57 protein-coding genes and 1 tRNA gene (1 of these 58 running past the window's edge) are annotated in these 57,671 nt (G+C 32.8%); 32 read left to right on the top strand and 26 right to left on the bottom strand.

What is annotated here, in order from left to right:
- The 3 genes from AC2D8I_RS13185 to AC2D8I_RS13175 form a co-directional block, all read left to right on the top strand.
- Positions 1 to 295: the final stretch of an alpha/beta fold hydrolase gene (locus AC2D8I_RS13185; protein WP_484706488.1), read on the top strand. Its footprint begins 590 nt before the window's first position; 295 of the gene's 885 nt are visible here — the last part of the coding sequence; its start codon lies off the left edge, out of view; the stop codon is at positions 293 to 295.
- A gap of 8 nt (positions 296 to 303) precedes the next feature.
- Positions 304 to 843, top strand: coding sequence for a GNAT family N-acetyltransferase (locus tag AC2D8I_RS13180; RefSeq protein ID WP_484706487.1), 540 nt, complete (start codon positions 304 to 306; stop codon positions 841 to 843).
- Between the two features lie 97 nt (positions 844 to 940).
- Positions 941 to 1,456, top strand: a complete 516-nt coding sequence (locus AC2D8I_RS13175) for a ClbS/DfsB family four-helix bundle protein (RefSeq protein ID WP_484706486.1) — start codon at positions 941 to 943, stop codon at positions 1,454 to 1,456.
- Positions 1,457 to 1,610: 154 nt separating this feature from the next.
- Here the strand turns inward: AC2D8I_RS13175 and AC2D8I_RS13170 are convergent, their stop codons facing one another.
- The 6 genes from AC2D8I_RS13170 to AC2D8I_RS13145 all read right to left on the bottom strand — a co-directional run bounded on the left by AC2D8I_RS13170 (position 1,611) and on the right by AC2D8I_RS13145 (position 6,175).
- Positions 1,611 to 1,823, bottom strand: a complete 213-nt coding sequence (locus AC2D8I_RS13170; protein WP_484706485.1) for a serine hydrolase — start codon at positions 1,821 to 1,823, stop codon at positions 1,611 to 1,613.
- Complete coding sequence (locus AC2D8I_RS13165; protein ID WP_484706484.1) at positions 1,807 to 2,124, bottom strand: serine hydrolase domain-containing protein; 318 nt, start codon at positions 2,122 to 2,124, stop codon at positions 1,807 to 1,809. Before AC2D8I_RS13165 ends, AC2D8I_RS13170 begins: the two co-directional genes overlap by 17 nt.
- Before the next feature lie 116 nt (positions 2,125 to 2,240).
- Positions 2,241 to 3,131: a hypothetical protein gene (locus AC2D8I_RS13160; protein ID WP_484706483.1), complete on the bottom strand. Its 891-nt coding sequence runs from the start codon at positions 3,129 to 3,131 to the stop codon at positions 2,241 to 2,243.
- 3 nt (positions 3,132 to 3,134) lie between these two features.
- Positions 3,135 to 3,845 carry a hypothetical protein gene (locus AC2D8I_RS13155; RefSeq protein WP_484706482.1) on the bottom strand — a complete coding sequence of 237 codons (711 nt, stop codon included), beginning with the start codon at positions 3,843 to 3,845 and terminating at the stop codon, positions 3,135 to 3,137.
- A 494-nt stretch (positions 3,846 to 4,339) separates the two neighbouring features.
- Positions 4,340 to 5,362, bottom strand: a complete 1,023-nt coding sequence (locus AC2D8I_RS13150; RefSeq protein ID WP_484706481.1) for a hypothetical protein — start codon at positions 5,360 to 5,362, stop codon at positions 4,340 to 4,342.
- Between the two features lie 240 nt (positions 5,363 to 5,602).
- On the bottom strand, positions 5,603 to 6,175 hold the full coding sequence (locus tag AC2D8I_RS13145) for a PKD domain-containing protein (RefSeq protein WP_484706480.1): 573 nt from the start codon (positions 6,173 to 6,175) through the stop codon (positions 5,603 to 5,605).
- A 312-nt stretch (positions 6,176 to 6,487) separates the two neighbouring features.
- Here AC2D8I_RS13145 and AC2D8I_RS13140 point away from each other — a divergent pair, with 312 nt between their 5' ends.
- From AC2D8I_RS13140 to AC2D8I_RS13100, 9 genes are all read left to right on the top strand, one after another.
- The gene (locus tag AC2D8I_RS13140) at positions 6,488 to 7,480 is read left to right on the top strand and encodes an SAM-dependent methyltransferase (protein WP_484706479.1); all 993 of its coding nucleotides are present in this window, start codon (positions 6,488 to 6,490) and stop codon (positions 7,478 to 7,480) included.
- A gap of 62 nt (positions 7,481 to 7,542) precedes the next feature.
- A complete protein-coding gene (locus tag AC2D8I_RS13135) occupies positions 7,543 to 8,499 on the top strand; it encodes a hypothetical protein (RefSeq protein ID WP_484706478.1) in 957 nt (318 codons plus the stop codon).
- A 174-nt stretch (positions 8,500 to 8,673) separates the two neighbouring features.
- The gene (locus AC2D8I_RS13130) at positions 8,674 to 9,471 is read left to right on the top strand and encodes a DUF3050 domain-containing protein (RefSeq protein ID WP_484706477.1); all 798 of its coding nucleotides are present in this window, start codon (positions 8,674 to 8,676) and stop codon (positions 9,469 to 9,471) included.
- A gap of 344 nt (positions 9,472 to 9,815) precedes the next feature.
- Positions 9,816 to 10,235 carry a hypothetical protein gene (locus AC2D8I_RS13125; protein ID WP_484706476.1) on the top strand — a complete coding sequence of 140 codons (420 nt, stop codon included), beginning with the start codon at positions 9,816 to 9,818 and terminating at the stop codon, positions 10,233 to 10,235.
- Positions 10,236 to 10,335: 100 nt separating this feature from the next.
- Entirely contained in the window at positions 10,336 to 12,072 is a 1,737-nt protein-coding gene (locus tag AC2D8I_RS13120) for a tetratricopeptide repeat-containing sensor histidine kinase (RefSeq protein WP_484706475.1), read from the top strand.
- A 1-nt stretch (position 12,073) separates the two neighbouring features.
- On the top strand, positions 12,074 to 12,823 hold the full coding sequence (locus tag AC2D8I_RS13115; RefSeq protein ID WP_484706474.1) for a LytR/AlgR family response regulator transcription factor: 750 nt from the start codon (positions 12,074 to 12,076) through the stop codon (positions 12,821 to 12,823).
- Between the two features lie 269 nt (positions 12,824 to 13,092).
- Complete coding sequence (locus AC2D8I_RS13110; RefSeq protein WP_484706473.1) at positions 13,093 to 13,611, top strand: AidA/PixA family protein; 519 nt, start codon at positions 13,093 to 13,095, stop codon at positions 13,609 to 13,611.
- A gap of 133 nt (positions 13,612 to 13,744) precedes the next feature.
- On the top strand, positions 13,745 to 14,212 hold the full coding sequence (locus AC2D8I_RS13105; RefSeq protein WP_484706472.1) for a hypothetical protein: 468 nt from the start codon (positions 13,745 to 13,747) through the stop codon (positions 14,210 to 14,212).
- Positions 14,213 to 14,420: 208 nt separating this feature from the next.
- Positions 14,421 to 15,284, top strand: a complete 864-nt coding sequence (locus AC2D8I_RS13100; RefSeq protein ID WP_484706471.1) for a zinc-dependent peptidase — start codon at positions 14,421 to 14,423, stop codon at positions 15,282 to 15,284.
- Here AC2D8I_RS13100 and rpe read toward each other — a convergent pair.
- The 7 genes from rpe to tamL all read right to left on the bottom strand — a co-directional run bounded on the left by rpe (position 15,281) and on the right by tamL (position 25,294).
- A complete protein-coding gene (rpe, locus tag AC2D8I_RS13095) occupies positions 15,281 to 15,943 on the bottom strand; it encodes a ribulose-phosphate 3-epimerase (protein ID WP_484706470.1) in 663 nt (220 codons plus the stop codon). The two genes, AC2D8I_RS13100 and rpe, sit on opposite strands and share 4 nt — an antisense overlap.
- Before the next feature lie 296 nt (positions 15,944 to 16,239).
- Positions 16,240 to 17,103, bottom strand: a complete 864-nt coding sequence (locus tag AC2D8I_RS13090; RefSeq protein ID WP_013869172.1) for a sigma-70 family RNA polymerase sigma factor — start codon at positions 17,101 to 17,103, stop codon at positions 16,240 to 16,242.
- Positions 17,104 to 17,592: 489 nt separating this feature from the next.
- Positions 17,593 to 19,845: a polyribonucleotide nucleotidyltransferase gene (locus tag AC2D8I_RS13085; RefSeq protein WP_484706469.1), complete on the bottom strand. Its 2,253-nt coding sequence runs from the start codon at positions 19,843 to 19,845 to the stop codon at positions 17,593 to 17,595.
- A 169-nt stretch (positions 19,846 to 20,014) separates the two neighbouring features.
- A complete protein-coding gene (rpsO, locus tag AC2D8I_RS13080; protein WP_484706468.1) occupies positions 20,015 to 20,284 on the bottom strand; it encodes a 30S ribosomal protein S15 in 270 nt (89 codons plus the stop codon).
- Positions 20,285 to 20,561: 277 nt separating this feature from the next.
- Positions 20,562 to 21,419 carry an acetyl-CoA carboxylase, carboxyltransferase subunit beta gene (gene accD, locus AC2D8I_RS13075; protein WP_484706467.1) on the bottom strand — a complete coding sequence of 286 codons (858 nt, stop codon included), beginning with the start codon at positions 21,417 to 21,419 and terminating at the stop codon, positions 20,562 to 20,564.
- A gap of 166 nt (positions 21,420 to 21,585) precedes the next feature.
- Complete coding sequence (fbaA, locus tag AC2D8I_RS13070) at positions 21,586 to 22,653, bottom strand: class II fructose-bisphosphate aldolase (RefSeq protein WP_484706466.1); 1,068 nt, start codon at positions 22,651 to 22,653, stop codon at positions 21,586 to 21,588.
- A gap of 118 nt (positions 22,654 to 22,771) precedes the next feature.
- A complete protein-coding gene (gene tamL, locus AC2D8I_RS13065) occupies positions 22,772 to 25,294 on the bottom strand; it encodes a translocation and assembly module lipoprotein TamL (RefSeq protein WP_484706465.1) in 2,523 nt (840 codons plus the stop codon).
- Between the two features lie 93 nt (positions 25,295 to 25,387).
- Here tamL and AC2D8I_RS13060 point away from each other — a divergent pair, with 93 nt between their 5' ends.
- Positions 25,388 to 26,107 carry a TrmH family RNA methyltransferase gene (locus AC2D8I_RS13060; RefSeq protein WP_484706464.1) on the top strand — a complete coding sequence of 240 codons (720 nt, stop codon included), beginning with the start codon at positions 25,388 to 25,390 and terminating at the stop codon, positions 26,105 to 26,107.
- A gap of 64 nt (positions 26,108 to 26,171) precedes the next feature.
- Here the strand turns inward: AC2D8I_RS13060 and porT are convergent, their stop codons facing one another.
- Both porT and ubiE read right to left on the bottom strand, forming a co-directional pair.
- Positions 26,172 to 26,888: a type IX secretion/gliding motility protein PorT/SprT gene (gene porT / locus AC2D8I_RS13055; protein ID WP_484706463.1), complete on the bottom strand. Its 717-nt coding sequence runs from the start codon at positions 26,886 to 26,888 to the stop codon at positions 26,172 to 26,174.
- 4 nt (positions 26,889 to 26,892) lie between these two features.
- Positions 26,893 to 27,618 (bottom strand): bifunctional demethylmenaquinone methyltransferase/2-methoxy-6-polyprenyl-1,4-benzoquinol methylase UbiE, encoded by a 726-nt coding sequence (gene ubiE / locus AC2D8I_RS13050; protein ID WP_484706462.1) that lies wholly within the window; start codon positions 27,616 to 27,618, stop codon positions 26,893 to 26,895.
- Between the two features lie 283 nt (positions 27,619 to 27,901).
- On the opposite strand from ubiE, the gene trkA reads away from it, so the two are divergent.
- The 3 genes from trkA to AC2D8I_RS13035 all read left to right on the top strand — a co-directional run bounded on the left by trkA (position 27,902) and on the right by AC2D8I_RS13035 (position 31,115).
- A complete protein-coding gene (trkA, locus tag AC2D8I_RS13045; RefSeq protein WP_484706461.1) occupies positions 27,902 to 29,251 on the top strand; it encodes a Trk system potassium transporter TrkA in 1,350 nt (449 codons plus the stop codon).
- A gap of 7 nt (positions 29,252 to 29,258) precedes the next feature.
- Positions 29,259 to 30,764, top strand: coding sequence for a TrkH family potassium uptake protein (locus AC2D8I_RS13040; protein WP_484706460.1), 1,506 nt, complete (start codon positions 29,259 to 29,261; stop codon positions 30,762 to 30,764).
- 99 nt (positions 30,765 to 30,863) lie between these two features.
- The gene (locus AC2D8I_RS13035) at positions 30,864 to 31,115 is read left to right on the top strand and encodes a hypothetical protein (protein ID WP_484706459.1); all 252 of its coding nucleotides are present in this window, start codon (positions 30,864 to 30,866) and stop codon (positions 31,113 to 31,115) included.
- A gap of 97 nt (positions 31,116 to 31,212) precedes the next feature.
- Here AC2D8I_RS13035 and AC2D8I_RS13030 read toward each other — a convergent pair whose 3' ends face one another.
- Both AC2D8I_RS13030 and AC2D8I_RS13025 read right to left on the bottom strand, forming a co-directional pair.
- Positions 31,213 to 32,400 (bottom strand): pyridoxal phosphate-dependent aminotransferase, encoded by a 1,188-nt coding sequence (locus tag AC2D8I_RS13030; protein WP_484706458.1) that lies wholly within the window; start codon positions 32,398 to 32,400, stop codon positions 31,213 to 31,215.
- A gap of 12 nt (positions 32,401 to 32,412) precedes the next feature.
- Positions 32,413 to 33,513, bottom strand: coding sequence for a fatty acid desaturase family protein (locus tag AC2D8I_RS13025; RefSeq protein WP_484706457.1), 1,101 nt, complete (start codon positions 33,511 to 33,513; stop codon positions 32,413 to 32,415).
- A 142-nt stretch (positions 33,514 to 33,655) separates the two neighbouring features.
- Between AC2D8I_RS13025 and rsmG the strand changes: the two genes are divergently transcribed.
- Positions 33,656 to 34,285 carry a 16S rRNA (guanine(527)-N(7))-methyltransferase RsmG gene (rsmG, locus tag AC2D8I_RS13020; protein WP_484706456.1) on the top strand — a complete coding sequence of 210 codons (630 nt, stop codon included), beginning with the start codon at positions 33,656 to 33,658 and terminating at the stop codon, positions 34,283 to 34,285.
- A gap of 99 nt (positions 34,286 to 34,384) precedes the next feature.
- On the opposite strand, the gene pruA is transcribed toward rsmG, so the two are convergent.
- Positions 34,385 to 36,013, bottom strand: coding sequence for an L-glutamate gamma-semialdehyde dehydrogenase (gene pruA / locus AC2D8I_RS13015; protein WP_484706455.1), 1,629 nt, complete (start codon positions 36,011 to 36,013; stop codon positions 34,385 to 34,387).
- A gap of 149 nt (positions 36,014 to 36,162) precedes the next feature.
- On the opposite strand from pruA, the gene AC2D8I_RS13010 reads away from it, so the two are divergent.
- Positions 36,163 to 36,876 carry an NRDE family protein gene (locus tag AC2D8I_RS13010; RefSeq protein ID WP_484706454.1) on the top strand — a complete coding sequence of 238 codons (714 nt, stop codon included), beginning with the start codon at positions 36,163 to 36,165 and terminating at the stop codon, positions 36,874 to 36,876.
- A 3-nt stretch (positions 36,877 to 36,879) separates the two neighbouring features.
- Entirely contained in the window at positions 36,880 to 37,878 is a 999-nt protein-coding gene (locus tag AC2D8I_RS13005) for a DUF6695 family protein (RefSeq protein ID WP_484706453.1), read from the top strand.
- Here AC2D8I_RS13005 and apaG read toward each other — a convergent pair.
- Together apaG and AC2D8I_RS12995 are read right to left on the bottom strand one after the other, a co-directional pair.
- A complete protein-coding gene (gene apaG, locus AC2D8I_RS13000; RefSeq protein ID WP_484706452.1) occupies positions 37,871 to 38,257 on the bottom strand; it encodes a Co2+/Mg2+ efflux protein ApaG in 387 nt (128 codons plus the stop codon). The two genes, AC2D8I_RS13005 and apaG, sit on opposite strands and share 8 nt — an antisense overlap.
- 100 nt (positions 38,258 to 38,357) lie before the next feature.
- Entirely contained in the window at positions 38,358 to 39,608 is a 1,251-nt protein-coding gene (locus AC2D8I_RS12995; protein WP_484706451.1) for a type IX secretion system plug protein, read from the bottom strand.
- Between the two features lie 191 nt (positions 39,609 to 39,799).
- Between AC2D8I_RS12995 and AC2D8I_RS12990 the strand changes: the two genes are divergently transcribed.
- The 10 genes from AC2D8I_RS12990 to AC2D8I_RS12945 all read left to right on the top strand — a co-directional run bounded on the left by AC2D8I_RS12990 (position 39,800) and on the right by AC2D8I_RS12945 (position 50,011).
- Complete coding sequence (locus tag AC2D8I_RS12990; RefSeq protein WP_484706450.1) at positions 39,800 to 41,155, top strand: Na(+)-translocating NADH-quinone reductase subunit A; 1,356 nt, start codon at positions 39,800 to 39,802, stop codon at positions 41,153 to 41,155.
- Entirely contained in the window at positions 41,155 to 42,366 is a 1,212-nt protein-coding gene (locus tag AC2D8I_RS12985) for an NADH:ubiquinone reductase (Na(+)-transporting) subunit B (protein WP_484706449.1), read from the top strand. Before AC2D8I_RS12990 ends, AC2D8I_RS12985 begins: the two co-directional genes overlap by 1 nt.
- A 2-nt stretch (positions 42,367 to 42,368) precedes the next feature.
- Positions 42,369 to 43,112, top strand: coding sequence for a Na(+)-translocating NADH-quinone reductase subunit C (locus tag AC2D8I_RS12980; protein ID WP_484706448.1), 744 nt, complete (start codon positions 42,369 to 42,371; stop codon positions 43,110 to 43,112).
- Between the two features lie 3 nt (positions 43,113 to 43,115).
- The gene (locus tag AC2D8I_RS12975; protein WP_484706447.1) at positions 43,116 to 43,766 is read left to right on the top strand and encodes an NADH:ubiquinone reductase (Na(+)-transporting) subunit D; all 651 of its coding nucleotides are present in this window, start codon (positions 43,116 to 43,118) and stop codon (positions 43,764 to 43,766) included.
- Positions 43,767 to 43,836: 70 nt separating this feature from the next.
- A complete protein-coding gene (gene nqrE / locus AC2D8I_RS12970; RefSeq protein ID WP_484706446.1) occupies positions 43,837 to 44,547 on the top strand; it encodes an NADH:ubiquinone reductase (Na(+)-transporting) subunit E in 711 nt (236 codons plus the stop codon).
- A 4-nt stretch (positions 44,548 to 44,551) separates the two neighbouring features.
- A complete protein-coding gene (nqrF, locus tag AC2D8I_RS12965) occupies positions 44,552 to 45,865 on the top strand; it encodes an NADH:ubiquinone reductase (Na(+)-transporting) subunit F (protein ID WP_484706492.1) in 1,314 nt (437 codons plus the stop codon).
- Between the two features lie 113 nt (positions 45,866 to 45,978).
- The gene (locus AC2D8I_RS12960; protein ID WP_484706445.1) at positions 45,979 to 46,839 is read left to right on the top strand and encodes a DUF4846 domain-containing protein; all 861 of its coding nucleotides are present in this window, start codon (positions 45,979 to 45,981) and stop codon (positions 46,837 to 46,839) included.
- Positions 46,840 to 46,896: 57 nt separating this feature from the next.
- Complete coding sequence (locus AC2D8I_RS12955) at positions 46,897 to 47,274, top strand: Na(+)-translocating NADH-quinone reductase subunit F (protein WP_484706444.1); 378 nt, start codon at positions 46,897 to 46,899, stop codon at positions 47,272 to 47,274.
- Positions 47,275 to 48,258, top strand: a complete 984-nt coding sequence (locus tag AC2D8I_RS12950; protein ID WP_484706443.1) for an FAD:protein FMN transferase — start codon at positions 47,275 to 47,277, stop codon at positions 48,256 to 48,258.
- 151 nt (positions 48,259 to 48,409) lie between these two features.
- Positions 48,410 to 50,011: a S8 family serine peptidase gene (locus AC2D8I_RS12945; RefSeq protein WP_484706442.1), complete on the top strand. Its 1,602-nt coding sequence runs from the start codon at positions 48,410 to 48,412 to the stop codon at positions 50,009 to 50,011.
- A gap of 33 nt (positions 50,012 to 50,044) precedes the next feature.
- Here AC2D8I_RS12945 and AC2D8I_RS12940 read toward each other — a convergent pair whose 3' ends face one another.
- The 4 genes from AC2D8I_RS12940 to gpmI form a co-directional block, all read right to left on the bottom strand.
- On the bottom strand, positions 50,045 to 50,809 hold the full coding sequence (locus AC2D8I_RS12940; protein WP_484706441.1) for a class I SAM-dependent methyltransferase: 765 nt from the start codon (positions 50,807 to 50,809) through the stop codon (positions 50,045 to 50,047).
- A 160-nt stretch (positions 50,810 to 50,969) separates the two neighbouring features.
- Entirely contained in the window at positions 50,970 to 51,788 is an 819-nt protein-coding gene (gene map / locus AC2D8I_RS12935) for a type I methionyl aminopeptidase (RefSeq protein ID WP_484706440.1), read from the bottom strand.
- A gap of 9 nt (positions 51,789 to 51,797) precedes the next feature.
- The gene (locus AC2D8I_RS12930; RefSeq protein WP_484706439.1) at positions 51,798 to 52,202 is read right to left on the bottom strand and encodes a BT0820 family HAD-type phosphatase; all 405 of its coding nucleotides are present in this window, start codon (positions 52,200 to 52,202) and stop codon (positions 51,798 to 51,800) included.
- Between the two features lie 98 nt (positions 52,203 to 52,300).
- The gene (gene gpmI, locus AC2D8I_RS12925; RefSeq protein WP_484706438.1) at positions 52,301 to 53,818 is read right to left on the bottom strand and encodes a 2,3-bisphosphoglycerate-independent phosphoglycerate mutase; all 1,518 of its coding nucleotides are present in this window, start codon (positions 53,816 to 53,818) and stop codon (positions 52,301 to 52,303) included.
- A 274-nt stretch (positions 53,819 to 54,092) separates the two neighbouring features.
- On the opposite strand from gpmI, the gene AC2D8I_RS12920 reads away from it, so the two are divergent.
- Positions 54,093 to 54,497 (top strand): ankyrin repeat domain-containing protein, encoded by a 405-nt coding sequence (locus AC2D8I_RS12920; protein WP_484706437.1) that lies wholly within the window; start codon positions 54,093 to 54,095, stop codon positions 54,495 to 54,497.
- Between the two features lie 129 nt (positions 54,498 to 54,626).
- On the opposite strand, the gene AC2D8I_RS12915 is transcribed toward AC2D8I_RS12920, so the two are convergent.
- Positions 54,627 to 55,355: a M15 family metallopeptidase gene (locus tag AC2D8I_RS12915; RefSeq protein WP_484706436.1), complete on the bottom strand. Its 729-nt coding sequence runs from the start codon at positions 55,353 to 55,355 to the stop codon at positions 54,627 to 54,629.
- 11 nt (positions 55,356 to 55,366) lie between these two features.
- Positions 55,367 to 56,317, bottom strand: coding sequence for a GNAT family N-acetyltransferase (locus AC2D8I_RS12910; protein ID WP_484706435.1), 951 nt, complete (start codon positions 56,315 to 56,317; stop codon positions 55,367 to 55,369).
- Positions 56,318 to 56,371: 54 nt separating this feature from the next.
- Between AC2D8I_RS12910 and AC2D8I_RS12905 the strand changes: the two genes are divergently transcribed.
- Positions 56,372 to 56,797: a GNAT family N-acetyltransferase gene (locus AC2D8I_RS12905; RefSeq protein ID WP_484706434.1), complete on the top strand. Its 426-nt coding sequence runs from the start codon at positions 56,372 to 56,374 to the stop codon at positions 56,795 to 56,797.
- 130 nt (positions 56,798 to 56,927) lie between these two features.
- A tRNA-Gly gene (locus AC2D8I_RS12900) sits at positions 56,928 to 57,000 on the top strand.
- The last annotated feature ends 671 nt before the right edge of the window (positions 57,001 to 57,671 follow it).

The following is a 57,671-nucleotide window of genomic DNA, read 5'->3' as shown; positions in this document are numbered from 1 at the left end:
AGAAGATACAAAAAAATATATTCTGTCTACAATGACAAGTAATCCTGAGTTTGTAGGTTATAGTTCAATGAATGATATGATTCATGAAAAATACTGGACGGAAGATGTACTATATAATCAAACGCTTACCATTTACGCTAAAACCGCTGAATTGCCTACTGATAACCAGATGTATTTGGAATCATTATTCCCTAATCAGGCCTATTATGAAATAAAAGATGTAAATCACTTTATTATGATGGAAAAACCAAGTGAATTTAATATTCTTCTTGAAAAATTTATAGAACAAAAATAAATGATAGAATGGATTCAAAAGAATTGGAAATAAGACAGGAAGAAACTAAAGATTATTCGTCTGTTTTTTCACTAATAAAAGAGGCCTTTAAATCTGAAGAGTATAGTGACCATAAAGAACAATTTTTGGTAGAACGATTAAGAAAATCAGATGTATTTGTTCCCGAACTTTCAATAGTCGCAATAATCGACAATAAAATAGTTGGGCATATTCTTTTAACAAAGTTGGAGATTGTAAATGATAATACGATATTTCATTCTTTAGCGTTAGCACCAGTATCTGTTTCTCCAGAATATCAAGGACAAGGAATTGGAGGGAAACTAATAAACCAAGCTCATATAAAAGCAAAAGAATTAGGGCATAAATCAATCGTTCTTCTTGGGCATGAAAAATATTATCCGAGATTTGGTTATGAGCAAGCAGGTAAATATGGGATTGAATTACCATTTGACGTACCAAAAGAAAACGCTATGGTTATAGAACTTGTTGAGCATAGCTTGAGTGAAGTTAGCGGTATGGTGAAGTATCCAAAAGCGTTTTATGAATAAAATACTTCAAATAAAAAACGTTGATAAATAATTGTTTAGAAACTGATAAGTACGAAGTAATATTTAACGAATATTTCTTAATTAACAAATAAACTCAATGGCAGTTCCCATAAACAAAGAAGAACTAATTATTGCTATAGAAAGCAGCTATTCAAAACTTAAAAAAGAGTTGGAATCGATACCGCAAGAATTAACAAAGACAAAAGCGCTCGAAGGTCATGCTAAGGGGACGCATATGAGTATTTCAGATTTGGTTGCTTATCTTATTGGGTGGGGAGAACTCGTATTGAAATGGAATAGGAAAAGCGATAAAAAAGAAAATGTAGATTTTCCAGAAACGGGTTATAAATGGAATGAATTAGGGAAATTAGCTCAAAAGTTTTATACCGATTATGAGCAGCTTAATTACAATGCTTTGTTAGAGACTTTGGATAAGGTCGTTAACAAAATTTTAGACCTGATTAAAAACACAGAAAGTACTGATTTGTACGAAACAGCATGGTATGGTAAGTGGACTAAAGGGAAAATGATACAATTGAATACTTATTCACCCTATAAAAATGCAAGGTTAAGAGTACGGCAATGGAAGAAATTGACTCAAGAAAAAATGTAGACAATAGATTAGTAAATATTCGACACAATCCTAAAAAGTGTGTAAGTTTTTCATACCAATAGCATCAAAGATCTGTTCTTTGATAAAAGCCTCGTAAGACTGATTTGATAAGAGTTCAATAATTTTTCGACACTATGACACTATCCTAAAGACACTATCCTGAATTATTGTATTTATAATCTTCTCCAGGTTTAAAATCTTCGGTTTCATTTTTAAAGAAATTGATTAATGCTTTAAGGCTAATTTTATCATTTGCAATGTTATTAATTGATTTAAGACTGGTATAGTTTTTAATCCCTGATGTATGTGTTAGTAGATTATGAATTGTAATACCTTTTCCAGAAGGATAATCATCTAATATCATCATTTAAATTTAACAGCCCTTTTTCCATAAGAATCAGGATTGCAACAGAAGTAAACTGTTTACTCATCGAACCAATTTCATAAACGGTATTGCTATTGTGTTTAGTTTTTAATTCAAGGTTAGACAATCCAAAAGCCTTGTTATAGATAATATCACCTTGTTTGGCAATAAGAACAGAACCACCAGGTTCATTCTGTTTGTATTTAGTATTTAAAAGACGATCTATTTTTTCAAGATTTTGGCCACAACAATTAGCGATAAAGACAAAGAATAGAATTTTTGTAAAAAGGAGACTGTTTTTCATTTGATACGTTTGTCTTTTTAGACGTCAATTTTTTTCCTAAGGTTACATTTAATATTTCATTAAGTAAAGTTTATAAAAATAAAGTTTGTATTGTGTTTGTAATTGGTTGATTAGTTTTATTTTAGGTTTGAGAAGTGATTGCCTAGTGTTTTGTCTCGTTTTATATCATACTTAAATTGTAATACTCTTAGATTCCATAATGTTAAAGTCTGAATAGCTGTTATTTTTTCATTTTTTGAACTGACAATTAGTTTGTCTTTAAACGACACAATGAATTTAGTCCATATATTCTCTTTGGAATCTTTAAGTAGAAAGTAAAAACCACTATCCCCAATTTTTTTTCCAGATGAATTCAAAATAAGTTCTCCATTTTCACCTACAACAGGAGTTAATATAATTGTTGCGTTTCCGTTAGGTAAAGGAAAAATAGCTTTTATACAATTCTGTCCACTTGGAATTGTACACACATCATAAACACCAGAATAAACTACTTGTTTAGATTTTTTAAAAGTTCTTAACCATATTGTTCGTTTAATTTTTTTAGTTTTTTTATTTACTAAATGGATTATTTCACTCTTTAAAGCTTTAGATTTTTTGCTATTATTCATAGGAATATTTAACTGCTCAATGCGATTGCTAAATATTATTTTTAATAAAACTCCAAATATCTTAAATAAAGGGTTCCATTTAACCTTTATGTCAAAAGTGTAATTGCTTGTGTTTTCGTAAAAATCAATTACATTATTAGATAGTTTGCTAAGTTCTTTTTGGGGTAAGTTTAGTTGGTTGATAGATTTTAATAAGCCTTTATCAACTTGTTCTTTGTCTATTATTAATTGTTCATTTCTGGCTAATTGCTCTATGAATTTTATACCAATTCCGTTAGTTTTTCCAAAAGGACCTAATAACCATTGATTTTCGTTGGGAGTGATTTTTTTTCCGAATAGTATAACCCATTGTTGAGTTATCCAATCTTGAAAATTTTGATTTAAAGATGCAATCTTCATTTTTTAATTCGACTCAATGTTAGTAGTATAGTTGTTTTTTTCTTTCCAAGTACCAAATTCAGATAGGGGTTTAAATCTTAATGTTGTGAATTCAAAATGAAAGTTCTTTCTTTCTCTTTCTTTCATTGCATCTGAATGCCTTTTTGGTTTAGGCATTTCGCTATGACCGTGTACCATTTTGATCATTTCTTTTTCTGTTTTCCAAATGGAAAAAGTAGAAATTGTATTAGGGAATTTAAAAGAAGCTAATGAAAGTAAAGTTCCAGTGTGGTCACGAACTAATTTTTCTACAGGTCTTCCCCAACGTAGAAATCTAGGGATAGCTATAGGTTTCATCCTTGCAATTGTAATGGCTACAACAGGAGATAATGGATGTTCTAATTTAATTTTTTGCTCTAGTATTTTGAAGTTACTTATTTCTCCCCATTTTCTTATAAAAGCTAATCGAATGTGCCAACCTTCAGCCAATAATTTCCCGAATTTATTTTTTTGCAAATAATTTTTAAGCGCTTCTTCATTTTCCCATTGTGCAAAAATGGCAACTTGCTTTAAAAGAAATCTAGATGGGGACATGATGGGGGAACCTAAAGTCATTACTGTCATATATTCAGAGTGAATTAAACCTTCTGTTTTCTTATTAATTGGAGTTGAGAATAATCCTTTTATTACTAGTGTAAATGGTATTTTGACAAGATGATAGGAGAATATATTCATTTTTTGTGTTTCATTAAGAAACGTTTGTTTATGTAAATGGTTGTATTAGTCTAGTTTGTAGTAGTTTGTTTTTTTGTTTGTTGTTGTGGTTTTTGCGCGACGACTAATGATTGCAGATATTACTCCGAGTCTTTTTTATAATTAGATTAAAATATTTCATACTGCTAATTTACTATACGTTTAGGAGGTTTGCATTTTTATCTTTAATAAATTCTTAGCTTTGCTAGGTCTTTTTGATTGTAACCTTAATTTCTACTCAATGCTCTTGTGGTTAGCTTATGAAAATACTAAAGTGAAACGATAAAAATATTTTGACCACTCGTTATTAAATTCAATATGATTGTTTTGAATACTCTATTAAATATGAATATAATTCCTAATTTAAAGAAATATTCTTAAATCTTATTAAGGTCTTTAATATTAACGACTTATGTCGCTAAGGAGCTTGTGGTAAATAGAGTTTTAGTTAAAGCCCAATGCTGTAATTTGTAGTTTCATTTTTTTATTTCCTCCTCTAATTTAGCCACTCTCTCTAATAATGATTTTAGAACTTTGTTTTCTTTCTCTAGTTTTTCAATTCTTGAATTATTATCTTCTAGAGATTGGATTTTCTTTTCTTGCGCAATTGTATATAGCGTTAATTCCTCTATTTTTTGAAGTAATTTAGAATTCATTTCACCTAAGTAAATCCCTTTTTCGGCTACTTCTTTAGCGTTTGGAATATCTTTTAAGTGTCCTTTTTTGTTAATATGATCTTCCACCTCCTTTAATGATGGCAAGCTGTAATCTTTGTTAAAAACGAAATCGGGCCAACTATCATATAAGGCGACTTTAACTTCTTGAGCTGCTATGTCTCCTAAAACGCCTAATTTAAAACCTTTTGTGTTTGATGTGCCAATACCTAAATTACCATTATGATCTAATCTCATATATTCGGTTAATAGGTGTTGACCAGCAGAATCATTGTTATTGATTCTATTTCTGTAAAGCCATCTAAAGCCAACATTAGATCCTTCAAAAACCCCCTTATTTGTATATGGGTTCCTTCCATAATAGGTGTCTTTAATATCATCGTTATTTCTATAAGCATTAAAACCTATATAACCAGCCCATTTATTAGAATTCTCTCCCCAGTCAGCTTCATTAGTCCAGTCCATATTTAGAACCCCCCATTTTCCAGAAGAAATTCTACCTTCTATTTGTAATTTACTATAAGGGGTTTCTATTCCTATTCCAACATTACCATCGCGAAGCATAACAAATTGAGAACTATTCAAATCACCTCCTGAATTTAGATTAAATGCACCAGAATTAGATCTATCTATACCCATTGAAAACCAAGAAAGACCTTGGTCATGGATTGTTAACCAAGTATCATCATTATTATTACCTTTTTCTATAAGCAAAGCTCTCCCTTCTGGATTTACAAGTCTAGTTTGTCCTGTTATATGCTCAATTTGTGCATCTATTTTTGAAATAAACGTAATTAATGCGATTATTAAAATTTTTATTTTCATAATGATCTTTATTGTTGTTTAAGTAATTGTGAATTTACTCTGTTTAGTTGGTATAACAAAGATAGTTTTTTTGTCATGATATTCTATTTCATCCTTTGGCATTCATTCTAATAAGATATTTTTAATTTTAGTATCCTAATTTAAATCTTGACCTGTTGCTATTAAGAAATAAGCTAGAAACAACATTAAATTCAAAACTTAATAGTTGGAGTTTTTTAAGGATTTAGCAATCTCTCAAATTTATTTTTTTATAATCTTAAATGTGGTGTAATTGTTTTTTTCATTTACAATATGTAGAAAGTATATCCCTGAAGGTACATTTGCTCTAAAAGATAACCGATTTGTGTTTGTATAAGATTGAGTTAATACCGTTTGCCCACTCACGCTCATTAAGCTGATGCTTAAATGTTGGTGTTTATTTTTAAACAGAGCAGTTGTTTTTCCGCTTGCAGAATTTTCGACTATAGTTATGTTGTCCCTAAAGGTATTATCTTTAATACCTAAGGTGGAGTCTACAGTAATATAGTTTGTTCTTGTATGCGTGTCTGTTGTACCTGCATCATCAGACGCTGTTAGGGAAACCGTATAAATTCCTGGATTAATATAAACTGCTGTAGGGTTTTCTAGTGTTGATGTATTCCCATTTCCGAAATCCCAAGACCAAGAAGAGACTGGCCCAATTGTTAAATCAATAAACGAAACGACTAAAGGGGCATCTCCAGAGACTGGTATACCAGTGAAATTTGCGGTAACTTGTGAAAAACCAATGTTGTAGCTTATTAAAAATAAAATGAGGAATGTAATTTTTTTCATAAAAAGGGATTTAAATAAATAGTGATGGTTTATTTTATTTACAAGTTAAATAATCAATTTTAATTAACAAGTTCTGTGTGCAGACTAATTTTTTATATTATGAAGATAATACAGCATAGAGTATTTAATGTTTTAATAATTAAAGCAGAATAATAAAATGAGTCCATTTAGTTTTCCTTTTGTATAAAGTGAATTTTAGATAGAAACCAATAGTTATTTTGAATTAAAGAGATGCTCTTTAAAACTAGACAAAAATCGCATTTATCAGTATATTAACACCAGAATAAGTCGCCATACAATTTAAACAGAATAATGATTGAAAATCCATTAACCAAAGAAATAAAAGCGCTCTCATCTGCATTATTAGAAAATATTGAAAATGCTAATAGTGTAGAAGGTATTATAAATAAAATCCATGCCCTTTTTAAAACCGCAACAACGATTAGTGGATTTGATTCAAAAATAGAGCATTTAGCAGCAGTGCCTACCGCAAAAGGGAAGGCTTTAGGTCTAAATTATGCTGCACAATGTTTACTAGATTATAAGCGAACGGCAGCATTTTTATATGCAGTCGTTACAGCAATTAAGAAACAACAACAGACATATCCAGGCGTATGTATTAATATTTTTTATGCTGGTTGTGGTCCTTATGCTCCTTTTGTAACTCTTGTGGCACCTCTTTTTTCTCCTCATGAAATTAGATTTACATTATTAGAAGTTAATGAAAATTCATTGAAATTCTCCAAGAAACTAATTAAGAGATTAGAATTGGAAGATTATATTAATACCTATTATTTGGCAGATGCAGTGACCTTTAAAATTCCAGATCCTAAAGCCTTTCATATTTTAATTAGTGAAACCTTGGATGCTTTGTTATATAGGGAATGTTATGTTCCTATTTTATTTAATATGTTACCACAATTTAATAAAGACATTGTTTTAATTCCAGAGAATGTTCGTTTAATTTTTAAACTATTGAGGCATTCTACTCTCGAAACTAATGACGTACAAGAATATGAAGCAGGTACTATTTTGAATGTTAGAGAGGCTATAAAAAATTATAATAGTGAGGGTATTCCAATGCAGTTATCAGATAAAAAAATTGATTTTAAATCAGAGATGCATTATAACACTGCTTTGATAGATACTGTGGTTGATGTTTATAAGAATATTAAATTGTCTCGAGGAGAATCGTCGCTAACATTACCTCTAAAAATGGAATTAGAGCAGCCTTTTAATTATAAAACAATCATTTTTACATATTATATCTCTCCAGAGGTTGAATTAAAATATAAGCTTATATAGTTTTTAATAATTTATAGAGTAACATTATGTCGTTCTGGTCGTCATGCTGGTAAAGTTAATTCATGAGACCATTAATCGTATTACTTATAATGCTTCCGTTTTTAATTCAAGCACAAAATTTAACAACAGAATTCACTGTAAAAGAGAGTTTAATTATTGTTAAAGCAAATGCATCTAAAGGAATACACAATTCATATATACTTTTTATACCTAAAGGTGTTCCTAAAAATAAACGAACCTACCTGTTAGTCGAACCAAATAATACAGGAAAAACTTCAGATTCAATGGCTATACATAAAAATTATGCCATCGATTTAGCAACTGCAAGTTCTGTAGGAAATAATGTTTCAACAATGTTAAAAATACCCTTTTTGGTGCCTGTTTTTCCTAGGCCAAAGTCGCGACCTTTACTTTATACACATGCCTTAGATAGAGAGGTTATTCTTGAGGAATCGATTACACTTAAAAGGTTAGATTTACAACTTTTAGCAATGGTTGAAGACGCAAAAAAGATACTGAGTACGCATAATATTATGATTAACGATAAGTTTTTTATGAATGGTTTTTCTGCATCAGCAACATTTACAAATCGCTTTTTGTTTATTCATCCAGATAAAGTAGCAGCAGCTGCAACGGGAGGTTTAAATGGAGAATTAATGCTACCACTTAAAACATATAAAAAACAACGCTTTAATTACCCTTTGGGACTGTATGATTTTGAACGTATTTTTAAAAAAGAGTTCAATAATGTTCTTTATTCAAAAGTTCCACAATACATCTATATGGGAGCTTTAGATACTAATGACGCAGTACAGTTTGATGATGCATATACTACTCAAGAACGAGCGATTATTAATTCAGTTCTTGGTGATAATGTCCAAGGACGGTGGAAGCAATGCCAGAAAATATATCTAGAAAATAACATGACGGTTACTTTTAGAACTTATGATGATGTAGGGCATTGGACAACATCAGCGATGAATTTAGAAGTAATAAAATTCTTTTTTAAATACATGTAAAAGTATAATATTTGGAACTAATTATTTTAAAGTTTAATGTACTAGCAATAAAAGGATTTTAAAAGTGACATAAATTACTTTTAACTTTAGTCGATTTAATGTTTTAAGGTATTACCTCATTAATTTTCCTGTAGAAATGGAGTTGTTTATTTTTGTAAATAACAAGAACTAACTATGAAGCGAATAGAATATATCGAAAACGAAATTTCCAAATTAAGAGTCCAACTACAAGAACATAGACTTTATAAACACTTAAAAAATATTGATGATATTAAAACCTTTATGGAACACCATGTATTTGCTGTTTGGGATTTTATGTCTCTTCTTAAAGCTTTGCAAATTGAGTTAACCTATACAAAAATACCATGGGTGCCCGTAGAAGCACCTGCTTTATCTAGATTTATAAACGAAATTGTATTAGGAGAAGAAAGTGATGTGAATGAATTAGGGCTTCCAAAAAGCCATTTTGAAATGTATTTAGATGCGATGCATCAAATAAAAGCAGATACAAGTGAAATAGATAAATTGATTGCATTAATTAAGTCAGGGCAATCTGTTTCATCTGCATTACAAGTAATAAATATAGATAAGCGTGTATTAGATTTTGTAAGGTTTTCTTTTGATATTATAGAATCGCGTAAAGCACATTTGGTAGCTTCTGCATTTACATTTGGAAGAGAAGATGTTATTCCAGATATGTTTTTGGGGATTTTAAAACATGCCGATTCGGAAAACAAACAATATAATAAACTAACGTATTATTTGGAAAGACATATAGAGCTTGATGGTGATGAACATGGGCCATTATCTCTTCAAATGATTTCAGAATTGTGTGGGAACGATGATTTAAAATGGGATGAAGTATTGTCTGTAGCTAAAAAATCTTTGAAACAAAGAATTCATTTATGGAATGCCATAAGTGATTTAATAGAAATACCAGAAGCAATCGTGAGTAATACGGATAGGGATTAGTTTATTACAGAATGTATGCTTCGTATTGAAGAATGAAAGGCAATAATTAATTTGTAATAGGCCGAGAAGTTACAGTAATATAAAGGGAGTATTATAATTTTATAGATAAAATACTTTGTGATACTTTTTTAATGCTTTATGTCTACATCTCTTGATCTTATGCCTTTTTTATCTCAATGTTTTAAAAAAAACCTTCTATTTGTGGCATGTTTTTCAATGAAAATAAATTAGTAGTATTTGTAAGGTACTAATCATGATTATAAAAGTTACTGAAAGCAAAAACTAATAATGGTTAGGGGATAAATAATACTAATTTAAAATATTAACTTCAAAATCTATTTATTATGAAAGCAACGATCATAACGCCTATAAAAGGGTCTACGTTAAGACCTGTTAAAGAGCCGCCATATAAAAATAAAAAGCGTAACGGAACAAAAGCAATGTTACCTGCTGTATCTATAACAAAGGCTAATAATGGCTATTTGTATTTTAAAGTAGAAGCTTGTTCAGATTCAACACTTCCTGTACCAACATTTTCACCTATTTATACTATAGACGAAAATGGATCTTATGTGTTTTATGTCCATGGCACATATAATGGTAAAATTCCTCAAAGTATTACCCCATGGGTTTTTTATTTTGTTTGTGAAATTAAAGGGGTTGATGTAGATGATAAAGCTTGGGTTTTGGTAGATACTGCCGGAGAAGATGATGATGTTAAAGGGAAACGAGGGACAGAAACAACAGTGCAACCGTCCACTTAAAAAAAATAAAAATCAAATCTTTTTTTTACGAAAAGCAGAGGTTAGCTCCTTTGCTTTTTTTATGGTTTAAATTTAACTAAATTGCTTATAAAAATAGTGTATGACCGTTAAAATTGAAACCTTAGTTCTTTACTTTTTTTTAATCTTGCCTGTATTTATTTTCTCTCAAGAGCAAACAAAAAAGAGTTCTTTTGATATAATATTAAAACAAAAAAGTGATCCCTTTACTGCCATACCAAACTTTTCTAGAGCACAATTTTTTTTCTTGAATAAAGCGTGGGATTCTACTTTGGTCTATACTATGAGACAGTTGAATACTAGTTATGGCGATAGTACATTGGAAAACTATTGTCACTTTTTTAGAGGCTATAGTTTTAAAGAAAAGAAACTATTTAAAGAGGCTGAAAAGGAGTTTGCAATGGTTACTGAAAGTTTTGAGTTTAATAACCATATAAAAATGTATTTGGGAGAAATGGCATTAGAGCAAGGCGCGTTTAAGTCTGCAATTCAATATTTTAAACCAATTGAAGCGGTTGCAGATACAATGTTACTTGGCATAAAACGAAATAATATTGAACATAATTTAGGACTCTGCTATTTATATCTTGAAGCCTATGATAAAGCCGAAAACTATTTAATTAAAAGCGCAGAAACCCAAGAACAAGAAAAGGATACGTTGTTGTTAATTGGGGCATATGGAAATATAGCTAACCTATATTATGATCAATACAAGGACCGTTTAGCAATACCCTATTTTGAGAAAGCTTACCTATTGTCTAAAAAAACAAATAACTTTCAATTAAAGAAAACAACGGCTCTTAATATGGCTGTAGTTGAAGAAAATCGAAAGAATTTTAAACAAGCATTAGTTTATCGAAAAGAATCTGAAAAATGGAAAGATTCTTTAACTGATCAAAATAAAATATGGGAAGTCGCTCAGTTAGAAAAGGAGTTCGCAATTAAAGAAAAACAAAAGGAAGTCAGTTTATTACAAGCAGAAAATAAAATAAAAAGAGCAGAAAGAAATGGATTACTATACTCTGCAATTACTTTGTTAGTGCTTTTAGGCACAAGTATTTATTTTTATAAAGAAAAAACAAAAAGAAATAAAACGATAACTGCTCAAAAAGAAGTCTTAAATGAATTAAATGTTACCAAAGATAAACTGTTTTCTATAGTTGGTCATGATTTACGATCGTCTGTAAATGCTTTAAAGACAAGTAATAAAAGATTATTAGCTCATTTAGAAACAAAAAACTTAGACGGTTTAAATGAATTATTGCATAAAAATAGTGCTATTGTTAATGGCGCTTATAGTTTATTGGATAATTTGCTGCATTGGGCCTTATTACAAACGAAGCAATCTTATTTTGAGAGGATATCTATACGCTTGTTTTTTATAGTGGATCAAATGGCATATAACTATAAACCTATCATGGAGGATAAACAGATTACATTCGAAAATACGGTTTCTAAAAAGGATATCGTTTATGCAGACCAAGAGTCTTTAAAAATTATCTTAAGAAATTTACTAGACAATGCTATAAAATTTTCTAAGCCTAATGGTTTTATTAAAGTATACACTCAAAATAGCACCGCAGAATATTGTGAAATGGTCGTAGAAGATTCTGGTTTAGGAATAGATAAGAAGACCTGTTTGGAATTAATGGAAGAGACTGTATTACTTTCTAGAAAAAAAAATGAAGGTATTATTGGTACTGGATTAGGGTTACAATTATGTAAATCCATGCTTAAAAAGAATAAAGGAAAGCTCACGATAAAAAGTGAATTAGGAAAAGGAACAAAAATGATCGTATCTTTATTTAAAACAGCTTAAAATGGATAATGTAAACATACTAATTATAGAAGATTCAATAGAGCAAAGCACAGCCTTAACAAACGTTTTAGAGTGTCATAATTATAACGTAATAGGTGTCGCTACAAATTTTAAAGATGCGGTATCGGTATTTTATAGTACTGCAAAAATCGACATTGTTATAATCGATATTTTTTTAAATAATGTTCCTGAAGGAATAGCCTTTGCCGAAACCATTAATGCTGTGCCTAATGCCTCAAAACCATTTGTGTTTTTAACCAGTTCTACAGATCGAAAAATATTTGAAAGAGCAAAACTAACACAACCTTTCAGTTATCTTATGAAACCATTCAATGAATTAGAAATACTGTATGCTATAGAAATGGCTATAGAAAAATTTTATGAGCAAAATGATGTGTTTTTAGGGGACGAAGAAGATACGGTTATTAGCAAAGAGTATTTATTTATTAAAAAAGGGAAATCCCTGAAAAAGGTATTCGTTTCAGAAATTATCTATATCGAGGTAGAGGAGAAGTACTGTAATATTATAACAGAAAAAGAACGGTTTGTTATTCTAATATCATTAACAAAGATTTTAGAATTGTTAGACCATACTATGTTTTGTAGAACACACAGGAACTTTATCGCAAATACCGAAAAAATAATAGAAATAATACCAAGGGATAACCTTATTATCTTATCTGGAAATCACAGAGTAACATTAAGTGAGAAATATAAAGGTTTGATAAAAAAGGTAAGAACCTTAAAATAATAATTATCATTGCCTTTTAAGTTCCTTAAAGGTTATATTAAAGCCTTCACTCTTCGAAAATAAACAGCTACCTTGTTTTTTAGTCTTTATGGACAAGAATCCCGGTCTTGTGCCTATTTTTTATTTAGAACACTGCTTCAACCCTAATTTTACAGAAGAAATAAAAATGCTAGCAAGTTTTATTTTTATAAAAGTGAAGCAGCACTCACTATAAAAAACGAGGCGGATTCTGAAAAGCCTTATGAGTAAGAAAATAAAAGAATAAAAAAATGTCTAATACAATCGATATTTTAACAGTTGTAGATGCCGTTTCTATAATAGAAGCCGTAAAAAACAAAAAAATAGTAGCAGGAACTAAATCTAAACCAACATCATTGGGATCGTTTGCACAATCTGATGCATACATTTATATGATTACAGCGAGTAGCTTTGTTGTAAACAACCAAGCTAAATCAGAATTAACAGTTAAAGCTAATGTTGGAGATACCATACGTTGGATGGCAACCTGCCCAGGTGGAGGAACAGCCAATAACATTATTTTAACAGACTGGACTTTTGGTTCTGGAACTAACCTTGTTACTCCATTATCTTTAGAATTAAGTATAAATTTATATGTAGGAAGTTCTACAGTCACTCCAAAAGCTCAAGCTTTTTCAGATTATTGCTATGCAGGAATGGTAACAGCACCTGGTTCAGATCAATATACTATAACATTTCAAGTCTTGGATGAGAATGGAGATAATTTAGGCTATTTTGTTTGGGATCCATTTATTAACGTCTCTAATTAGTTTTTATAAAAGACACGAATTTGAAAAGGGCTTTCAATTCACCTCTATTTTAATATTTAACAAAATAGATAAACAGAAACGGTGCCTTAGCAAGTACTATTTTATAGCCTATTAATAATAATTAACAGTTAAAATGATGTCAACAAATACAGTTTTTCAATTATCAGTTCTTAGTCAGAATGATCCAGGTGCAGCAGATGGTACATGTTTGGATTGTATCGTAACAGAAGTTAATGGTGGTGCTTTAAGAGCAGATTCGTTCGATTTAAACAAAAAGATTAATTTGCCAATACCTCCTCAACTTGGTAAGCCAACACCTGTAACTCCAACTTGGTTTTTAAAACCTACTAAGGCTATTTCAAATACATCTTATAAATTGGAAGTGTTATGTCCTACAGATAAGGATTATCCAAAACTTGATATAACTATTAATGCTGCTGAGGTAGAGAAGATGTTATTGAAACCTTTTGAAAAAAGAGAAAATATAATCTATCAAAAAGGTGTATATGGTGTGATTGGTTTTGCTACAAAAGGCCCGAATGGCCCAATTTACACTGTTACAGCAGGGATATTAAATCCTAGATTACATGGGAATGAATAAGCGTAGAGTAGCCTTAAGATGTTATTTAGGTTAACAGGCTTGTAAAATAAATAGGTAAGTAAGAGGTTTTTACATTTTGTAGAAACCTCTTTGTTTTATAGCGTTCTTTTTAAAAGAAATTTAAAAGTGATTAATATTTCTTTTATAACTTTAACATCAATAGCGTTTTTTTGTAACCAAAATCGGATATATTAGACTAATACTGTGTATGAAGAATTTTTTATTTTTTGCTCAAAAAGAATTAGAAAACCCTCTAGTTATTAAATATGTCCTGTCTATTGCTACCGTATCATTAATAATTTTAGTGTTATATCGCATATATGTAAGCTTGGAGTATAAGTATGCATCAACTTACAAAAAGCCTTTTTTTAATCATATCTATTTAAGGCTACTAAAATTACCCGAAGTCCAATTAAATATTTTAAAAAGAGAGTTTAGATTCTATCAAGAATTACCGCCAAAGTATCAACGATTCTTTGAGCACCGTGTCGCTAAATTTATAAGGGCTAAGGTGTTTATGGGGAAAGAGGGTTTAATAATAACAGATAAAATGAAAGTACTTGTAGCTGCAACCTCTACAATGATAACTTTTGGCTATAGAGATTATAAAATAAGATTAATAGAACGCGTTTTACTATACCCTAAAGCGTTCTACTCAAATAGCAATGAAGCTTATCATAAAGGAGAGTTTAACCCAGCTTATAAAGCCATTGTGTTTTCTTGGAAAGATTTTTTATACGGTTACGATATAGATAACGATAATTTAAACTTAGGGATACATGAGTTTATTCATGCTTTGCACTTAAGCTGTATAAAGAAACAAGGAATAACAGCTGTGATTTTTTTAAATACTTTTTTAGAAATAGCAGACTTTCTTGAAAATGATGAGGCATATCGAAAACGATTGGTCGATTCTGAATATTTACGTGACTATGCTTATACCAATAATTTTGAATTTATATCTGTAGTTATCGAAACATTCATAGAAACGCCTCATAAATTTAAGAGCCAATTTCCTGAAATATATAATAAAGTAAAAGAAATGCTTAATTTTAATTTCAATGGCTATTAAGCATTAACGAGTGCTTTAAGATCTTTTATTGTTTTGGTTTGATCTTCACTTTTAAATACATAACTTCCTGCTACAAGCACATCTGCACCTGCTGCAACTAAAGCTTTGGCGTTTTTGTTAGTAACACCTCCATCAATTTCAATTTTAGTAGACGCGCCCTTTTTCGTAATTAACGCTTTTAGTTGTTGTACTTTATTATAAGTATTCTCGATAAAACTTTGACCCCCAAAACCGGGATTCACACTCATGATACAAACTAAATCAATGTCGTTTATAGTATCTTCTAATACAGTAACGTTGGTGTGCGGATTTAATGCAACACCAGCTTGCATTCCTTCTGCTTTTATAGCTTGCAATGTACGATGTAAGTGGGTACAAGCTTCGTAATGCACTGTAAGAATATCGCTACCAAGTTGCGCAAATGTTTGGATATAACGATCGGGATCTACAATCATTAAATGGACATCTATCGTTTTTTTAGCGTGTTTTGAAATGGCTTCTAGAACAGGCATGCCAAAAGAAATGTTAGGCACAAAAACACCATCCATAATATCAATATGAAACCAATCGGCATCACTGCTATTAATCATTTCTATATCACGTTGAAGGTTTGCGAAATCTGCTGCAAGTACTGAAGGTGCAATTAATTTTGAAGACATTGTTGTAGTAGTTGTGTGTTGTTTGTTTTGACAAAAATAAATGAATTATAGTTTTAGTTAATACTTTTACTCATAAAGTTTTATACTAAATTTAAGTCTATACAAACGTTAGCTTAGATGATTTTACAATGTGGCATTAAATTATACTTTAATAAAATCGTTTTTTAACCTAAACGAAAGAAAGCATTCAGAGGTTCTAAAAAAATGAACCCACGGTAATCAGCCGTGGGTTCTTTCATCAATCAAAAAACGAACAGTTATGATTAACTGTTTGTTGCCATTTTAGGTTGTAAAAACTAACCTAAGTATGTTTTTAATATTTTGCTTCTAGACGTATGTTTTAGTCTACGAATGGCTTTTTCCTTAATTTGTCTTACACGTTCACGTGTCAGGTCAAAGGTTTCACCTATTTCTTCCAAAGTCATTGGATGTTGGTTTCCTAAACCAAAGTATAATCTAATAACATCCGCTTCACGAGGAGTTAATGTTTCTAAAGCTCTTTCAATTTCTGTACGTAATGACTCATGAAGTAATTCTCTATCTGGATTTGGAGATTCTCCACTGTTCAATACATCGTAAAGATTAGAATCTTCTCCTTCGACTAAAGGGGCATCCATACTTACATGACGTCCAGAATTTTTCATAGATTCTTTAACATCATTAATCGTCATATCTAATTCCTTAGCTATTTCTTCAGCACTTGGTGGACGTTCATGTGCTTGTTCTAAAAAGGCAAAGGTTTTGTTTATTTTATTAATAGAACCAATCTTATTAAGTGGTAAACGTACAATACGTGATTGCTCAGCTAATGCTTGTAAGATAGATTGACGAATCCACCATACAGCATACGATATAAATTTAAAACCACGGGTTTCATCAAAACGTTGAGCAGCTTTAATTAACCCCAAGTTACCTTCATTAATTAAATCGGGAAGTGTTAATCCTTGGTTTTGATATTGCTTGGCTACAGAGACAACGAAACGTAAGTTTGCTTTAGTCAATTTCTCTAAAGCTACTTGATCCCCTGCTTTAATACGCTGTGCCAACTCTACTTCTTCATCAGCAGTAATTAAATCCACCTTCCCTATTTCTTGAAGGTATTTATCTAATGAAGCGGTCTCTCTATTGGTTACCTGTTTGGTAATTTTAAGCTGTCTCATTTAAAGTATTTGTGATTTTAATATAAGTGAATAATTTGCTATCAGTAGTTATACGTATATAAGATACGATTTGTTACAAAAAGATTACGTTTTTTTTACAAAATATTTAATATTATGTATTTGTTAAGCTTATTATTGGTCGTTTAGTTTATATAGCGATTACAATAAAGTGTAAATAAAAAATAGTGTAGATGCCACTCTTTTAGATCTTTTGCAAAATTAGGTGCCTTAATTAATTGATATTAGCGATTTTATTTTTCAAGGAGGTGCTTGTGGTCTAGCGCAGACGTTATTATGAAATGGTAAAAGTACAATAGAATAATAACTCTTAAAATTTATTATTTAATAATGTAAAATTATTGTGAATGATTTTTTTATTAAAAAGCAATAAAATTGAAAGCGTATTAGAATAGGGAATGCATCAGTATTAAAGAAAAAGCCCATCAAAATATTTTGATGGGCTTTTATCTAAAATAGGGTTAAAAGAATCTAGTTTTCTTTTTTATCACCTCTTGGTTTTCTATCATCACGACGATTGTCTCGTCCACGATTATCTCGCCCTCTGTTGTCACGGCCACCACGGTCGCTATTCTCTCTTGGAGGTCTTGCAACATAACCTTCTGGTTTAGGTAAGATCGCTTTTCGAGAGACTTTCTCTTTGCGTGTTCTTGAATCTATACCAAAGTATTTTACATCAAAAACGTCTCCCATATTCACAACATCAGAAACGTTTTCTGTACGTTCCCAAGCTAATTCACTAACGTGTAGTAATACTTCATTTCCTGGAGCTTCTGTATATTCAACAACAGCACCAAAATCAAGCATTTTAATAACTTTTACTTCGTAAACGCTACCAACTTGAGGTTTAAATAAAAGCGCATCTATTTTTGCTTGTACAGCATCAATACCTTCACTACCAACGCCTAATATTTCAACAACACCTTCTTCTGTTACTGGGTCTTCATTAATAACAATAGTGGTATTGGTTTCTTTTTGTAATTCTTGAATCACTTTCCCTCCAGGGCCAATTAAAGCTCCAATAAATTCATTTGGAATTCGTCTTGTAATCATTTTAGGGGCATGACCTTTAACATCTGTATTTGGAGTAGAGATGGTATCTGTTAATTTTCCTAAAATATGAATACGTCCATCACGTGCTTGTTTTAAAGCGTTAACAAGAATCTCATACGAGAGTCCTTTTACTTTAATATCCATTTGGCAAGCAGTGATACCGTCTCCAGTTCCCGTTACTTTAAAATCCATATCTCCTAAGTGATCTTCATCTCCTAAAATATCAGATAGTACAGCATATTTACCAGAATCGGCATCAGAAATTAATCCCATAGCGATACCAGAAACAGGTTTTTTTAATTGTACACCAGCATCCATTAATGCCATAGTACCAGAACATACCGTTGCCATAGAAGAAGAACCGTTAGATTCTAATACTTCAGATACAACACGTACTGTGTAAGGACAATCATCAGGGACCATACCTTTTAATGCGCGTTGTGCTAGGTTTCCATGGCCTACCTCACGACGAGAAGTTCCTCTAATAGGTCTTGCTTCTCCTGTAGAGAAAGGCGGGAAGTTATAGTGTAAGTAGAAACGCTCTTCACCTTCATAAGATGGCATATCGACTTGGTTTGCTTCTCTGGAAGTTCCTAGAGTTACAGTTGCCAAAGCCTGTGTTTCCCCACGTGTAAATATTGAAGAACCGTGTGTAGATGGTAAATAATCTACTTCACACCAAATAGGTCTAATTTCATCTGTTTTACGTCCGTCTAAACGAAGGCCTTCATTTAATGTTAAATCTCTAACAGCAGCTTTTTCTGCTTTATAGTAATATTTGGATACAAGTCCTCCGAAATCTTCCAGTTCTTCTTCAGAAAAAGTTGCTTTAATCTCGTCCTTGATTTCAGCAAAGGCTGTACTTCTTTCTTTTTTTGAAGAGCCTGCTTTTGCTACAGTATAGACTTTATTATAAGCCATATCATGTATTTTTTGAGCCAATTCAGCATCTTCTCTTTCTCCTTCATACTCCCGAGTCTCTTTCTTTCCGAAAGCTTCAGCCAATTTTACTTGGGCAGCACATTGTACTTTAATAGCTTCGTGAGCAAATTTAATGGCTTCTATCATTTCTTCTTCAGAAATTTCGTCCATTTCACCTTCAACCATCATTACAGAATCCGCAGAAGCCCCAATCATCATATCAATATCAGAGATTTCTAATTGCGCTCTTGTTGGATTGATTATAAATTCACCATCAATACGACCAACTCTAGCTTCAGAGATTGGGCATTCAAATGGGAAATCCGATAATTGTATCGCTGCAGAAGCTGCTAAACCAGCCATTGCGTCTGGCATAACATTTTCATCATGAGACATTAACTGGATCATGACCTGTGTTTCAGAGTGGTAATCTTTTGGAAACAATGGGCGCAGTACACGGTCCACTAAACGCATTGTTAATACTTCACCATCACTAGGTCTTGCTTCTCTTTTAAAGAAACCGCCTGGGTAACGTCCTGCTGCTGCAAATTTTTCTCTGTAATCTACTGTTAGTGGTAAGAAATCCACATCGGCTTGTTTGTAGTTGGAAACGACTGTACATAATAACATACATTTTCCCGACTGAACAACAACAGATCCATGGGCCTGTTTTGCTAATTTACCGGTTTCGATGGAAATTTCTCTTCCATCACCAAGGTCTATGACCTCTTTAAAAACTTTTGGAATCATAAATGTTTTTTAATTCTAATTAAACAATGGTCGTTGTGTTGTTGTAGTAGTAGTTGTGTGACCAATGAAAAACCATAATTAGCTTCTTCAATTTTGGTGTTTAGACTCTTCCAAAGCGAGTTGTTATATAAGAAAAAACCACGCTCGTAGGCGTGGTCTTTTTTTGAGATTATTTTCTTAATCCTAATTCTTTTACTATCGCACGATATCTTAAGACATCTTTTTTAGTTAAGTAATCCAGTAAAGCTCTTCTTTTACCTACTAGTTTTACTAGAGAACGCTCTGTATTAAAATCTTTACGATTGTTTTTTAAGTGCGCTGTTAAATGGTTTATTCTGTAAGTGAATAATGCAATTTGTCCTTCAGCTGTTCCAGTATCGTTTGTTCCTTTACCGTGTTTTGCGAAGATTTCTTCTTTTGTTTCTTTTGTAAGATACATTCTAATATTATTATAAATGATTGTTATGTATATGGAAGCTTTTCTTCCAAGCGGCAAATATAGTGATTTTAATTGATATAAAACTTAAAATTGTAATTGTTTATTGTTTTGTTAGTGTGTTTGATAACGAGGCGTTTAAGTGAGGTTTATTTGTTTAACTTCGTTTTTTGCCTTAGTATTTATGCTGCACTTATAACTTGAATTTTGACCTTTAAAAAGAAAACCTGTTAAATTCTATATCTAACAGGCTTTATTTATATAATATGTTAAAGTGAATTTATGCTCTCAATGGACGATTCATTATTAAATCGATGTATTGATTCACTTTGTTTTTTAATGCTTTACGTTGCGTTATAAAGTCTAGAAATCCGTGTTCTAACAAAAATTCAGACGTTTGAAACCCTTCAGGAAGTTCTTTTCCTGTAGTATCCCTTACAATTCTGGGGCCTGCAAACCCAATTAAAGCACCAGGCTCAGCAATATTAATATCGCCTAGCATAGCAAAAGAGGCTGTTGTTCCTCCTGTAGTGGGATCTGTACATAAAGAGATGTAAGGTAATCCTGCTTCTGCTAATTGTGCTAATTTTGATGAGGTTTTGGCTAATTGCATTAATGATAAAGCTGCTTCCATCATACGTGCGCCACCAGATTTAGAAATAATCATAAAAGGAAGCTTGTTCTTTAGTGCGTAATCAGCTGCTCTTGCAATTTTTTCGCCAACAACACTACCCATAGAGCCTCCAATAAAACTAAAATCCATTGCCGCTATAACTAAATCTTCGCCTTTAGATTTTCCTACTGCAGTACGTACAGCATCTGTAAGCTTTGTTTTTTCTTGAGCAGCTTTTAAACGCTCTGGATACTTTTTAGTGTCTTCGAATTTAAGCGGGTCTTTAGAGCTTAAATCTTTATCTAATTCCTTAAATGTGTTGTCGTCAAACAATATTTCGAAGTATTCTTTACTTCCTATTCTTACGTGGTAACCATCTTCTGGGCTTACATAAAAGTTTTTTTCTAATTCTTTAGAGTCTATAACTTTTCCTGTAGGCGATTTATACCACAAGCCTTTAGGAATATCTTTTTTTTCTTCGGTTGCGGTTTGTATACCTTTTTCTTTTCTTTTGAACCAAGCCATAATAGTAGGTTTGCGATTTAATTATTTACAGTTTTAAATCCGTTGATCTATACCGTTTATGTTACATATTTAGTTTGTTTTTTGTAGGAAAACAAAAAGTGTAAACTAAAGACTAACTGCAAAATTAAAGTTTTGTTTTTAATTTTGCAGTAACGACATCATAATTTTATAAAGTATTTACATTGTTAAGGTCTTCAAAAGCTTTCTTAAGTCTTTCTACAAAGGAGATTTCGCCTTTTCGTAACCAAACCCTTGGGTCGTAATATTTTTTATTTGGAGATTCAGCGCCCTCTGGATTACCTATTTGAGTTTGTAAATAAGCAGCTTTGTCTTTCATATAGTCGCGTGCCCCAGAAGTAAATGCATATTGCATATCTGTATCGATATTCATTTTAATAACCCCATAACCAATGGCTTCTCTAATTTCTTCAACTGTAGAGCCTGAACCGCCATGGAAAACAAAATCAATATGATTGTGAGGAAGGTTATATTTTTGAGAAACATACTCTTGAGAATGCTTTAAAATTTTTGGGGTTAATTTTACATTTCCAGGCTTGTAAACACCATGTACATTTCCAAAAGCTGCAGCAATAGTAAATTGGTCACTTATTTTGCTTAATTCTTCGTAAGCATAAGCCACTTCTTCGGGTTGTGTGTATAATTTAGACTCGTCTACATCACTGTTGTCTACACCATCTTCTTCTCCGCCAGTAATACCTAGTTCTATTTCCAATGTCATGCCTATTTTACTCATTCGTTTTAAATAGGCTTTACATAATGCTATATTTTCTTCAAGTGGTTCTTCACTTAAATCAATCATATGCGAACTATATAATGGTTTACCTGTTGTTTTAAAGTGCGCTTCACTAGCCTCTAACAAACCATCAATCCAAGGGAGTAATTTTTTTGCACAATGATCGGTATGTAATATCACAGGAACACCATAAGCCTCAGCCATTAAGTGCACGTGCTTGGCACCTGCTATAGAACCTGCAATTGCTGCTTTTTGATTTTCATTACTTAAGCTTTTTCCGGCATTAAAAACACCTCCACCATTAGAAAATTGGATGATTACTGGAGCGTTTAATGCGGCAGCTGTTTCTAAAACACCATTTATAGAGTTTGATCCTACAACATTTACTGCTGGTAAAGCAAACCCCTTTTCTTTAGCCAATTTAAAGATCGCTTGTACTTCTTTCCCTGTAGCTACTCCAGGTTTTATTTGGTGTGACATTTTTTAGTTTTTTTAGTTGAAAAAATTGAGTATCAAAAGTAAACATTTTTTGAATATTAGTGACGAAAAAGACAGGAAAATGGTCTGAAACGTTAACCGAAAATCTTTGTTTTTTAACTTAAAAAGGATAGTTTATTCCAATATTGTAGACTGCGTTAGCAAAATTATAATCGTTAAACCATCGCTTTTTAATTTCGTTGGCAGGATCGTAAGTTTTAAAGCCAATATCGCCTCTAAGTACAAAAAAGTTAAAATCCCAACGTAAGCCAAAGCCTGTTCCTACAGCAATGTCTTTTAAGGACGAAAAAGAGTTAAAGGTTGCAGATTCATCTATGGTATCATCTAAAACATTCCATATATTCCCTGCATCTACGAACAAAGCCCCGTTTAAGTCTCCAAATAAATTAAATCGGCTTTCAGCACTTAAGGCAATTTTTAAATTAGCTTCATTAAATTCATTAGTGGTTTGCGAGCTTCCTGGTCCTAGGTCGTATGGAGACCAAGCACGATTATCGTTTGCACCTCCAGCAAAAAAACTTTTTGAAAATGGAATATTAGTAGAATTTCCATAAGGGATAGCAATTCCAAAAAAGGAACGAATTGCAAATATGTTTTGAGACCCTAGATCCCAGTGTTTAATATAGTCGAGTTCCGTTTTTACGTATTGAGAAAACGCAACATTGAAGAGTTCGTATTTATTGTCACTATTCTTTTCCAGGTTTAATGCTTTAGACGCGGCTGTAAGCATATTACCTGCTAATTCTAACTTTAATCTAAAAATAGAAAAATCGTTATCGAACAGGTTGTCTCGTTTGTCTAATATATAATTAAAATTAGAAGAAAAAATAAGGTTATCTTCTGTAAGTCTTATTTTTCTTTCATCGATGGAGTTAACTGTTTGTAAGTCGTCAGGTGTTATGGATGACCCCAAACTACCACTAGTAGCATCTGTTAAAAATTGATTGGCCTGATCGGGAATGGATAAAGATTCTCCTGGGTTGATGTATCCAGAGTTAATAGCAATATCATTTAAAGTATTGTATGTGTCTGAATAGACTTCAAAATAATTTGAAGTATTTAAATTCTTAACAAATTGAACATTAAGAAGGTCTAGTCTGTTTGTTACACGGGTGTTAGGATACCATCTGTAGTTAAAAGCACCTGTAAAAGTTTGCTTGTCTAAACCAATATTGGTTTGACTTGTTACTTCCATACTAATCCTTGTACTGGGATACATGTAGTCTGGAATTATTTTTTCGGTATTAAAGGGCGAAAATAGTCTAGGAATGGTAAGATTTAAATTGGCTCCAATTTCATTAATATCAAAAAACTGATCACGTTCATTGGCGCCGTCTTTTGAAGCTCCTATCGAGCCTATTCCTGATAATTCAAGTGTTTCAGCACCTCTAAAAATATTTCTAAAGATAATGCTTGGGTTTAAAGCAAGTCCAAAAGTTTGAATGTTACTTTGAGAGGCTTCTGCACTAAAACCTAAAGAAAACTTTTTTAAAGGTGTTAAATAGATGTTGGCCGTTAGGGTCGTGTCAGGATTTTCTACATAATCTATTCTAGGATATTTAAATGTTTTTAAATCACTAATTCTTCTTGAGGTTCGGGGTCTATTAATGTCTTTAAAAACACTGTCTGGTGTAATAAAGATAGCATCTGTTAGTGTTTTAGGATTATACCGTAGTTTCTCGGTGCTATAAATATTAAAACCGTTGTATTTTGTTGAATCTATGATTTGTTTGTCTTTGTCTTCAAATGCGCTATTGGTATAGATATTAACTTCTTTTACTTTATATATTTTAAATGGTGTTCTTACAGAATCTTCTAATTTCCTGTCTTTTATTTGAATGTCTAGCTTTACTTTTTTTGTTTTTCCAAAGGTGTCTACTTCAAAATAAAAATAATCTTGAGAGAAATGGTATACTCCAGAATTTCTCATCACACTTGTAACTCTACGTTTTTCAGATAATATAGATTGTGTCCTGTATTGTTCACCTACTTTTATTAGAGCGTTTTTTTCAATGGTTTTATATATTGAGTCTACTATAGGAGAGGTTATTTTTGTAGATACGGAGTCTATGATATAAGGCTGACCTGTAGTTACTGAATATTGAACTGTTGCTCTTTTGTTGTCTCCTTTATTTGTTTTAGAAGCCGATTGAACATCGAACCAGCCATTATTCCAGTAATGACTTTCTAAGCGTTTTAGCGATTTTTTTGTAAGCGTATCATTAATTATAACAGGAGCTTCCCCCGTTTTTTTTATCCAGCTATTAAAGTTTTTTCTGGATTCCATATGTCTGTATAGCTGCTTTTTAGATAGAAAACGCTCTAAACGTTCTGTTTTTTTAGGATTTTTTGTAAGCTTAGCGTTTAAAATGGAATCTATATTAGGTCTGGCAGTATTGTAAATAAAAAGTTTTAAGGGCGTGTTTATGAATGGTAATTTTTTATTGGGTCTTTGGTATAATAGGTTGTTAATGTTCTCTGCCTTTATTTTCTTATCATTAACCAAAAGGGTTGTGTTTGTCAATAAATGCTCATCAGATGGGACTCGTTTAGCGGAATTACAAGCCATAAAAAAGCTTATAGTTACAATAAATAATAGTATTTTTGAATGCTGATGTTTCAAATAGTCAGATCTTTAAAATGATTAATCTATAGTGTTAATTTTGAGATTTTTTTATAATTTGAATTACTACCGATCCAAAAATACATTTTTTAAATGCTATCAAAAAACCAAATAAAATTAATAACGCGTTTAAAGCAAAAAAAATATAGAGTTCAAGATGGTTTTTTTGTTGCCGAAGGTGTAAAGGTAATTAAAGAGCTTATAAACTCTCCTTTACAATTGCAACATATATTTACAACTAGTGCTTTTAATATAGGTTCTGAAGTAGAAACTTTAATTACAGAAGCGGAATTAAAAAAAATAAGCTTTTTAACGACCCCAAATAAAGCTTTAGCACTTTTTAAAATCCCAGTGGTTAATGCTGTAGATTTTGAAGGACTCGTTGTTGCTTTAGATGCTGTTCGCGATCCAGGTAATTTAGGAACTATTATAAGACTTTGTGACTGGTTTGGAGTAAAAGATATCGTGTGTAGTTTGGATACTGTAGATTGCTATAATCCTAAGGTAATACAAGCAACAATGGGATCTATTACTAGGGTGAATATTAATTATGTTAACCTAGAGCCTTTTATAGCAGGCATAAAAATACCTGTTTACGGGACTTTCATGGATGGAGAAAATGTTTATCAAAACAGATTACCTAAGCATGGGGTTTTAGTAATGGGAAATGAGGCTAATGGTATTTCTAAAACGATGGAAAAACTGGTGAGCAAAAGAATAGCGATACCGCGTTTTGGAGCTTTGCAAGCCACAGAAAGTTTAAACGTAGCAACTGCAACTGCTATTTTATTGAGCGAGTTTAGAAGGGGGTAAATTCCTTAAAATAAATTATGCCGTTTTAAGTTGTTTGCCATGAGATTATTGTTTAATTGTAAGTTTACCTAAATGTGAAGTTTATAAAGACCCCTCGTGTTTTCATAGAGGAGATATTACTTGTCCATGGACTATTTGGGTCTACATCTTTTATTAATTCATCACTAAGCGCAAAAACACCACGTATTGAAGGGGTGAACTTAAACCAATACAGGTAGAAATCTATGCCAAATCCAATATCATAGAATAATACATTTTTTTTAGTTCTAAATTCACCATTGCTATTGTCATCGGGGTTTTTTTCATTACTCGATAAATTTAAGGATGTGGCAACACCAAAAGTAATGAAAGGCTTAAAGTTATTAATGCGTTCTGTAGATAATCTTAGTAATAAAGGGATGTATACATAAGTGGATTTTATTTCCCTTAAAAAATCAGAGTTGTTTGTGTCTGGAACACCTTCAAGATAATTTTCAGGATACATTAAGGTTCTGGTTGTAATTACTAACCCAGGCTCTAACCTTAAGTTTATATGATCGCTAACACGAAGATCCCCAACTAGGCCAACATTAAATCCTGTGGATTTTACTGTTTCAATATCTCCTATATTAGTATTGTAATCAAATTTAAAATCTAAATTATTGACTCCAAAATAGTAGCCCCAACTCAAAGACTCTTTATCCATATTTTCATTGTTTTTCACTTTTTCTTTTGTGAATAACTGAGCAGAACAGGTATGGGCTATAAAAAGGAAGGTAAATAAAATAAACGGGTTTCTCATATTATTATTTTGATGCGGTATAAATGGTCGCCACTCCAAAAGTTTGTGGCAAATCTGTAACATTTATAAACCCAATATTACGTAAAATATTGTTCAAAGCGTCACCATATGGAAAAACAGAGGCCGATTCGCAAAGGTATTTATATGCGCTTCGGTCTTTAGAAAACGTTTTTCCTATTAGTGGCAATATGTTTTTTGTGTAAAAACGATAGCCTTGTTTGTAAGGTGTTTTACTGGGTATAGACGTTTCTAAGATAACAAATATTCCACCAGGTTTTAAAACACGAAGTATCTCTTTTAAACCGTTTTCTAAAGTTTCAAAATTGCGAACCCCGAAAGCAACTGTTATAGCACTAAAGGTATTGTCTTCGAAGGGAATGTTTTCAGAGTCGCCTAAAATCATTTCAATTTTAGTCTCTAAACCTTTATGCTGTATTTTTTTCTTAGCAACTTCAAGCATGCCACTACTTATATCTAAACCCGTAATTTTGCTAGCATTAGTTTTAGCTAGATTGATTGCTAAATCGCCAGTTCCTGTGGCTATATCAAGAATGGATTCTGGTTGTGTTTTCTTTACAATATTTACAACCTTTTTACGCCATTTTATATCAATACCAAAAGAAATAACACGGTTTAAGCCGTCATAGTCTTCAGATATAGTGTCAAACATTTTAGTAACTTGTTCTTTTTTGCCAAGATTACTATCTTTATAAGGCTTTATTTTTGTCAAAACTTATATTTTTGACAAAACTACAATGTTTTTAATAAAGTTTAAACTGAAAAACGGAAATAAGCAAATTCTTCTTTGCTAATAAGGTAAACTAGTACTATTTATGGAGGTGTTAAAGTAACTATTCCTTTTTAACCACTTAAAGAAACGTTAATTTAATTATCTTTGTTATTCTTTATATTAAAAACGAAAAATGGATTATTCACATCAAGAGCGATATCATATTAATAGATATGCGTATTAGACTATACCATCTGGTTATTCAGAAACAATAAAAAAACAGATGAAAATAATAATTGCAGGCGCTGGTGAAGTCGGATTTCATTTAGCAAAATTACTTTCTTATGAATCACAGGAAATTACCTTAATAGATACAAATAAGGAAAGTTTATCCTATGCCGATAATCATTTAGACATACGTGTGCTTAAAGGAGATGCAACCTCTATCTCTATTTTAAAAGAGGCAAGGGTGTCTAATAGTGATTTGGTTATTGCTGTTACAGCATCTGAAGCTACAAATATTACCGTTTGTGTTTTGGCTAAGCAGTTAGGTGCTAAACGTACTATTGCAAGAATCTCTAACACGGAATTTATTAGGTATAAAGATGAGGTCGGGTTTACACGCTTCGGGATTGATGAATTAATTTCACCAGAATCATTAGCGGCAGCAGAGATTGAATTATTATTAGATCAATCTGCGTTTAATGAAAGCTATCAGTTTGAGGAAGGCGCTTTAACGATGGTGAGTTTAAGTTTATCACGCACAGCCTTGTTTGTAGGGAAAACAGTAAAAGAAGCAGCGCAATTATTTTCCGAAATTCATTTTGTACCTATTGCAATACAACGTTTTGGTACGCAGTACACTATAATACCTAGAGGCGATACGCAGTTTAAAGAAGGCGATACGGTTGTTTTTATAACAAGTGAAGGAGGAGGAGAAGAGTTATGTAAAATGACGGGGAAAACTTACGAGCCTATTAAGGATGTAATGATTCTTGGAGGGAGTAAAATAGGATATAAAACGTCTCGAGATTTAAGTTCTAGAAATTTTAATGTAAAACTTATTGAAAAAGATAAAGAGAGTGCTTTCGAATTAGCCGATGAGTTGGAAAATGTCTTGGTTATAAATGGCGATGGTAGAAATGTTGAGCTATTAGATGAGGAGAATATAGGAGAAATGGATGCCTTTATATCTGTTACCGGTAATTCAGAAACGAATATCATGTCGTGTTTAGTTGCAAAGTCTAAAGGGGTTAAAAAAACAATTGCTTTAGTTGAAAATATGGATTACTTTGAGTTGTCTCAATCTATAGGAATTGATACTTTGATAAATAAGAAGTTATTGGCTGCAAATAATATTTTTAGATACATTCGTAAAGGTGAGGTAATAGCAATGACCAAGTTGAATAATATGAATGCGGAATTACTTGAGTTTAGAGTAAAGGAAACATCTAAAATTCGAAACAAAGTCATTAAGGATATTGAATTTCCACGCTCTGCAATTATTGGAGGGGTTATTAGAGCTGGTAACGGTTTGATTGCATTGGGAGATTTTAGGGTTCAAGAAGGCGATTATATTGTTGTATGTTGTTTGCCAAGAGCTATAAAACAAGTAGAAAAATTATTCTTATAACCAGAACATGCGTAAACGCTTAAAACTTAATTATAAGATTATTTTCCATTTTTTTGGATTACTATTTTTGTTTAATGGCGGCTTTATGCTTATTTCAACACTAGTTAGTCTTATCTATAAAGATGGAGTTACATTTAAATTATTCTTGTCTGGAATAATGACATTTCTAGTAGGTGTTTTCGCTATGGTTTTTACGCGAGACCATAAAAAGGAAATGAATAAGCGAGAGGGATACATTGTAGTTTCTTTTGGTTGGGTGGTCATGGCGCTTTCAGGAACATTGCCTTATGTGTTTACTGGAGCTATCCCGAGTTTTACAGATGCTTTTTTTGAGACGATGTCAGGCTTTACAACAACAGGGGCTTCAATTCTTAACGATATTGAAATTGTGCCAAAAGGTGTTTTATTTTGGAGAAGTCTTACGCATTGGATTGGAGGTATGGGCATTATTGTATTAGCCGTTGCTATCTTGCCTTTATTGGGTATTGGAGGGATGCAATTATTTGCAGCAGAAGCACCTGGTCCAAGTGCCGATAAATTACATCCGCGTATTACCGATACCGCAAAACGCTTGTGGCTTATTTATTTTGCTTATACTGCGATAGAAACTATTTTACTTAAAGTTTCAGGAATGTCTTTCTTTGATGCGATTAATCACTCAATGAGTACGTTGTCTACAGGTGGGTTTTCTACAAAAAACGCCAGTCTTGCTCATTGGAATGATAAGCCAATAATACAATACATTGTTATTTTGTTTATGTTTTTGGCAGGTACAAATTTTGTGTTGAGTTATTTTGCTTTTAAAGGAAAGGTGAGAAAAGTGATTGTAGATGAGGAATTTAAATTGTATTTTAAATTCGTCTCTATTTTTACGATTATAGCTTCTTTAATTATTTATTTTAGAGCAGATTTGAGCTTGTCATCTATAGAGCATCCTGCTGTTTTAGGAGCGGCAGAAAGCGTATTTAGGCACGCCTTGTTTCAAGTATTAGCCGTTATTACGACAACAGGATTCGTTTCGGCTGATTATACTTTATGGACGCCCTTTTTAACTGTTTTCTTTTTTGGGTTGATGTTTCTAGGGGGGTCTGCAGGGAGTACCTCTGGAGGTATAAAAGTAGTAAGACACCTAATTACTATAAAAAATGGATTTTTAGAATTTAAGCGTACCTTACATCCTAACGCAATTTTGCCAGTGCGTTATAATAAAAGAGCAGTGTCTGGAGGTATCGTATTTAATATTTTAGGGTTCTTCATTTTATATATGCTGTCTTTTATCGTTGGAGCTTTAGGCTTTTCTATGATGCAAATCGATTTTGAATCGGCTATTGGGCTTGCGGCATCAAGTTTAGGTAATGTTGGGCCCGCCTTTGGAGAGTTTGGGCCTGTAAATAATTATGCCGCTTTACCAAGTATCGGAAAATGGTGGGCTTCTTTTTTAATGCTTATCGGTAGGTTGGAGCTTTTTACTGTTTTGATATTGTTAACACCTTTCTTTTGGAGGAATAGATAGTATGTTTCTTTTTAATCGTGTTTAAGTAGGACTATCAGGATTCTTGTTACATTTTTAGTTGTTATTCGTTGTATTTGTATAACCTCTAAATTAATCACCATGGAATTACTTAAAACACCTCAAAATATAGCCCCATTGTATACTCCTGAATTATGCCTTCATAATTGCTCATTAGGGATTTTGAATTCTGAATATAAAGCCATCGTAAATAATAATTTTAATAATTTAAAAAAACGTTCTCTTTTTGGGATTAAGCAGCACGTTAAAAGCATACAGTATAATACAAGTGATACTATTTCAGTTGTATTAAGAGTGTCTTTGTTTCTTATGGGGTTGTTTTTAGCCTTTTAATTAAAGCGCTTGTTGTTTAATAGGTAAGACATGAGTGCTAATAACAAAAAAAGACTGCCTTTTCAAGCAGTCTTTTTATAATAGAAATAAAATATTATTAGCTCACAGCTTCTTTTATTCTTTTTATCGCTTCAATAATTTGCTCTTGAGAAGCAGCATATGAAATTCTAATTGAATTAGGATTTCCAAAGGCGTCTCCAGTAACAGTAGCAACCAATGCTTCTTCTAATAAGTATAACGAAAAGTCTGTAGCGTTGTTTATTGTTTGTCCGCGCAAGGTTTTTCCAAAGAAATGCGAAATATCAGGAAAAACATAAAACGCACCTTCTGGGGTGTTCGTTTTAAAGCCTTCTATATCATTTAATAAATTTAAGGTGAGATCACGGCGAATTTTAAATTCATCGATCATATATTTTACTGTGTTAGGGTTCGCATTTAAAGCTGTAATTACAGCACGCTGAGCAATACAGTTTGCACCACTAGTTATTTGACCCTGCATTTTATTGCAAGCTCTTGCAATCCAATCTGGAGCTCCTATAAAGCCAATCCTCCATCCGGTCATGGCAAAAGCTTTAGAAACACCGTTTACAGTAATGGTGCGCTCAAACATGCCTTCAATACTAGCCATACTGGCATGAGGTTTCCCTGTGTAATTTATGTGTTCATAAATTTCATCGGAAACAACGTAGAGGTTAGGGTGTTTCTTTATAATTTCAGCCAAGGATTCCAATTCTTCTTTACTATACAATGAGCCACTAGGGTTGCAAGGGGAACTAAACCAAAGCATTTTAGTTTTAGGCGTAATGGCCGCTTCTAGTTGAGAAGCTGTCATCTTGAAATCGGTGTCAATAGAGGTTTTTACTTCCACAGGCACACCATCGGCTAGTTTTATAATATCACTATAACTTACCCAATAAGGGCAAGGTAATATCACTTCATCGCCCTTATTTATCATGACCATTGCGATATTAGCTAAACTTTGTTTTGCTCCAGTAGAAACTACAATTTGCGGGAGTGTATAGTTTAGGTTATTGTCTCGCTTAAATTTTGTAATTACTGCTTCTTTAAGTGCTACATAGCCATCTACAGGAGTGTATGAGTTGTAGTCGTCATTTACGGCTTGTATGGCGGCTTCTTTAATAAAATCGGGCGTGTTAAAATCGGGTTCCCCCAAGCTTAATCCGATAATATCTTTGCCTTCGCCTCTTAGTTCTCTAGCCTTTGCTGCCATTGCTAAAGTTGCAGACGTGGCCATGTTTAAAATACGTTCTGAAAGTTGACTCATTAAATGTGTTAATTAGGCTTGTAAAGCTGGTTTTATACCCATTTCGCGTAAATATTTAAAATGTGCTATTATAGCTTTGCGAGTAGTTTTGTATTCGTTGTATGGTAAGTTAAACTCTTGTGCTGTACTTTTAACTATCTCTGCTATTTTACCATAGTGGATATGACTAATGTTTGGGAAAATATGGTGCTCTACTTGGTGATTTAATCCGCCAGTAAACCAATTAGCGATTTTACTTTTTCGACCAAAATTCACAGTCGTTTTAAGTTGGTGAATTGCCCAAGTATTTTTCATCGTCCCATTTTCAGCAGGTAAAGGCATTTCAGCTTCTTCCATAACATGTGCCAATTGAAAAACAACACTAAGGATTAATCCAGCGGTATAATGCATTATGAAAAAGCCTAATAGTATTTTCCACCAGGCAGCATCTAAGATTAACATTGGTAAAACAATCCATATAGCCAAATATATAATTTTAGAAATTACTAATTTGCTCCAGTTAGCCACTGGGTTAGGAAATTCACCATAAGATAATTTCCGTTTCATATAACGCTTCATTTGTTGGAAATCTGTTGTAATCGCCCAGTTTATGGTTAGCAATCCATATAAAAGTACAGAATAATAGTGTTGAAATTTATGATGCCATTGCCATTTGGAATGCTCAGAAAAACGTAAAATGCGGCCAGCTTCTAAATCTTCATCATGCCCATGGATATTAGTGTAAGTATGGTGTAAAACATTATGTTGTACTTGCCAGTTATAAACGTTTCCTGCAAGAATATAAATACTGCTACCCATTAAACGATTAATCCACTCTTTATTAGAAAAAGAACCGTGGTTTCCATCGTGCATAACATTCATGCCAACACCAGCCATTCCAATTCCCATAACTATTGTTAGTAAGAGTTGCGCCCAGCCAGGCATATTAAGAGTTAGCAATAAAAAATAAGGGGCTAGAAAAACAGAAAACATAATGACTGTTTTTAGCCAAAGTTTCCAATTACCAGTACGTTTTATGTTGTTGTCTTTAAAATAAGAGTTTACCCTTTTGTTAAGGGTTCTAAAAAACTTTGCAGAGTCCGTTCTTGAGAACGATAAAGCCTGTTCTGTCATAATTTATTATTTTAATGTGGTGCGTTTAAATTTTACGAACCATATTTTGTGACAAAGATAATTAATAATGCGTTTGAAGTAATCAAGAAATTCATAAAATTATGCCCGTAAAATGTATATTTTTGCAAAAAAAAATACATCTATGGAGCTCATTTTAAAATACTTTCCTAATCTTAGTCAAGATCAAATTGAGAAATTCTCAAAACTAGAAACATTGTATCAAGATTGGAATCTGAAAATCAATGTAGTATCCCGTAAGGATATAGATGAACTGTATTTGCGTCACGTGTTACATTCTTTGGCTATTGCTAAGGTTATGACGTTTAAGGACGGAAGTACGATTATGGACGTCGGTACTGGCGGTGGTTTTCCAGGAATTCCTTTGGCTATTTTATTTCCAGAATGCGATTTTCATTTGGTAGATAGCATTGCTAAAAAGCTTAAAGTTGTTAATGAAGTTGTTGAGGGACTGGGGCTAAAAAATGTAAGAACAACGCATACTCGTGTTGAGGAGATTAAAGAAACTTATGACTTTATTGTAAGTAGGGCTGTAGCAGCAATGCCTACTTTTTCGCATTGGGTAAAAGGGAAAATAAAGAAGGAAAGTAAGCATGTTCTAAAAAATGGGATATTATATCTTAAAGGCGGAGATTTAACTGAAGAATTACAAGGTTATAAAACAGCAACTTTATATAATTTAAGTGATTTTTATACAGAAGATTTTTATGAGACCAAAAAAGTGGTTCATCTTCCGCTTAAATATCGGAAATAAGTATGATTATAACAATGTTTGTTACGTTTGTATAATAAAAAAGCCTCAAATTAAATATTTGAGGCTTTTTTTGTATTGTAATTTATAAATCTGATGTCCTTATTCTCCTAAAAAAGGATAACGATAATCTGTAGGAGTTACAAAGGTCTCTTTAATCATTCTTGGAGAAACCCAGCGGAGTAAATTTAAAGCACTACCTGCTTTATCGTTCGTTCCAGATCCTCTAGCGCCACCAAAAGGTTGTTGGCCTACAACAGCACCTGTTGGTTTGTCATTTATATAGAAGTTTCCTGCAGAATTTTCTAGAGCTTTGGTCGCTTCTACTATGGCATAACGATCTGTGGCTAAAATAGCTCCTGTTAACGCATAGTCACTAGTTTCATCAACCATTTTTAATGTTTCAGAATATTGATCGTCTTCAAAAACATAAATAGTAATGACTGGCCCAAATAATTCATCACACATCGTGGTGTATTTCGGGTCGTTGGTTAAAATAACAGTAGGTTCAACAAAATAGCCTTTGCTTTTATCGTAACCACCACCAACAATAATTTCGGCATTACTGTCAGCTTTGGCTTGGTCTAAGTACTTAGCTAATTTATCAAATGAACCTTCGTGAATTACAGCAGTAATGAAGTTGCTCATATCTTCAGGCGATCCTGTTTTAAAGGAATTAACATCTTCTATTACATGTTTTTTTACATCTTCCCATATGCTTTTTGAGATGTAAGCACGAGATGCGGCACTACACTTTTGTCCTTGAAATTCAAAGGCACCACGAACTATAGCGGTAGCGACTTGCTTTGCTTTAGCAGATTTGTGAGCGACAATAAAATCTTTACCACCAGTTTCTCCTACTATTTTTGGATACGTTTTATAGTGATGTATGTTGTTTCCAATTTGTTTCCAAAGTTCTTTGAATATGTATGTAGAGCCTGTAAAATGTAAACCAGAAAAATCAGGGCTATCCAATACTGTTTCTGTGATCATTACTGGATCTCCAAAAACAACATTTATAACACCTGGAGGAACACCAGCTTCCTCAAAAACATCCATAATTACTTTAGCCGAGTATATTTGAGAATCACTAGGCTTCCATACCACAACATTTCCCATCATAGCCATGCAAGAGGGTAGGTTCCCTGCGATAGCAGTAAAGTTAAAAGGGGTTACCGCATAAACGAAACCTTCTAGAGGACGGTATTCTAATCTATTCCATGCATCACTAGTGCTTTCTGGTTGTTCATGATAAATATCCGTCATGTACTGCACGTTAAAACGTAAAAAGTCAATCAACTCACAGGCTGCGTCAATTTCTGCTTGATGTATGGTTTTTGATTGTGCCATCATTGTAGCAGCATTTATTCTAGCTCTATAAGGACCTGCAATTAATTCAGCAGCCTTTAAAAAGATCCCTGCGCGATGTTCCCAAGGCATTTGCGACCATGATTTTCTAGCTTCTAAAGCTGTAGCAATGGCGTCGTCTATGTGTTTCTTTTCGGCTAAATGATAATGCCCTACTATATGTTGATGATCGTGAGGAGGAGACATTGTTCTGGTATTTCCAGTAGTAATATCTTTTCCATTTATATACATTGGTACCTCTAGCTTGCTGTTATACATTTCTTTGTAAGCCTTAGCTATGGCTTCTCTGTGTTCACAACCTGGAGCATAGCTTCTAACCGGCTCATTTACTGCGACTGGTACATTGAAAAATCCTTTTCCCATGATTATTTTTTGATTATTTTGTTTTAATTTTTTGAAGTTCAAAGTTACAACTTTTTTGCCGATTATTTGAGGGAAAGGATTCCTACACCTATTCTTATATCTTGTGTTTTTTTTGTAAGTTGCCATTTGATTTTTAGACTATAGTATTTATGTGTACAGTTACGATTTTTCCAATAGGAGATAATGATTTTGTGTTAACATCTAATAGAGATGAAGCACCCGATAGGATAGCACTTGCTCCTGATTTTTATGATGTTAATAGTGTTAAAATGCTATTACCTAAGGATAAATTGTCTGGAGGGTCGTGGGTTGGAGTAAGCGATAGGAATCGTGTGCTATGTTTGCTTAATGGGGGATTTCTAATTCATGAAAAACAAAATCATTACAGACAAAGTAGAGGTGTTGTTGTTCGTGATTTATTAGCCGCTGAAAATATTGAGGACTCTGTAGGGCAATATAACTTAAAGGATGTAGAACCTTTTACTTTAGTGATTGCCGACTGGAATTCTGAGCTTCATTTTTATGAACTGGTTTGGGATGGTAGTAAGAAACATTTTCAAAAATTGCCATTAGCACCTAGAATTTGGTCTTCTTCAACATTGTATTCTGAAGCTCGAAAACAAGAGCGTTTGGAGTGGTTTAACGATTTTAAATCTGAAAGCGAATTAACTCCCAGTAGCGCATTGCAATTTCATAAAACTGCTGGAAAAGGGAATCTTGATTATGGTGTTATTATGGATCGTGGAATTGTGAAAACAACAAGTGTTACTCAGGTGAAAAAAGAAAATAATAAAATCGCTATGCGTTTTGAGAATATCAATACGTCTGAAATTGAAGCAAAACACTTATTAGTTACACAATAATACATGGGGAGTACGGGGATTATTTTAACCTTAGCATATCCAGATACCATAGTGTATGTTGCTGAAGAATGGTATTCACCATTGTTACGATTTGTTGGTGTTGGAAAGAAGGGCTATGTAAGAGCAGGGCATGCTGCATTAGTGCTTATTAACAAGCAAACAGGTGTTTTAGAGTATTATGATTTTGGACGGTATATTACACCAAAGCCTAATGGCAGGGTTAGGGGTAAGGATACCGATAATGAGTTGGATTTTGATTTAAAAGCCGAGATTGTTGATGGTGAGGTTAAAAATCTTGATGTTATCTATAAGTTTATGGCTACTCATCCCGAGCTAACTCATGGTAAGGGAGATTTGGTTGCCTCTATATGTGATGTTGTCGATTATAATAAGGCTAAATCATATATTAAAATGATGCAAGATAGGGCTTTTGTTTACTATGCAGCTTTTAAGAAAGAAGCGTGTAATTGTGCGCGTTTTGTTACAGATGTTTTGATCGCTTCAGTTGAAAATGAAGCTATGAGAAAGAAATTGAAAGGTTCTAAATGGTTTACACCAAGCACAATTGGTAACGTCTTGTTGTCCAACACAGGAAAGAAGGTTTATAAAATTTCTGAAATGGGTGAGATTTCAGTGTTTAAAGGCTCACAACAAAGCGAAAATTTACGTTGTTTTTTAGATCGTTTAAAAGATTATAAACCTAATATTGTTGGTTCGTTAGCTCCTAAAAAAGTGAGCGGTTTGAGTGATAATGCACAATGGTTGTCAGGCATTGGTTCTGGGGCATGGTTCGAGTTGCAAGATGCGAAAACAGAAGGCGAGTATAATTATAAGCGAGTATCGCCTTATGGCAATGTGGATGTGAATGATGTGTTTTTGGTTGAAGACAAGGCTTTCGATTTAAATAAAGCCTATCAGTTTCTGCACAACTCAAATTGTAGTTTTTTCTCTGTAATGCAAAATGAAAAAATATATCGGTTTTATAGAAAGTATACTAATTAATAGCAAAAGGAGCACTTAATTTAAATATCGGTATTGCGACATTAAAAGTTTTAGAGGTGGAGAGATTTACCATGGTATAGTGTCCTTGCATGGCTCCAAATGGAGACGTAAGTAAGCAGCCAGAATTGTAAGTGTGAGATGCTCCAGGGTTTAAAACAGGCTTTTTTCCTATAACTCCTTCCCCTGTTACGGTCTCAGTTGTATTAAGAGCATCGAGTATAGTCCAATGTCTAAGATTGAGTTGAACGGCATCTTTACTTTGGTTTTCGATGCTGACTTTGTAGCCAAAGGCAAAGTGAATCTTATAATTTTTATAAAAAGTCCCTTCAAAATTAGTTTCTACCGAAATTTTTATACCCTTTGTAACTTGTTGAACCATTTATAATTAAAGTTGATTTTGATGCAAAAATAATAAATATTATATTAAAAATAATAATAATGGTTTAGCTGTGTCGTCTCGCTCAATAATACGGCAAAAATCAATTTGTGGTGTTTATAGAATTAGCTTCACCGAGTCCAATTATTCTATCATAACGCGCACCAAGATCTCTATAGTATACAATAACTTTATAATTGTTTTCGGTTTGGTAGAAGTTGCCTCCAATCACATTTTCGTCTATAGTGCCATTATTATCAACAACAATATATTTGTAGTTGTAGAACCCTTGTTTTAAAATAAGTGGAAGTTCGTAGGCTTTTTGGTCGTCATAGTAAACCATTTTTGTGGTATCGTCTATGGCGTAGTTATTAAAATTTCCATAGACATGAACCGATTTGTTTTTTGGTAATTTCTCTAACAAGAGCGAAAAATGAACTTTTGTGTAATCTGCTTCAATGCTCGGGTTATTAGTGTCCAGAGCTGTTATTAAAAAATTCCCATTGATGTCTGGGTTGTAGGTGTAAGGTAAGTTTGCTCTTGAAATATTTCGATATAAATAATGGTTGTATAAGTCTTTTAGTTCTATAAATTGTACGCCAGTATTTGCGCTTCTTAAATCTTTATTTTCAAAATAAAAGAATTCGTTACCAGCATAAAAACTAGAGGCTTTTGTGTAACGGTATTCTAATGAGTTGCCTAAAATATATTGGGGTTTCAAATCTGTAATAGCTGTATTTAAATTGTTATTTTGAACTAATACTGTTTTTATAGATTCTTTGGGATTGTTAAATCTTAATATCGAGGAGTTTATGGTGAAATCTACCGTTTGTTTTTCTTTTATTAAGGAAACATCACGTGAACGTTTTATAGATACACCAACATGCGCGATGTCTTCATAAATCATAAATTTTCGCGTAAATTCAATTTCGTCATCCTCATTATATATCGTAATTAAATAATTTCCAGATTTTTTGAATCCTTTGGTTTGTTGGTTAGGGATGCTTAATCTGTAGTGTGAATATATTTGATGTGTATTAAAAGAATTTTCATACGTTCTAATGCGTTGTTCGTTAAAACCTATTAGGTATTCTGTTTCCAATAAATTAGAAGGTGTCCAATCAAAATTGTAATGCTTAATTTCATAGTAATAGTCATCTTCATTGCCGTTTAAAACATCAAACTCTAAAATAAAACGACTGCCGAGTTTTATTATAGGCAGCTGGTTTTCTAATGTGTTCCCTCTTAAAGTAATGGTTTTAAGGTAATCTTGAGGTTGTATCTCTTCAACTTGAGCCCAAAAAGGAGTGCTGCTAAAAAAGAGGGTAATTATAAGGGTGAATTTAAATTTCATTTTGTAATTTTAGTATTAGGTAAATATAAACAAATTCTATGCCTAATCGGTTTTTCTTATTTAGAATAGATATAAATAAATAAGGAGGGATATTTAGACTTAAAATTTGCATTATAAATTCGTATTTTTGCACCGATTTTTGACTCTCAAAAAATCAAATCACTAAACTATTAACAAATAGATTTATACGTATGTCAAACGACATTAAGATTAAGAAAGGTCTAGACATAAAGTTAAAAGGTGCGGCAGAACTCGTAACAGAGAATGCTATTGTAAGCAACTTTTATACGGTTAGACCAGAAGACTTTCACAGTGTAATTCCTAAATTATCGGTAAAAGTTGGAGAAAAAGTTAAGGCTGGACAAGCTTTGTTTTTTAATAAATCCAACGAAGATGTAAAATTTGCTTCACCAGTATCTGGGGAAGTTATCGAAATTGCACGTGGTGAAAAACGTAAAATATTAGCAATAAAACTTCAAGCAGACAAAACACAATCTTATCAAGATTTTGGCGCTTTAAATGTAGATTCGGCGAAAGCAGAGGATATTAAAGCAAAATTATTGACCTCTGGTTGTTGGGCATTTGTAAAACAGCGTCCTTACGATGTTATTGCAAATCCCGATGTTGCTCCAAAAGCAATTTTTGTTTCCGCTTATGCTAGCGCCCCTTTAGCAGCAGATTTAGATTATACGCTACAAGGTAAAGAGGCCGAGTTACAAGCTGCAGTTACGGCTTTGGGTAAATTAACAGAAGGTGAATTTCACGTTAGTGTCGGGAAGCAAGGAAAGTCGCCTTTGGCGGGTTTGACAGGAATAACCCTGCATAAAGTTTCTGGACCACACCCTTCTGGTAACGTGGGCACGCAAATCAATAAAATAGATCCTATTAACAAAGGGGAAGTCGTTTGGACTATAAATGCACAAGACCTCGTTATTATTGGGGAGTTATTGTTAACAGGTAAATTTAACGCTCAACGTATCGTTGCATTGGCTGGTTCTTCAGTAACAGAGCCAAGATATTTCAAAACCGTAATCGGGAGTGAAATAGCAACTATGGTTTATGATAAAGGCGTAGATAAAAACGGAAACGATCGTATTATTTCAGGAAACGTATTGACAGGGACACAAGTGAAACCTGATGGTAGTTTGGACTATTACAGTAATGTGATTTCTGTAATTCCAGAAGGAGACGATTATGAGTTTTTTGGATGGAATAAGCCTATATTTAATAAAATATCGACGTCAAGAGCGCTAACTTTTTCTTGGTTAACACCAAAAAAAGAATTTGCTTTAAATACCAATACAAATGGGGAACATCGTGCTTTTGTAACGACAGGAACTTATGAAGAAGTGTTTCCGTTAGATATTTTTCCAATGCAAATTTTAAAAGCTTGTAAATATCAAGATTTAGACGAAATGGAAGCTTTAGGAATGTATGAAGTTGCACCAGAAGATTTCGCCTTGACAGAATTTGTTTGTGTGTCTAAGCAACCACATCAAGATATTATTAGAAAAGGTTTAGACTTAATGCTTAAAGAAATAGGATAATGGGTTTAAAAAGTAATTTACATAATTTAAAGGAAAAGTATAAAGGAACCAAAATGGCCCCTGCATTTAATGCAATCCATACGTTTTTATACTTGCCAAATGAGACAACTCATAATGGAACGCATATAAAAGCGGCCGATGATTTAAAGCGAACAATGAACATTGTTATTATGGCATTGATTCCTTGTTTGATTTTTGGAATGTTTAATGCTGGATACCAACATTACGCCGCAATAGATGTTGCCGCAGGTATTACCCGAGAAGTATCCTTGTTAGGGAATTTTCTAACGTGGGATAACTTTGTAATGGGCGCATGGACAGTATTACCATTGGTTATTGTTTCCTACGTTGTTGGTCTAGCTGTAGAATTTGTATTCGCAGTAATTAAAGGACATGAAGTAGAAGAAGGGTATTTGGTAACGGGGATGCTTGTGCCATTAATCGTACCAATTGATACACCATTATGGATGGTAGCAGTGGCTGTTGTTTTTGGTGTAGTGATTGGGAAAGAAGTCTTTGGAGGAACGGGAATGAATATTCTTAATCCTGCATTAACGATTCGTGCCTTTTTATTCTTTGCTTATCCAACCTGGATGTCTGGCGATAAAGTATGGGTGCATGGTGCTGTAGAAGCAACAGGAACACCCGATGCGATTTCTGGTGAAACCGTTTTAGGTAGTTTGGCACAAAATAATAGTGTGGTTTACGATGCTTGGGATATGTTTTATGGTTTTATTCCTGGATCTATAGGAGAAACATCTACATTGCTTATACTATTAGGGGGATTGTTTTTAGTTTTTGCTAAAATCGGAAGTTGGAGAATTATGGTGTCTTCTGTATTAGGCGCCATAACTATGGGATTAATATTTAACGGCGTTGTAGATGCTGGGATTATTACCGAATCAAGTAAGTTCTATGGGTTAATGAGTACAGCCTTTTGGATGCATTTACTAATAGGAGGTTTTGCCTTTGGAACAGTCTATATGGCAACCGACCCAGTAACAGCTTCTCAAACGAATAAAGGCAAATGGATTTATGGATTTTTAATTGGTTTTATATCTATAATGATTCGTGTGTTTAACCCTGCTTATCCAGAAGGCGTTATGCTAGCAATTTTATTAATGAATGTGTTTGCACCAACAATTGACCATTATGTGGTTCAAGGAAATGTAAAAAGAAGAATGAAACGTTTAAAAGCTAAAGTTGCATAACGATGGAAAATAAAACAGATAAAAATTCATATACAATACTATTTGCAGTAGGAATGGTATTAATCGTGGGGACCTTGTTAGCGTTTACAGCATCATTTCTTGAACCAGCAATTACAGAAAATAAACGTTTAGAGAAGCAACAAAATATTTTGTATGCTATGGGCGTTAACGATAATGATGAAAGTAGTGCTACTTTTATTTCTACAGATAAAGCACCAGAAGCGTTTTTAAAATATATTACTAAGCAATTAGTTATAGAAGGAGATAATGTTACCGAAGATGAAGAAGCTTACCTTATCGATGTTAAGAAAGAACAAACAAAGGCGAAAAATGGAGAAACAAGACGCTTACCATTATTTGTTGGCGTAAAAGACGGCAAAACATTTTACGTTGCACCTATTAGAGGAAAAGGCCTTTGGGATGCTATCTGGGGATATGTTGCCTTAGATGAAAATATGGTTGTTCAAGGGGCTTATTTTGACCACAAGGGCGAAACGCCTGGATTAGGAGCCAATATTAAACAACGCTTCTTTATGGACGACTTTATTGGGGAACATTTAATGTCTAATGGTACTTTTAAAGGAATTACAGTCGCTAAAGGAAATAACGACCCTAAGAATATAGATAAAACAGATAATGAGGTAGATGCTATTGCAGGAGCAACCATTACAGGTGATGGTGTTACAGCAATGATAAAAAGCGATTTAAAACTATATTTACCTTACTTTCAAAAATTAAAAAAATAAGATATGGGACTTTTATCAAAAAAAGACGCAGGTTTAATTTTAGATCCTTTAGCCGATAATAACCCAATTACAATTCAGGTATTGGGAATCTGTTCTGCTTTAGCAATTACAGCAGAGTTAAAAGCATCTATTGTAATGGCCGTTTCAGTACTATTTGTATTGGGAATTGGAAATGTTGTAATATCACTAATGCGTAATATTATTCCTTCAAAAATTAGAATTATAGTACAGTTAATTGTAGTTGCTGCTTTAGTAATTATTGTAGATTTAGTACTTAAGGCTTTTGCTTATGAGTTAAGTAAAACACTTTCGGTATTTGTAGGTTTAATTATTACAAACTGTATTATTATGGGGCGTTTTGAAGCCTTCGCTTTAGGAAACGGACCGTGGAGATCATTCTTAGATGGTATAGGAAATGCTTTAGGTTACGGACTAATATTAATATTAGTTGGTTTCTTTAGAGAATTATTAGGATCTGGTACTTTATTAGGATATCCTGTTTTAGGGAATTCTATTCCTGGAGAATTGTCAGGCTTATATGCATACGGTTATGAAAATAATGGATTCATGTTACTGTCTCCAATGGCATTAATTGTAGTTGGAATCATTATTTGGGTACAGCGTAGTAGAAATAAAGCATTAATAGAAGACTAAATAATAGTATGCGATTAGTGTTGGCCTATTATAATGAGCACACATTATCAAATACTAAATACGAAAATATATGGAATATTTAGAATTATTTTTTAAATCAATATTTATAGATAATATGGTGTTCGCTACATTCTTAGGAATGTGTTCATACCTAGCAGTATCTAAAAAAGTATCTACAGCTGTAGGGTTAGGAGCGGCAGTAATTTTCGTACTGGCTATCACAGTACCGTTAAACTGGTTGTTAGACCAGTATCTTTTACAACCAGGGGCTTTACAATGGTTAGGTGAAGAATATGCAGATTACGATTTAAGCTTTTTATCCTTTATTATGTTTATTGCTACCATTGCAACAATGGTGCAATTGGTAGAAATAGTAGTAGAAAAGTTTTCACCGTCATTATATAACTCTTTGGGTATTTTCTTACCATTAATTGCTGTTAACTGTGCCATCTTAGGTGGGTCTTTATTTATGCAATCTCGCGAAATCCCATCTTTTGGAGAAGCAGCAGTGTATGGTATAGGATCAGGAATAGGATGGTTCTTAGCTATTTTAGCTATCGCAGCTATTCGTGAGAAAATTAGATATTCTAATGTGCCAGCTCCATTAAGAGGTTTAGGAATAACATTTATTATTACAGGACTTATGGCAATTGGGTTTATGAGTTTTGGAGGAATGTTAACTGGTGGTGATGAAGACACTAAAAAAGAAGATAAGACCGTTAAAGTTGAGACTTCTAAAAAGGACAAGAAGTTAGCTAATAACACTAAAATTACAGAGTAACATGATCATTTTAGCAGCAGGAACAACAGGAACTATAGTCGCAACTGTAGCAGCGTTTTTATTAATAACACTTGTACTAGTCGGTTTATTATTATTTGTAAAACAAAAATTATCACCATCTGGACCAGTAAAAATATTAATAAATGGCGAAAGAGAAATAGAAGTGGCTTCAGGAGGAACGCTATTATCTACTTTAGGGACAAATAAAATATTTTTACCATCAGCTTGTGGTGGTGGTGGCACATGTATTCAATGTGAATGTCATGTACTGTCTGGTGGTGGCGAAGCTTTGCCTACAGAAACGCCTCACTTTTCAAGAAAAGAGTTAAAACATGGAGCACGTTTATCTTGTCAAGTTAAGGTAAAGCAAGACATGGAGATTACCATTCCAGAAGAAGTATTTGGTATTAAGAAGTGGGAAGCTACCGTAGTTTCAAACTATAATGTGGCAACTTTTATTAAAGAATTTGTAGTGGAGATCCCAGAAGATATGGACTACAAAGCTGGAGGGTATATACAAATTGAAATTCCAGAATGCGAAATAAAATATTCAGACATGGATATTTCAGCACACCCAGAAGATCACCCAGGGGAACCAGAAAAATTTGAAGCAGATTGGGATAAGTTTAACTTACGCCCTTTAGTCATGAAAAACGACGAGCTTGTAGAGCGTGCTTATTCTATGGCTTCTTATCCAGCTGAAGGTAGAAAAATAATGCTTAACGTACGTGTTGCAACACCGCCTTTCGATAGAGATAAAGGAGGATGGATGGATGTTAATCCAGGAGTTGCATCGTCTTATATTTTTAACCAAAAAGAAGGCGACAAAGTTACCATTTCAGGCCCTTACGGAGAGTTCTTTATTAATGAGTCTGAAGCAGAAATGCTTTATGTTGGTGGAGGTGCAGGAATGGCTCCAATGCGATCTCACTTATACGAATTGTTTAGAACACTTAAAACAAACCGTAAAGTAACCTATTGGTATGGTGGACGATCTAAAGCAGAATTGTTTTATATCCATTATTTTAGAGCTTTAGAAAAAGATTTTCCAAACTTTAAATTCTATATCGCTTTATCCGATCCTACCGAAGCAGATAATTGGAAAGTTAAAAAGGATGTTGATGATCAAGAAGGCGATGGTTTCGTAGGATTTATACATCAAGTGGTAATAGACCAATACTTATCTAAACATGAAACTCCAGAAGATATTGAATTATATTTCTGTGGACCACCATTAATGAATAATGCAGTTCAGAAAATGGGAGAAGACTTTGGTTTAGACGAAGAAAACATACGTTTTGATGATTTTGGAGGATAAATAAAACCGAAATCAATTCTCTATTGATAACAAATAAAAGCCGCTTAAAAATAATTTTAAGCGGCTTTTTTGGTTATACTATCACATGTCGTGTATAATTTAAGAGAAAGCAGATGAAAAAAATAATAATGCTTATTGGTATTTTTATTGCCATTTACATGTTTAAGGACTCTATAATAGAAACCGAATCTAAAGATGTAAGCTTAATAGTTAAAACGAAAGACTTAAACAGCGATAGTTTAACCATTAAATCTAGAGTAAATGTTCCTAAAGGCTTTAAGAGAGTCCCTTATCCTAACGGTTCCTTTCAAGAGTATTTACGCGATTATAAGTTAAAACCCTATGGAAGCAAAATTATAAACTATGATGGGAGCGAATATTATTGGCAAGATGGTCATATAGGAGTGCTAGAGATACCAGTTCCCAAAAACGGGTTACAGCAATGTGCAGATGCTTTAATACGAATTAGGAGTGAGTATCTTTGGGAAAAAAATAGAAAAGATGAAATCCGCTTTAATTTTACTAGCGGGCACCAATGCTCTTGGCTACAATATGCAGAAGGTTACAGGCCAAAAGTAAAAGGAAACCAAGTGACATTTCATAAAACGGCTTTAAAATCGCACTCTAAAGATACTTTTTATAAGTATTTAAACATAATCTATATGTATTCGGGGACCTTATCTTTATACAATGAGTTACCAAGAGTTACTACAATAGAAGCCTTAAAAATTGGCGACATGCTTATTAAAGGCGGAACACCTGGGCATATTGTAATGATCGCAGACGAGATTATAAACCAGGCTGGTGAAAAACAGTTTTTACTCATTCAAGGTAATACACCCGCGCAAAGCGTGCACCTAGTAAAAAATTTGGATGACCCTACGAATTCACCATGGTACACACTCAAATTAAATTCAAGATTAAATGTTTCTAATTATACCTTCATGAATTCAAAATATGTAAGCTTTAATTGATCGGTGTTTTACAGATAAATAGATTTAAAATATAAGTGATTATTGTATTTTTGTTTTATGAGTAAAGCACTATCACCACAAGAACTGCACAACTTAGCGATGAATCATGTTGGCAAGGATTTAGAAAAGCGAGGTTTTGAGTTTATAGCCATAAATAGTAAATTAAAAAAGCATCCGCAGTTTGTATGTATAGATGCTAATAAACAGTATTTTTTTGTCATTGTCAAGGCGGTTATGCTACCAGAAAATGCTAATAATTATGACGTAATTTGGATGGAGTCTTTTAAAGAACACGCTAGGACCAATAATGCTAAAGTACTATATGCTGGCGTTGGCTTAGGGAATCCAAACGGAGAATCTCTTCCTATCTATTTAGATGAAGCGTATTTAATCGAGTATAATGGCATCCAATTAATAGAAACTAACCTAAATTAAATGAAAAATATAGTTTTACTACTTACGCTTGTTATTGTTTTTAACTCTTGTAATACCTCACCTCAATTAGTCAAGGTCACTGGACCTGTTTTCGGTACCCGTTTTAATATACAATATTTTGATGTCAAAGGCGAAAACTATAAAATGCAATTTGATAGCCTGTTTAATGTTTTAAATCTATCGATGTCAAATTATCAAGACAATTCTGATATTTCTAGACTAAATAAAAATGAAGATGTTACCGTCGATCATCATTTTAAAACTGTTTTTACAGGAGCAAGAACTATATATAGAGAAACAGAGGGCGTTTTAGATCCCACCATAGGAAAACTGGTTAATGCTTGGGATTTTGGATCCGAAAAACAGAGTCAAGTCTTAGATCGTATCAAAATAGATAGCCTAATGCAATTCGTAGGATTTAATCGAGTTGGGTTGGTAGAGAATACCGTTAAAAAGGCCGATGGCATTTTTATAGATTTTAATGCAATTGCAAAAGGCTATGGGGTAGATGTTATTGCTTCATTTTTAGAATCTAAAGGCGTAGAAAACTACCTTGTAGAGGTTGGAGGAGAGCTACGAGCCAAAGGATATAATTTAAGCAAAGATAAAGGTTGGATTGTTGGAATTGAGAATCCTAATTTTGATGGATCACAAAGCTATTCGGAAACCATTACTTTAGATGATCAAGCTCTGGCAACTTCAGGAACGTATAGGAAATTTAAAGTGGACGAAAATGGGAATAAATATGCACATATTATAAATACAAAAACAGGATATCCTGCAAAAACTAATATTCTTGGAGTGTCAGTTTTAGCCAATAACTGTATGATGGCCGATGGTTATGCTACAGCTTTTCAGGCTATGGGAATACCAAAAGTAAAAACGTTTATGATAAAACACCCCGAATTAAAAGCCTATTTAATTTTTGAAAATGATAAAAAAGAATTAGAAACACTAGTTTTAAACGACTTTCCTTTGCAGTAATAAGCTATGGTGACTATTAATTTATAATAATCGGGAGCTTATAAAGATGCTTATGCAACAATTGAAACAGCTAAAACTTTTGAATCTACTCAAGATTGTAACATAGGAGAAGGAGGAACGATAGATCAACATTAATATATACACTAAAAAAATGAGTAAAAACCTAATTTACCTATTCACACTAATTACTTTCCTGCTTAATTGTTCAGTGAAAAAAGAAGCAATTCAAAAAAAGACTCAATTTAAAACAGCTATAATATCAGATTCGCTTTCAAATAATTGGTATAGTGTGGATAATACTAAGGATTCTATAGCAGGTGTAAGTTTAAAAAAAGTTTTTACTCATTTTAAAGAACCTAATATTTTAAAGCCTATAATAATTGCTGTTATCGATACAGAATTAGACATAAACCATACGTCTCTAGCAAACAATATATGGGTAAATAAACAAGAAATTCCCAATAATAATATTGATGACGATAATAATGGTTATATAGACGATATTAATGGCTGGAATTTTTTAGGAAATTCCAAAGGTGAAAATATAACAGAGGCTAATAAAGAATACGTTAGAATTTATAGACATTATATTAATAAAGATACAACTAAGTTAAATAGTAAAGAGGCCGTTGAATATCATGAAATTAAGAAAGAATATTTAGACACGAGAAAAAAATTAAAGGCAAATTTTAAGCGTGTTCACAAGTATTATGTGAAATATGTTGGTGCTAAAAAAGCTTTAAAAGAATATTTTCCGAATTATAACTACTCTTATGAGGTTTTAAATAAAATAGATACCGTTGGAAATGGCTTGAAAAAGCATGTCGATATGATAAGCTTATTGCTTAAATATAAAGATACAGATGAAAATTTCACTCGAAATTATAACAATAGAGTTGCTAAAATAGAAAAAAGAGGGAATGTAGATTTTAACGAGCGCGAGATCTTAGATGAAGATGAAAATGACATTACCGATATAGGTTATGGAAATGGAAATGTCTCTGGAAATTTAGATATTTATAAACATGCTACTGAAGTTGCAGGCGTAATAAAAGAAGATTTTATAAAGCTCATGCCTTTAGCAATTGCACCCTATGGCGATACGCATGATAAAGACATTGCATTAGCCATTCGTTATGCTGTAGACAATGGCGCAAAAATAATTAATATGAGTTTTGGTAAAGCGTATTCGTTACATCAAAAATGGGTTTCTAAAGCGATGCAATATGCAGAAGCACATAATGTATTAATTGTAAGTTCTGCAGGAAATGCTTCGTTAAATTTAGATAAAATAATGACCTACCCAAACGATTATGAAGAAGATTACAAGGAAGTTTTCGATAATTTTTTAATGATTGGAGGCTCTACTATGCATGCTAATGAAAACTTATATGACATATATTCTAATTACGGTAAACAAACGGTAGATATTTTTGCGCCTAGTGAAGAAATTTATACAACCTACCCTAATAATAAGTTTGGTTATGACAGTGGCACTTCTTTAGCAGCAGCATTAACCTCTAAGGTGGCCGCTCTAATATTTTCGCATTACCCTAATCTTACTGCAAGTGAGGTAAAACACATTATAATGGACAGTGGAGTAGAGTATAGCTTTCCTGTAAAAACGCCTACAAACGAAAATAAAGATAAAATGACACCGTTTAACGAGTTATCAAAATCAGGTAAAGTAGTAAATGCTTATAATGCCTTAATTATGGCAGCACGTATTCACAATACAAAAAAGAAATCCTAAATTGAAGCCGTATACTGTGTATTTTTAATTCGTTTATTTCTGGCAAACAGGAATAATTTCGCCTTTAGCCAAGCAATAGCGTTCTACCAGTTCTGCAGAGATATTGTTTGTATAATCTACAGCATCAACAGTAAAGCCTATACTTTTAAGTTTCTTAAAGTAATCGCGCCCATAAATGCGAACATGATCATATTGGCCAAAAATTTCAGCACGCTTTTTCTTATCCGTTATAGAATCATCTTCAAATGTTTCTTCTCGGTTTAGATCTTGAGGGATTTGAAAAATACCTATGCCGCCAACCTTTAATACACGATATAATTCGTGCATCGCTTTAGTATCGTTAGGAATATGTTCTAGAACATGATTGCATAGAATAAAATCAAAACTATTATCGGCGAAGGGTAAATCACAGATATCTGCTTTTACATCTGCTAGTGGCGATACTAAATCGGTTGTTGTATACTCTAAATGTTTTAAACCTTTAAATCTTTTAAAAAAAGCTTGCTCTGGCGCAAAATGCAACACTTTTTTCTTTGCCGAAAAAAAGTCAGTTTCATTTTTTAAATACAACCATAATAATCTGTGGCGTTCTAAAGACAAGGTTGATGGCGATAAAACATTATTGCGTTGATTGCCATAGCCATAGGGTAAAAAAGATTTGAAGCTTTTACCATCAATAGGATCTGTAAACCGATCCCCCTTTAAAGCGAAAGCTAAAATAGGACGTGCGATATAACTTAACCTTATTAATAGTGGCCTAGGTATGGTATTTAATATGAGTTTAAAAATTTTTTTCAAGGGGACTACCAATTTAAAAAAGCATTAAATTTATTTGAAGTAAGTAGCTTACATATTAAAATAACATTCGCGTATGGTCAATGTTGAATTTTAAATAAGACTCCAATACATGTGAAAATGAAACCAAGAATAATAAATACTAATAGGTGCTTTATTTTCATTATAGTACCAATGCCTTCTGCCTAAAGCTATTTTCTTCATCGCTTGTAATGCCTAAGGCATCATATATATAAGCAAAAGTCGACAGTAACTCTGGCTTACCATCTACTAAAGCAACATCATGTTCAAAATGCGCACTAGGTTTACCGTCTAAGGTAGTTATAGTCCAACCGTCTTTGTGTTGTTTTATGCGCTGTGTGCCCATATTTATCATAGGCTCTATCGCTACAACCATTCCTTCTATAAATTTTTTGCCACGCCCGCGTTTTCCATAATTCGGCATTTCAGGATCTTCATGCATAACACGGCCTAAACCATGACCTACCAATTCCCTAACCACACCATAACCATGATCTTCACAATATTTTTGTATGGCATAACCAACATCACCAACGCGATTCCCTTTTTTTAACTCTTTAATGCCTACATACAAGGATTCTTTTGTGACTTGTAGTAATTTTTGAGTTTCAGGATCGATCTCTCCAACAGGAAAGGTATAAGCGTGATCTCCATAAAACCCGTGTTTTATAGCGCCGCAATCTATGGAAATAATATCGCCTTCTTGTAATGGTTTATTATTAGGAATACCATGAACAATTTGAGAGTTAGGACTCATACATAAAGTATTTGGGAAATCGTAAAGGCCCAAAAAACCAGGCGTTGCTCCTTGATCACGAATACAATCTTCGGCGATTTTGTCTAACTCTAGAGTACTTACTCCTGGCTTAACAGCTTTAGCTACTTCCCCTAATGTTTTAGAAACTACCAATGCAGCTTCTCGCATTAACTCTATCTCTTCTCTTGTTTTTGCAATAATCATAAGTTCTGTTTAAAAACGGAAAAATCCTTTTTTCTTTTTTTCTTTTGCCATTGGTGGCGTTTGCTGTGTTAGCATTTGATAAATTTCACCCCAGCCTAAAACACCACCAATATTTCTATCGTCAATAAATAAATCGGCATGAATTTTACGACTGGCATTTTCTAGTGTTGTTTCTTCTGGGAAACTTCTATTTACAGCATAAAACTCTATACCATTGGTCTTACAAAAATGCACCGCTTCATCTAATTTACTACCGTGTCGGTATGTCCATAGTATTAAACGGTGTCCATCTGCTTGAAGTCTTTTTAAAGTTTCGAAAGCAAATAACCGAGGCGCTCCAATGGCAGGGTAACCATCTTCAACAATGGTACCATCAAAGTCTATTGCTATAATAAGGCCTTTAGAAATATTCATTTAAATGATAAATTGAATGCAAAAATACAATATTTATAGATATGTTATTTAGTAAGCTGCTCTGGTTTCTTTTAGAAACGCAATTATAAAATTTTAAATTAAACTAAAGCTGTTTGCGTCATTACTTTTGGTTTTTCAATACCCATTAGCTTTAGAATAGTAGGAGCTAAATCGCCTAGAATACCATCCTTAATCTCTTTCAAATCGGGGTCTATTAATATTAAAGGAACAGGATTTGTTGTGTGTGCGGTATGCGGTGAGCCATCTGGATTAATCATAGTTTCGCAATTACCATGATCTGCAATTAACAATGTTGTATAATTATTATCTAATGCTGTGGTTACCACTTTTTTTACACAGCGGTCTACTACCTCACAGGCTTTTATAGCTGCTTCCATGGAACCTGTATGTCCAACCATATCACCATTGGCAAAGTTTAAGCAAACAAAATCGGTTAAGCCTTTTTGTAATTCTGGAACGAGAGCTTCTGTAAGTTCAAACGCACTCATTTCAGGTTTAAGATCGTAAGTCGCTACTTTTGGAGAATTTTTTAAAATTCTAGACTCCCCAAAAAAAGCATCCTCTCTCCCCCCAGAAAAGAAAAAAGTAACATGAGGATACTTTTCTGTTTCCGCAATTCTAATCTGTGTTTTATTGTTTTTTTCTAGGACTTCTCCCAAAGTTTCAGTGATGTTATCTTTATTAAAAACAATATGAATGTTTTTAAAAGTATCATCATAATTTGTCATTGTAACATAATGTAGCTTTAACGGCTTCATGTCGTACTCAGGAAAATTATTCTGAGAAAGTACATTGGTTAACTCACGCCCACGGTCTGTTCTAAAATTGAAGAAAATAACAACATCATCATCTTTAAGGGTGGTCAAAGGACTGCCTTTTGAGTTCGTCTTTATAATTGGTTTAATAAATTCGTCAGTAATATTAGAATCGTAGTTTTGTTGTATGCTTTCTATAAGGTTTAAAGACGAAGTCCCTTTACCATAAACTAAGGCATCGTAAGCTAATTTTATACGCTCCCATCTATTATCGCGATCCATTGCATAATATCGGCCGGTAATGGAAGCAATTTCTGTGTTTTTGTTTCTAATATGATTTTCTAACGCTTCAATAAACGCTTTCCCAGATTTAGGAGATACATCACGGCCATCTGTAAAAGCATGAATGTACGCATTAGAAACACCCGAATCTTCGGCTGCATCAACTAAAGCTTTGAGATGATTAATATGAGAATGTACTCCTCCATCACTAACTAAACCTAAAAAATGAACTGATTTATCGTTTGTTTTGGCATAATTAAAAGCTTCAGCTAGCACCTGTGCATCTGCTAGCGTATTGTTTTTTACGGCAAGGTTAATTTTGGCCAAATCTTGGTATACAATACGGCCAGCACCTAAATTCATATGGCCAACTTCGCTATTACCCATTTGCCCTTCTGGTAAACCAACATGTTCACCATCTGTTCTTAATTGCGCATGCGGGTAATTTGAGTATAAACTATCAATATATGGCGTTTCTGCATTATCTATGGCAGATACTTTGGGATCTGGAGATTTTCCCCAACCATCCAGTATCATAAGAATAACTTTTTTATTCATTTTAAAATAATGTTTTTAAACATTCAAAGATAAAAGTTTATAACCCTTTTAGGATAATTATTTAACTTAAAAATAGAAGAAAAAACATTAGTCAAAAACTCTTTTTAAATTTCAATAGAATAAGTTCGAAGCACTTTAACGGTTTGTTTTATAGTGTTTTTTTGTTTCTTTTTGTTAAGGAAATGTTATTTTGAAGTATTCATGTAACAATAAATAAACGAAGGCGTCTTTATGGTATAATCAAAAAACAATCATAAATTAAAACACTTTCATCATGAAAAAAACAATCATCATTACCGTAATAGGCATAATCTTTTCTATGGCAAGTTTAAATGCAAGCCCCAAAGACGAAACTATTATGCTAAAGAATAATTATGAACTAAAGCCAACATACAATGTAAGTGCTTTTTGTGTGGCCGTAGTAAAAGGGGATTTAGCAACCGTTAAAAAGCTCATTGAATTAGGAGAAGACGTAAACAAAAAATCATTAGGAATGACGCCTGCTATGTATGCTGCAAAGTACAATAGAGTAGCGGTTTTAAAATTGTTAATAGATAAAGGGGCAAATTTAAAAACAAGGTCCAATAGTCGTAAAACAGCAATGCAATATGCAAAAGCTACAAATGCAAAAGACGCATATGCCCTTTTGGAAGCAACACTAAAAAAAGGAAAGTCATAGTCCTTTAACATTTTACTAAAAAAGGAGGTTTTGTAATTATTGTAAAACTTCCTTTTGTTCTTATAAAGCTTATAAAAATTAATTAGACGAGTATAATACGAACCTTAAAAACGATAAATAAGATTAGTTTTATAAAAGATCGGGGTTAATATCTAAAATGTTTTTAGAAATATAATCGTTTATAAATTCTTCAGAAAAAGAATGACTCCCGCCAATATTTTCTTTTTTAAGTAGCGCTCTTATATCCAGAGTCTTGTATTGTTTTAAAAAGGCTTGAGAAAGCGGTTTGTAACTATAATGCCAAGGTTCATATTTAAAACCTTGTCTATCTTTAAGGTCTGTATAAGCTAAATAAAATCCGTACTTAGCAGCATTATTTTCTAGCCATTCTTTTAGTTTACAAAACGGCCCATCATTATCGAAGTTATCGGTTTCTAAAAGACTTTTGGGTTGTTTTACATTGCGATCAATAATATCTATATCTGTGCCCCAATGGTGTCTAGAGGTGCCTGGAATAGTAGAATATTCAATAATTTTAGCAATGGCCTTTTTTTCAGAAAGCCCTTGGGCTCTATAACGTTTAAATTTACGTTCCCAAATACGTTTTTGATGATCGAAATTACGATAACTAGAAACCACAACGATATTAATACCTTCTTTTAAAGCTGCTGCTTTTAACTTTAAAAAAGCGAAATAAGCGTCTTGCCGTAACTTATAGCCATTACCATACAACTCAGGATTCCCTTTACCTATAAGCTCATTAATGGGGAGGTCGTTTTGAGAAAAGGCTAATTGTGGTGTTGCGCATAATAGCCATCCAAAAATAATTAAAAGACGCCAGAAAGTATATTGTTTCATTACAGTTAAATTTATATAGCTTTATGCATCACAAAATGTGTTCCAACGTTAGGAATCTCAAACGATTCGCCTATAACAATATAATTATTGCTTTTGTAAAACGGAACCGCTAATACTCTAGCATTAAACCAAATGTTCTGAACGCCTTTACTTTGTAAAATAGTCTCACCTTCTTTTAATAAGCGATCACCATAACCTTTGCCTTGCATGTTTTTTAAAATAGCCATACCTCTTAATTGGTATTGATTTTCAAAATTAAATAACAAATGTACTTGTTTTAAAAATGTAGCAACGCCTACTAGGTTGTTGTTTACATATAAACCTAAATGTATGGTAGTACTTAAATCGTCTCCTTTAAAAGCACAATCTGTAATAGGGCGCCCCTCACGTAAAACAGGGTGACGTACAGTGTAAGTTTCTTTAGCGGTTATTGGTTTAATTATAACTTGAGGAGATTCAATTTTGTATAGGTTTGAAGGCATTTCATCGTGATAATCTTGTTGAACAAAATGAAATCCACATTTTAAGAGAACTCTATGCGATGCTTTATTATTAATGTGTGCATGGGCAAATATAGTATCGAGTTTTAGGATTTTAAACCCATAGCGAATAGCGGCTTTTACGCTTTCTGTAGCATAACCATTGTTCCAAAACCTTTTGTAAAAACGATATCCTATTTCAACATAGGCGTCTTTCGTATTTTTTTTAGAATGGAATTTTAGGCCGCACCACCCTATAAAGGTATTGTCGTTTTTTAAACACACGGCCCAACGTCCCATATTATACAAATCATACTGATTGTAGTTTAAAAGAAATTCAAGAGCTTTTGATTCCGAGAGGAATGAAGTGTCTTTAGTATATTTTATAACAGCTTTATCTTGATTCATTTGATAGAAATGAATAGCATCTTCTGGGGAGAATTCCCTTAAATAGAGTCTTTGACTTTGTGTTATGATTTTCATATAAGGCAGATAATATACATCAAAATTAATTAAATTTACCGAAAAGAAATAAAGATGTCCTTTACATTTAAAATTATTGATAAATCTGAAATTAATTCAGTAATTCCACTGGTTCAAAAGCTAACCAATAACGCAAACTCTAATGAGGTATTGAAAGAGCGCTTTGCAGAAATGATAACACAAAACTATGAATGTGCTGGCATTTATGATGAAGATAAACTAATTGGAGTCTCGGGAATGTGGTTTCAAACGCGCCATTATTCAGGGAAGATGATGGAAGTAGATCATGTATATATCGAAGCAGAATATCAAGGCAAGGGCTTAGGAAAACAATTTTTTAAATGGTTATATGAATATGCTAAGGGTAAAGGATGTCATGTTTCCGAATTGAATACTTATGTGCAAAATTACCCTTCTCATAAGTTTTATTACAATGAAGGTTATGAAATTTATGGGTATCATTTTTATAAAACACTTTAAAGCTAAAATAATATAACGCTTTTTAATGTTGAAAATCAATGAGTTATTTTTGTTTACTAAAAAATGTTTAATTTTTATTCAAAAAATGTTTTGGTAATTGAGATTAATGCTTAAATTTGCAACCGGAAATGCGAGAGTAGCTCAGTTGGTAGAGCGTCAGCCTTCCAAGCTGAATGTCGCCGGTTCGAACCCGGTCTCTCGCTCAAAAAGCTTTATCTTTTTAGATGAAGCTTTTTTTTATGTCTTATTTTAAAAGTTATAAGAAATAGAAGTTTTAGAGATTAAAACCCAGCAATACCATTAGTCCTTAAAATATTGTTTCAATAAAAAAGAACATTAGGTCTTCTCAAAATGCTAAACAGGTATATTAAAACAGTAAACCAGCTACGAGATGTTGACTCAATAAAACAAATCGCAATAACAATAAAATAGTAACCATAGCATGAGCAGAGATTAAGCTCTGTAATAAGAGTTCGACTAGAATAAAGGGATTATTATACCTATAACCTATAGCAATTAAAATAATCTAAAATCTCTCAATAGCGTAATACTAAAAAAAAAGCGTATTAAAATCTCATCACCCAAATTAATATAAAAAGAGAAAGGTCCTTCTATAAAATAAAGAGTAAAAGGTCTAAAACAAAGCCCTAAAAACACCAAAACATAACAAAAAGCCAATAAGATCAAAACCTTTATAAAAATAAAGCTCTGTAAACACTTTAAAACAAAGCAATTAAATAAAAAGCAAATAACTCCTAATAAAAAGAATAAAAAAAGCTTGCAGGAGCGCTAAGAGGATGTATATTTGCAGCCGCTTAGCACGTATGCCACAAGGCAAAAGAGTAAAAGCGACGTTCAGAAACAAGGCTAAAAA

The sequence above is a fragment of the Lacinutrix sp. YIN62 genome, from assembly GCF_057219185.1.
The sequence above is the reverse complement of the archived record's forward strand: the minus strand, read 5'-3'. Positions and strand labels throughout refer to the sequence as shown.

Bases quoted from the DNA above. Each gene is read 5' to 3' on its own strand.
- AC2D8I_RS13180 (WP_484706487.1), top strand. From the start codon at position 304: ATGGATTCAAAAGAATTGGAAATAAGACAGGAAGAAACTAAAGATTAT.
- AC2D8I_RS13175 (WP_484706486.1), top strand. From the start codon at position 941: ATGGCAGTTCCCATAAACAAAGAAGAACTAATTATTGCTATAGAAAGC.
- AC2D8I_RS13170 (WP_484706485.1), bottom strand. From the start codon at position 1,823: ATGATGATATTAGATGATTATCCTTCTGGAAAAGGTATTACAATTCAT.
- AC2D8I_RS13165 (WP_484706484.1), bottom strand. From the start codon at position 2,124: ATGAAAAACAGTCTCCTTTTTACAAAAATTCTATTCTTTGTCTTTATC.
- AC2D8I_RS13160 (WP_484706483.1), bottom strand. From the start codon at position 3,131: ATGAAGATTGCATCTTTAAATCAAAATTTTCAAGATTGGATAACTCAA.
- AC2D8I_RS13155 (WP_484706482.1), bottom strand. From the start codon at position 3,845: ATGAATATATTCTCCTATCATCTTGTCAAAATACCATTTACACTAGTA.
- AC2D8I_RS13150 (WP_484706481.1), bottom strand. From the start codon at position 5,362: ATGAAAATAAAAATTTTAATAATCGCATTAATTACGTTTATTTCAAAA.
- AC2D8I_RS13145 (WP_484706480.1), bottom strand. From the start codon at position 6,175: ATGAAAAAAATTACATTCCTCATTTTATTTTTAATAAGCTACAACATT.
- AC2D8I_RS13140 (WP_484706479.1), top strand. From the start codon at position 6,488: ATGATTGAAAATCCATTAACCAAAGAAATAAAAGCGCTCTCATCTGCA.
- AC2D8I_RS13135 (WP_484706478.1), top strand. From the start codon at position 7,543: ATGAGACCATTAATCGTATTACTTATAATGCTTCCGTTTTTAATTCAA.
- AC2D8I_RS13130 (WP_484706477.1), top strand. From the start codon at position 8,674: ATGAAGCGAATAGAATATATCGAAAACGAAATTTCCAAATTAAGAGTC.
- AC2D8I_RS13125 (WP_484706476.1), top strand. From the start codon at position 9,816: ATGAAAGCAACGATCATAACGCCTATAAAAGGGTCTACGTTAAGACCT.
- AC2D8I_RS13120 (WP_484706475.1), top strand. From the start codon at position 10,336: ATGACCGTTAAAATTGAAACCTTAGTTCTTTACTTTTTTTTAATCTTG.
- AC2D8I_RS13115 (WP_484706474.1), top strand. From the start codon at position 12,074: ATGGATAATGTAAACATACTAATTATAGAAGATTCAATAGAGCAAAGC.
- AC2D8I_RS13110 (WP_484706473.1), top strand. From the start codon at position 13,093: ATGTCTAATACAATCGATATTTTAACAGTTGTAGATGCCGTTTCTATA.
- AC2D8I_RS13105 (WP_484706472.1), top strand. From the start codon at position 13,745: ATGATGTCAACAAATACAGTTTTTCAATTATCAGTTCTTAGTCAGAAT.
- AC2D8I_RS13100 (WP_484706471.1), top strand. From the start codon at position 14,421: ATGAAGAATTTTTTATTTTTTGCTCAAAAAGAATTAGAAAACCCTCTA.
- rpe (WP_484706470.1), bottom strand. From the start codon at position 15,943: ATGTCTTCAAAATTAATTGCACCTTCAGTACTTGCAGCAGATTTCGCA.
- AC2D8I_RS13090 (WP_013869172.1), bottom strand. From the start codon at position 17,103: ATGAGACAGCTTAAAATTACCAAACAGGTAACCAATAGAGAGACCGCT.
- AC2D8I_RS13085 (WP_484706469.1), bottom strand. From the start codon at position 19,845: ATGATTCCAAAAGTTTTTAAAGAGGTCATAGACCTTGGTGATGGAAGA.
- rpsO (WP_484706468.1), bottom strand. From the start codon at position 20,284: ATGTATCTTACAAAAGAAACAAAAGAAGAAATCTTCGCAAAACACGGT.
- accD (WP_484706467.1), bottom strand. From the start codon at position 21,419: ATGGCTTGGTTCAAAAGAAAAGAAAAAGGTATACAAACCGCAACCGAA.
- fbaA (WP_484706466.1), bottom strand. From the start codon at position 22,653: ATGTCACACCAAATAAAACCTGGAGTAGCTACAGGGAAAGAAGTACAA.
- AC2D8I_RS13060 (WP_484706464.1), top strand. From the start codon at position 25,388: ATGCTATCAAAAAACCAAATAAAATTAATAACGCGTTTAAAGCAAAAA.
- porT (WP_484706463.1), bottom strand. From the start codon at position 26,888: ATGAGAAACCCGTTTATTTTATTTACCTTCCTTTTTATAGCCCATACC.
- trkA (WP_484706461.1), top strand. From the start codon at position 27,902: ATGAAAATAATAATTGCAGGCGCTGGTGAAGTCGGATTTCATTTAGCA.
- AC2D8I_RS13040 (WP_484706460.1), top strand. From the start codon at position 29,259: ATGCGTAAACGCTTAAAACTTAATTATAAGATTATTTTCCATTTTTTT.
- AC2D8I_RS13035 (WP_484706459.1), top strand. From the start codon at position 30,864: ATGGAATTACTTAAAACACCTCAAAATATAGCCCCATTGTATACTCCT.
- AC2D8I_RS13030 (WP_484706458.1), bottom strand. From the start codon at position 32,400: ATGAGTCAACTTTCAGAACGTATTTTAAACATGGCCACGTCTGCAACT.
- AC2D8I_RS13025 (WP_484706457.1), bottom strand. From the start codon at position 33,513: ATGACAGAACAGGCTTTATCGTTCTCAAGAACGGACTCTGCAAAGTTT.
- rsmG (WP_484706456.1), top strand. From the start codon at position 33,656: ATGGAGCTCATTTTAAAATACTTTCCTAATCTTAGTCAAGATCAAATT.
- pruA (WP_484706455.1), bottom strand. From the start codon at position 36,013: ATGGGAAAAGGATTTTTCAATGTACCAGTCGCAGTAAATGAGCCGGTT.
- AC2D8I_RS13010 (WP_484706454.1), top strand. From the start codon at position 36,163: ATGTGTACAGTTACGATTTTTCCAATAGGAGATAATGATTTTGTGTTA.
- AC2D8I_RS13005 (WP_484706453.1), top strand. From the start codon at position 36,880: ATGGGGAGTACGGGGATTATTTTAACCTTAGCATATCCAGATACCATA.
- apaG (WP_484706452.1), bottom strand. From the start codon at position 38,257: ATGGTTCAACAAGTTACAAAGGGTATAAAAATTTCGGTAGAAACTAAT.
- AC2D8I_RS12995 (WP_484706451.1), bottom strand. From the start codon at position 39,608: ATGAAATTTAAATTCACCCTTATAATTACCCTCTTTTTTAGCAGCACT.
- AC2D8I_RS12990 (WP_484706450.1), top strand. From the start codon at position 39,800: ATGTCAAACGACATTAAGATTAAGAAAGGTCTAGACATAAAGTTAAAA.
- AC2D8I_RS12985 (WP_484706449.1), top strand. From the start codon at position 41,155: ATGGGTTTAAAAAGTAATTTACATAATTTAAAGGAAAAGTATAAAGGA.
- AC2D8I_RS12980 (WP_484706448.1), top strand. From the start codon at position 42,369: ATGGAAAATAAAACAGATAAAAATTCATATACAATACTATTTGCAGTA.
- AC2D8I_RS12975 (WP_484706447.1), top strand. From the start codon at position 43,116: ATGGGACTTTTATCAAAAAAAGACGCAGGTTTAATTTTAGATCCTTTA.
- nqrE (WP_484706446.1), top strand. From the start codon at position 43,837: ATGGAATATTTAGAATTATTTTTTAAATCAATATTTATAGATAATATG.
- AC2D8I_RS12960 (WP_484706445.1), top strand. From the start codon at position 45,979: ATGAAAAAAATAATAATGCTTATTGGTATTTTTATTGCCATTTACATG.
- AC2D8I_RS12955 (WP_484706444.1), top strand. From the start codon at position 46,897: ATGAGTAAAGCACTATCACCACAAGAACTGCACAACTTAGCGATGAAT.
- AC2D8I_RS12950 (WP_484706443.1), top strand. From the start codon at position 47,275: ATGAAAAATATAGTTTTACTACTTACGCTTGTTATTGTTTTTAACTCT.
- AC2D8I_RS12945 (WP_484706442.1), top strand. From the start codon at position 48,410: ATGAGTAAAAACCTAATTTACCTATTCACACTAATTACTTTCCTGCTT.
- map (WP_484706440.1), bottom strand. From the start codon at position 51,788: ATGATTATTGCAAAAACAAGAGAAGAGATAGAGTTAATGCGAGAAGCT.
- AC2D8I_RS12930 (WP_484706439.1), bottom strand. From the start codon at position 52,202: ATGAATATTTCTAAAGGCCTTATTATAGCAATAGACTTTGATGGTACC.
- gpmI (WP_484706438.1), bottom strand. From the start codon at position 53,818: ATGAATAAAAAAGTTATTCTTATGATACTGGATGGTTGGGGAAAATCT.
- AC2D8I_RS12920 (WP_484706437.1), top strand. From the start codon at position 54,093: ATGAAAAAAACAATCATCATTACCGTAATAGGCATAATCTTTTCTATG.
- AC2D8I_RS12915 (WP_484706436.1), bottom strand. From the start codon at position 55,355: ATGAAACAATATACTTTCTGGCGTCTTTTAATTATTTTTGGATGGCTA.
- AC2D8I_RS12910 (WP_484706435.1), bottom strand. From the start codon at position 56,317: ATGAAAATCATAACACAAAGTCAAAGACTCTATTTAAGGGAATTCTCC.
- AC2D8I_RS12905 (WP_484706434.1), top strand. From the start codon at position 56,372: ATGTCCTTTACATTTAAAATTATTGATAAATCTGAAATTAATTCAGTA.